The sequence below is a fragment of the Ensifer adhaerens genome, assembly GCF_000697965.2.
Classification (GTDB): domain Bacteria; phylum Pseudomonadota; class Alphaproteobacteria; order Rhizobiales; family Rhizobiaceae; genus Ensifer; species Ensifer adhaerens.
Window position 1 is genome coordinate 3,072,696 of the sequence record NZ_CP015880.1, and the last position, 56,937, is coordinate 3,129,632.

Annotated in this window: 53 protein-coding genes and 1 tRNA gene (2 of these 54 running past the window's edge); 32 read left to right on the forward strand and 22 right to left on the reverse strand. The window is 63.0% G+C overall.

The annotated features are described in order from the left end of the window. The 5 genes from FA04_RS15075 to FA04_RS15095 all read right to left on the reverse strand — a co-directional run. A protein-coding gene (locus tag FA04_RS15075; protein ID WP_034806136.1) for a peptidoglycan -binding protein crosses the window boundary here: on the reverse strand, positions 1-118 show its beginning. 914 nt of this gene lie to the left of the window's left edge; the window shows 118 of its 1,032 coding nt (coding positions 1-118); the start codon lies at positions 116-118; the stop codon falls past the left edge of the window. Between the two features lie 3 nt (positions 119-121). Further along, positions 122-1,219, reverse strand: coding sequence for a MotA/TolQ/ExbB proton channel family protein (locus FA04_RS15080; RefSeq protein WP_034806134.1), 1,098 nt, complete (start codon positions 1,217-1,219; stop codon positions 122-124). A gap of 253 nt (positions 1,220-1,472) precedes the next feature. Next, positions 1,473-2,273, reverse strand: a complete 801-nt coding sequence (locus FA04_RS15085) for an inositol monophosphatase family protein (protein ID WP_034806132.1) — start codon at positions 2,271-2,273, stop codon at positions 1,473-1,475. Positions 2,274-2,544: 271 nt separating this feature from the next. Further along, positions 2,545-3,684, reverse strand: a complete 1,140-nt coding sequence (locus tag FA04_RS15090) for a tetratricopeptide repeat protein (protein ID WP_034806130.1) — start codon at positions 3,682-3,684, stop codon at positions 2,545-2,547. Positions 3,685-3,693: 9 nt separating this feature from the next. After that, on the reverse strand, positions 3,694-4,341 hold the full coding sequence (locus FA04_RS15095; protein ID WP_034806128.1) for a thiamine phosphate synthase: 648 nt from the start codon (positions 4,339-4,341) through the stop codon (positions 3,694-3,696). A 106-nt stretch (positions 4,342-4,447) separates the two neighbouring features. On the opposite strand from FA04_RS15095, the gene FA04_RS15100 reads away from it, so the two are divergent. Further along, positions 4,448-5,227: a sulfite exporter TauE/SafE family protein gene (locus FA04_RS15100; protein ID WP_034806126.1), complete on the forward strand. Its 780-nt coding sequence runs from the start codon at positions 4,448-4,450 to the stop codon at positions 5,225-5,227. A gap of 100 nt (positions 5,228-5,327) precedes the next feature. Further along, a complete protein-coding gene (locus FA04_RS15105; RefSeq protein ID WP_034806124.1) occupies positions 5,328-5,588 on the forward strand; it encodes an ArsR/SmtB family transcription factor in 261 nt (86 codons plus the stop codon). Positions 5,589-5,744: 156 nt separating this feature from the next. Here FA04_RS15105 and FA04_RS15110 read toward each other — a convergent pair whose 3' ends face one another. Next, positions 5,745-5,918 (reverse strand): YdcH family protein, encoded by a 174-nt coding sequence (locus FA04_RS15110; RefSeq protein WP_034806123.1) that lies wholly within the window; start codon positions 5,916-5,918, stop codon positions 5,745-5,747. A 213-nt stretch (positions 5,919-6,131) separates the two neighbouring features. Here FA04_RS15110 and FA04_RS15115 point away from each other — a divergent pair, with 213 nt between their 5' ends. The 7 genes from FA04_RS15115 to FA04_RS15145 all read left to right on the forward strand — a co-directional run bounded on the left by FA04_RS15115 (position 6,132) and on the right by FA04_RS15145 (position 10,466). After that, positions 6,132-6,335: a YdcH family protein gene (locus FA04_RS15115; protein WP_034806122.1), complete on the forward strand. Its 204-nt coding sequence runs from the start codon at positions 6,132-6,134 to the stop codon at positions 6,333-6,335. A gap of 54 nt (positions 6,336-6,389) precedes the next feature. Further along, positions 6,390-6,854 carry a 5-(carboxyamino)imidazole ribonucleotide mutase gene (gene purE, locus FA04_RS15120; RefSeq protein ID WP_034806641.1) on the forward strand — a complete coding sequence of 155 codons (465 nt, stop codon included), beginning with the start codon at positions 6,390-6,392 and terminating at the stop codon, positions 6,852-6,854. Continuing rightward, positions 6,851-7,906 (forward strand): 5-(carboxyamino)imidazole ribonucleotide synthase, encoded by a 1,056-nt coding sequence (locus FA04_RS15125; RefSeq protein ID WP_034806121.1) that lies wholly within the window; start codon positions 6,851-6,853, stop codon positions 7,904-7,906. The genes purE and FA04_RS15125 overlap by 4 nt, the downstream gene beginning before the upstream one ends. Before the next feature lie 171 nt (positions 7,907-8,077). Beyond that, complete coding sequence (gene ykgO / locus FA04_RS15130; RefSeq protein WP_034806120.1) at positions 8,078-8,203, forward strand: type B 50S ribosomal protein L36; 126 nt, start codon at positions 8,078-8,080, stop codon at positions 8,201-8,203. A 78-nt stretch (positions 8,204-8,281) separates the two neighbouring features. After that, positions 8,282-8,896: a tetratricopeptide repeat protein gene (locus FA04_RS15135; protein ID WP_034806119.1), complete on the forward strand. Its 615-nt coding sequence runs from the start codon at positions 8,282-8,284 to the stop codon at positions 8,894-8,896. Next, positions 8,877-9,431 (forward strand): lasso peptide biosynthesis protein, encoded by a 555-nt coding sequence (locus tag FA04_RS15140; protein ID WP_156553005.1) that lies wholly within the window; start codon positions 8,877-8,879, stop codon positions 9,429-9,431. Before FA04_RS15135 ends, FA04_RS15140 begins: the two co-directional genes overlap by 20 nt. A gap of 30 nt (positions 9,432-9,461) precedes the next feature. Further along, complete coding sequence (locus FA04_RS15145; protein WP_051659726.1) at positions 9,462-10,466, forward strand: alpha/beta fold hydrolase; 1,005 nt, start codon at positions 9,462-9,464, stop codon at positions 10,464-10,466. A 155-nt stretch (positions 10,467-10,621) separates the two neighbouring features. Here FA04_RS15145 and pyk read toward each other — a convergent pair whose 3' ends face one another. Next, the gene (gene pyk, locus FA04_RS15150; RefSeq protein WP_034806117.1) at positions 10,622-12,061 is read right to left on the reverse strand and encodes a pyruvate kinase; all 1,440 of its coding nucleotides are present in this window, start codon (positions 12,059-12,061) and stop codon (positions 10,622-10,624) included. Further along, complete coding sequence (locus FA04_RS15155; protein WP_051659725.1) at positions 12,061-12,537, reverse strand: DUF1036 domain-containing protein; 477 nt, start codon at positions 12,535-12,537, stop codon at positions 12,061-12,063. Before FA04_RS15155 ends, pyk begins: the two co-directional genes overlap by 1 nt. A gap of 192 nt (positions 12,538-12,729) precedes the next feature. On the opposite strand from FA04_RS15155, the gene FA04_RS15160 reads away from it, so the two are divergent. The 3 genes from FA04_RS15160 to FA04_RS15170 all read left to right on the forward strand — a co-directional run bounded on the left by FA04_RS15160 (position 12,730) and on the right by FA04_RS15170 (position 14,340). Further along, positions 12,730-13,539 carry an N-formylglutamate amidohydrolase gene (locus FA04_RS15160; RefSeq protein WP_034806115.1) on the forward strand — a complete coding sequence of 270 codons (810 nt, stop codon included), beginning with the start codon at positions 12,730-12,732 and terminating at the stop codon, positions 13,537-13,539. After that, positions 13,536-13,844 (forward strand): DUF1244 domain-containing protein, encoded by a 309-nt coding sequence (locus tag FA04_RS15165; RefSeq protein WP_034806113.1) that lies wholly within the window; start codon positions 13,536-13,538, stop codon positions 13,842-13,844. The genes FA04_RS15160 and FA04_RS15165 overlap by 4 nt, the downstream gene beginning before the upstream one ends. Positions 13,845-14,076: 232 nt before the next feature. Then, positions 14,077-14,340 (forward strand): DUF2312 domain-containing protein, encoded by a 264-nt coding sequence (locus tag FA04_RS15170; protein ID WP_034806111.1) that lies wholly within the window; start codon positions 14,077-14,079, stop codon positions 14,338-14,340. 170 nt (positions 14,341-14,510) lie between these two features. Here the strand turns inward: FA04_RS15170 and FA04_RS15175 are convergent, their stop codons facing one another. Continuing rightward, a complete protein-coding gene (locus FA04_RS15175; protein WP_034806108.1) occupies positions 14,511-16,367 on the reverse strand; it encodes a peptidoglycan L,D-endopeptidase MepK in 1,857 nt (618 codons plus the stop codon). Between the two features lie 180 nt (positions 16,368-16,547). Next, positions 16,548-18,092, reverse strand: coding sequence for a sigma-54-dependent transcriptional regulator (locus tag FA04_RS15180; RefSeq protein ID WP_034806104.1), 1,545 nt, complete (start codon positions 18,090-18,092; stop codon positions 16,548-16,550). A 187-nt stretch (positions 18,093-18,279) separates the two neighbouring features. Here FA04_RS15180 and FA04_RS15185 point away from each other — a divergent pair, with 187 nt between their 5' ends. Genes FA04_RS15185 through FA04_RS15195 form a run of 3 tightly spaced genes read left to right on the forward strand, consistent with a single transcriptional unit; the run spans position 18,280 to position 22,013 of the window. After that, positions 18,280-20,139 carry a M3 family oligoendopeptidase gene (locus FA04_RS15185; RefSeq protein ID WP_034806631.1) on the forward strand — a complete coding sequence of 620 codons (1,860 nt, stop codon included), beginning with the start codon at positions 18,280-18,282 and terminating at the stop codon, positions 20,137-20,139. Between the two features lie 45 nt (positions 20,140-20,184). Further along, positions 20,185-21,384 carry an aminodeoxychorismate synthase component I gene (locus FA04_RS15190; RefSeq protein WP_051659724.1) on the forward strand — a complete coding sequence of 400 codons (1,200 nt, stop codon included), beginning with the start codon at positions 20,185-20,187 and terminating at the stop codon, positions 21,382-21,384. Continuing rightward, entirely contained in the window at positions 21,381-22,013 is a 633-nt protein-coding gene (locus FA04_RS15195) for an aminotransferase class IV family protein (RefSeq protein ID WP_034806101.1), read from the forward strand. Before FA04_RS15190 ends, FA04_RS15195 begins: the two co-directional genes overlap by 4 nt. Here the strand turns inward: FA04_RS15195 and FA04_RS15200 are convergent. Continuing rightward, positions 21,978-22,928, reverse strand: coding sequence for a sensor domain-containing diguanylate cyclase (locus FA04_RS15200; protein WP_034806098.1), 951 nt, complete (start codon positions 22,926-22,928; stop codon positions 21,978-21,980). The genes FA04_RS15195 and FA04_RS15200 overlap by 36 nt on opposite strands. A gap of 148 nt (positions 22,929-23,076) precedes the next feature. On the opposite strand from FA04_RS15200, the gene FA04_RS15205 reads away from it, so the two are divergent. The 8 genes from FA04_RS15205 (at position 23,077) to FA04_RS15240 (ending at position 32,633) form a co-directional block, all read left to right on the forward strand. Further along, positions 23,077-23,955: a heme-dependent oxidative N-demethylase family protein gene (locus tag FA04_RS15205; protein WP_034806095.1), complete on the forward strand. Its 879-nt coding sequence runs from the start codon at positions 23,077-23,079 to the stop codon at positions 23,953-23,955. 191 nt (positions 23,956-24,146) lie between these two features. After that, entirely contained in the window at positions 24,147-25,598 is a 1,452-nt protein-coding gene (locus FA04_RS15210; protein WP_034806092.1) for a homospermidine synthase, read from the forward strand. Between the two features lie 173 nt (positions 25,599-25,771). Beyond that, positions 25,772-26,143 (forward strand): outer membrane lipoprotein Omp10, encoded by a 372-nt coding sequence (gene omp10 / locus FA04_RS15215; protein ID WP_034806089.1) that lies wholly within the window; start codon positions 25,772-25,774, stop codon positions 26,141-26,143. Positions 26,144-26,373: 230 nt separating this feature from the next. Next, a complete protein-coding gene (locus FA04_RS15220) occupies positions 26,374-28,248 on the forward strand; it encodes a bifunctional metallophosphatase/5'-nucleotidase (protein WP_034806086.1) in 1,875 nt (624 codons plus the stop codon). A gap of 122 nt (positions 28,249-28,370) precedes the next feature. Next, positions 28,371-29,408, forward strand: coding sequence for a ferrochelatase (gene hemH / locus FA04_RS15225; protein ID WP_064817021.1), 1,038 nt, complete (start codon positions 28,371-28,373; stop codon positions 29,406-29,408). A gap of 194 nt (positions 29,409-29,602) precedes the next feature. Then, positions 29,603-30,601 carry an SPFH domain-containing protein gene (locus FA04_RS15230; RefSeq protein WP_089044972.1) on the forward strand — a complete coding sequence of 333 codons (999 nt, stop codon included), beginning with the start codon at positions 29,603-29,605 and terminating at the stop codon, positions 30,599-30,601. 3 nt (positions 30,602-30,604) lie between these two features. Further along, the gene (locus FA04_RS15235) at positions 30,605-31,075 is read left to right on the forward strand and encodes an NfeD family protein (RefSeq protein ID WP_034786778.1); all 471 of its coding nucleotides are present in this window, start codon (positions 30,605-30,607) and stop codon (positions 31,073-31,075) included. Positions 31,076-31,169: 94 nt separating this feature from the next. Next, positions 31,170-32,633, forward strand: coding sequence for an outer membrane beta-barrel protein (locus tag FA04_RS15240; RefSeq protein WP_034786780.1), 1,464 nt, complete (start codon positions 31,170-31,172; stop codon positions 32,631-32,633). 78 nt (positions 32,634-32,711) lie between these two features. On the opposite strand, the gene galU is transcribed toward FA04_RS15240, so the two are convergent. Then, positions 32,712-33,599 (reverse strand): UTP--glucose-1-phosphate uridylyltransferase GalU, encoded by an 888-nt coding sequence (gene galU, locus FA04_RS15245; RefSeq protein WP_034786782.1) that lies wholly within the window; start codon positions 33,597-33,599, stop codon positions 32,712-32,714. A 398-nt stretch (positions 33,600-33,997) separates the two neighbouring features. On the opposite strand from galU, the gene FA04_RS15250 reads away from it, so the two are divergent. Both FA04_RS15250 and FA04_RS15255 read left to right on the forward strand, forming a co-directional pair. Then, positions 33,998-35,218, forward strand: a complete 1,221-nt coding sequence (locus tag FA04_RS15250; protein WP_034786785.1) for a lytic murein transglycosylase — start codon at positions 33,998-34,000, stop codon at positions 35,216-35,218. Between the two features lie 133 nt (positions 35,219-35,351). Next, positions 35,352-36,602: an SGNH/GDSL hydrolase family protein gene (locus FA04_RS15255; protein ID WP_051659087.1), complete on the forward strand. Its 1,251-nt coding sequence runs from the start codon at positions 35,352-35,354 to the stop codon at positions 36,600-36,602. 87 nt (positions 36,603-36,689) lie between these two features. On the opposite strand, the gene FA04_RS15260 is transcribed toward FA04_RS15255, so the two are convergent. Then, positions 36,690-38,147, reverse strand: coding sequence for a glutamate synthase subunit beta (locus FA04_RS15260; RefSeq protein WP_034786787.1), 1,458 nt, complete (start codon positions 38,145-38,147; stop codon positions 36,690-36,692). A gap of 108 nt (positions 38,148-38,255) precedes the next feature. Beyond that, on the reverse strand, positions 38,256-42,980 hold the full coding sequence (gene gltB / locus FA04_RS15265) for a glutamate synthase large subunit (RefSeq protein WP_034786790.1): 4,725 nt from the start codon (positions 42,978-42,980) through the stop codon (positions 38,256-38,258). 554 nt (positions 42,981-43,534) lie between these two features. Here gltB and FA04_RS15270 point away from each other — a divergent pair. Further along, complete coding sequence (locus FA04_RS15270; protein WP_034786793.1) at positions 43,535-44,581, forward strand: threonine aldolase family protein; 1,047 nt, start codon at positions 43,535-43,537, stop codon at positions 44,579-44,581. 24 nt (positions 44,582-44,605) lie between these two features. On the opposite strand, the gene FA04_RS15275 is transcribed toward FA04_RS15270, so the two are convergent. Next, on the reverse strand, positions 44,606-45,463 hold the full coding sequence (locus FA04_RS15275; RefSeq protein ID WP_034786796.1) for a LysR family transcriptional regulator: 858 nt from the start codon (positions 45,461-45,463) through the stop codon (positions 44,606-44,608). Between the two features lie 95 nt (positions 45,464-45,558). Between FA04_RS15275 and FA04_RS15280 the strand changes: the two genes are divergently transcribed. Next, entirely contained in the window at positions 45,559-46,551 is a 993-nt protein-coding gene (locus FA04_RS15280; RefSeq protein ID WP_034786798.1) for a bile acid:sodium symporter family protein, read from the forward strand. An 84-nt stretch (positions 46,552-46,635) separates the two neighbouring features. Here FA04_RS15280 and FA04_RS15285 read toward each other — a convergent pair whose 3' ends face one another. Further along, positions 46,636-47,097: an Hsp20 family protein gene (locus FA04_RS15285; RefSeq protein WP_034786801.1), complete on the reverse strand. Its 462-nt coding sequence runs from the start codon at positions 47,095-47,097 to the stop codon at positions 46,636-46,638. A 388-nt stretch (positions 47,098-47,485) separates the two neighbouring features. Here FA04_RS15285 and FA04_RS15290 point away from each other — a divergent pair, with 388 nt between their 5' ends. Beyond that, entirely contained in the window at positions 47,486-48,451 is a 966-nt protein-coding gene (locus tag FA04_RS15290) for an alpha/beta fold hydrolase (RefSeq protein WP_034786804.1), read from the forward strand. Between the two features lie 110 nt (positions 48,452-48,561). On the opposite strand, the gene hisN is transcribed toward FA04_RS15290, so the two are convergent. Beyond that, positions 48,562-49,335 carry a histidinol-phosphatase gene (hisN, locus tag FA04_RS15295; RefSeq protein WP_034786807.1) on the reverse strand — a complete coding sequence of 258 codons (774 nt, stop codon included), beginning with the start codon at positions 49,333-49,335 and terminating at the stop codon, positions 48,562-48,564. Positions 49,336-49,774: 439 nt separating this feature from the next. Next, on the reverse strand, positions 49,775-50,656 hold the full coding sequence (locus FA04_RS15300) for an N-formylglutamate amidohydrolase (RefSeq protein ID WP_034786810.1): 882 nt from the start codon (positions 50,654-50,656) through the stop codon (positions 49,775-49,777). A 200-nt stretch (positions 50,657-50,856) separates the two neighbouring features. Between FA04_RS15300 and cpdR1 the strand changes: the two genes are divergently transcribed. The 3 genes from cpdR1 (at position 50,857) to FA04_RS15315 (ending at position 52,826) form a co-directional block, all read left to right on the forward strand. Continuing rightward, complete coding sequence (gene cpdR1, locus FA04_RS15305; RefSeq protein ID WP_034786813.1) at positions 50,857-51,222, forward strand: response regulator CpdR1; 366 nt, start codon at positions 50,857-50,859, stop codon at positions 51,220-51,222. A 260-nt stretch (positions 51,223-51,482) separates the two neighbouring features. After that, positions 51,483-51,557: transfer RNA gene (locus FA04_RS15310), tRNA-Val, on the forward strand. Between the two features lie 576 nt (positions 51,558-52,133). Then, entirely contained in the window at positions 52,134-52,826 is a 693-nt protein-coding gene (locus tag FA04_RS15315; RefSeq protein ID WP_034786814.1) for an alpha/beta fold hydrolase, read from the forward strand. A gap of 91 nt (positions 52,827-52,917) precedes the next feature. Here the strand turns inward: FA04_RS15315 and FA04_RS15320 are convergent, their stop codons facing one another. The 4 genes from FA04_RS15320 to FA04_RS15335 form a co-directional block, all read right to left on the reverse strand. Continuing rightward, a complete protein-coding gene (locus FA04_RS15320) occupies positions 52,918-53,193 on the reverse strand; it encodes a hypothetical protein (protein WP_051659088.1) in 276 nt (91 codons plus the stop codon). 32 nt (positions 53,194-53,225) lie between these two features. Further along, positions 53,226-53,417: a hypothetical protein gene (locus FA04_RS15325; protein WP_034786817.1), complete on the reverse strand. Its 192-nt coding sequence runs from the start codon at positions 53,415-53,417 to the stop codon at positions 53,226-53,228. Between the two features lie 85 nt (positions 53,418-53,502). After that, positions 53,503-54,441, reverse strand: coding sequence for a 4-hydroxy-tetrahydrodipicolinate synthase (gene dapA, locus FA04_RS15330; RefSeq protein WP_034786819.1), 939 nt, complete (start codon positions 54,439-54,441; stop codon positions 53,503-53,505). An 11-nt stretch (positions 54,442-54,452) separates the two neighbouring features. Continuing rightward, entirely contained in the window at positions 54,453-54,944 is a 492-nt protein-coding gene (locus FA04_RS15335; protein ID WP_034786821.1) for a hypothetical protein, read from the reverse strand. Between the two features lie 301 nt (positions 54,945-55,245). Between FA04_RS15335 and ilvD the strand changes: the two genes are divergently transcribed. Beyond that, a protein-coding gene (gene ilvD, locus FA04_RS15340; protein ID WP_034786822.1) for a dihydroxy-acid dehydratase crosses the window boundary here: on the forward strand, positions 55,246-56,937 show its 5' portion. Its footprint extends 147 nt past the window's final position; 1,692 of the gene's 1,839 nt are visible here — the first part of the coding sequence; its start codon is at positions 55,246-55,248; the stop codon falls past the right edge of the window.

The following is a 56,937-nucleotide window of genomic DNA, read 5'->3' on the forward strand; positions in this document are numbered from 1 at the left end:
CAAGGACGAAGACGGTCAGCAGGAACATGATCGACAGCAGCAGCGTCGACAGTGCGTCGACGAAGCCCGGCCAATAGTCGATCGTGCGCTGAGAGCGGCCTTTTCGGGCAAGCGCCATGGATTACTCTCCTCCGGCCTCTTCCACGCGCGCCTTGGCCGACACGGCCGGCTTGTCATGCGCAGGCGACCGGTCGGAGATGCCGACCCGCGATGCCAGCTTGTCGAGCGTCTTGCGCATCGCCTTGGCTTCGTCCTGCTGAGCCTCGATCCAATCCCGCAGCATCTGCTGTTCGCCGCGCATGTTCTTGACCAGCCCTTGAATGCCTTCGGCGAGGCTTGCCATGGCCGCGGTCGTGCGCTGGTTCGCGCCGCCCTCATGGTTGAGGCGGACGAGCTGGTCGGTGAGCCTCTTCAGCTCCTCGACCGGCGCGCCGGCGGGCAGATCGAGCGCCGGCGAAAGTTCCGAGCCGACGTCCGTCACGGAGGAGAGCCAGTTTTCAAGCTCGGTGTAGAAGCGGTTCTGCGCGCGCCCGGCCTGCAGATCGAGAAAGCCGAGGATCAGCGAACCGGAAAGGCCGAAAAGCGACGTCGAAAACGCCGTGCCCATGCCGGTGAGCGGTGCCGACAGGCCATTCTTCAGCGCCGAGAGGATGTCTTCCGTCGTTCCCGATCCGGCATCCAGAGACTGGATGACCGTGTTGATCGAGCCGATCGTTCCAAGAAGGCCCCAGAATGTGCCGAGCAGGCCGAGAAACACCAGAAGCCCGGTCAGGTAACGCGAAATGTCGCGCGATTCGTCGAGGCGGGTGGCGATGGAATCGAGGATCGACCGGAGGGCCGTCGTCGAGATCGCCGTCTGGCGGCCGCCGATCAGCGCCCGCATCGGCGCCAGCAGCACCGGGTCCCGCCCGACCTTGTCCGCACTGCCTGCGGCGCGGAACGAATTGAACCAGCGCACTTCAGGGCGCAAGCCCAGTACATGATTGAACACGAGCAGGATGCCGATCAGGAGCACCCCGAGGATCAGCCCGTTCAGGCCGGGATTGGCGAGAAAGGCGTTCTGTGCCTGGCGAAAGAGGATCGCACCGACAAATCCGACGATGATCAGAAAGACCACCATCGTCCAGAAATAGTGCATGGGGCTCGACAGCTTGTGCGGGTTGTAGCCGTCTTCCATGCCTTCCCGACCGTTCCAACCGGACAGATGCAGTTTCGTCATGGGTATGAGTATCTCCCGCTTCACTTGACGGAACGGCGCCGCGCCGGCCCGGAGCCTATCGCATAATTCCTGAAACCGAAATCGATTCAAGGGCCAATTTGTGTATGCAGCCAGGATCGCGCCACGGCCTGCAGGTCGCCAGTTAGGCACAGGCCTGTGGCGGTGTCGTGTTGCACCGCCCAGCTTCGTGCCAAAAACAAAGCCTCCGATGCGGGGTGCGCATCGGAGGCTTCGGAACGAACGGGATTGCGACTTACTTCGTCGGCACCGGGCGATGAACGACTTCCGTCAGCGCCTTGACGATGTACTCGTTGCCGCAGATGACCGAACCGTCATCGACCGGGCGGGCGCCGCCGTTGATATCGTGCGTCCAACCACCGGCTTCGCGAATGAGAAGCACACCGGCGGCAATATCCCAAGCGGCAAGGTCGCGCTCCCAGTAGCCGTCGAAACGGCCGGCAGCGACATAGGCAAGATCGAGCGCAGCCGAGCCCATGCGGCGGATACCTGCAACTTCGCCCATCACATGGCGCAGTTCGATCAGGTACTTGCCGTGGTTGCCGCGGCCAAGATGCGGCGTGCCGGTGGCGATGACGGCATCGGAAAGATGCTTGCGTGCAGCGACGCGCAAACGACGGTCGTTGAGGAAGGCGCCACCGCCGCGCTCGGCCGTGTAGAGTTCATCGGTTGCCGGGTTGAAGACGACAGCGCCGACGATCTCGCCCTGGCGCTCCAGTGCGATCGAAACGGCGAAATGCGGAATGCCGTGCAGGAAGTTGGTGGTGCCGTCGAGCGGATCGACGATCCAGCGGTGCGCACCGTCGGTGCCGATGATCTCTTCGCCTTCCTCGCCGAGGAAGCCATAGGTCGGGCGAGCCTTCAGGAGTTCTTCGCGAATGAGCTTTTCGGCCTTACGATCGGCCTGCGAAACATAGTCGCCCGGTCCCTTGAGCGACACCTGCAGGTTCTGGACTTCGCCGAAATCGCGGGACAACGACTTGCCCGCCTTGAAGGCGGCCTGAACCATGACATTGAGAAGTGCTGAACGGGCCATCTGGCGATCCCTTGAAAAACGAAGGCCGATCGAACGCGTTCGATCGGACGTTGAACCTGCTTGACGAAACATAGGCGCATTACTGGCCTCAAGGGCAAGCTGCAAACCGTGCTCCGTCGTCAAAAAACCGAGTGAAGTCTCACTCCGCTCGCGCATTGCTGCCACTGTCATGGCGCCACGAGCAAAACCGCGGCCTCAGAACCACAAAAGCCCCGCGAGTTCAAGCGAAATAGCATTTTTGCCGGCCGGCGGCGACGGGATTCCGCCTCGCTCAGCTCCGGCGATACCTGTTGGCCGCACTCAGCGCCTGCTTCTGCTGCTCTTCATTAAGACCGAGGTAGAAGTCCTCGAGCGCATCGTCCTTGAGACCGGCACGGCGTGACAGCACATACCATTTCGCCGCCTCGACCGGGTTGGGCCTCGTGCCGATGGCATTGACATAGAGATGCGAGAGACGGTTCTGCGCCACCACGTTGCCGCCCTCGGCCGCCCGGCGCATCCAGCCGAAGCCGTCCTCCAGGTTCCGATCACCGGCAATGCCTTCGATCATCCAGATCGCGATGTCCAACTGGGCGGTATCGAAGCCCGCCCGCGCCGCACGGATCAGCCATTCGCGGGCACGCGCCCGCTTGCTTTCCTCGATGCCGTCGACATTGACCAGGATCTGCGACAACGCATATTGCGCGTCGGCAATGCCCTGTTCGGCCGACTTCTCGTAATAGGGCATCGCCAGCTTCAATCCCTTCGGTCCGGGATTGTCGGCAACGAGCGTCTGGCCGTAATTGAACTGTGCCGAGCCATTGCCGAGATCGGCCGCCTTCTTCATCAGCTCTTCGGACTTTTTCCGGTCACGCTTGGCGTAGCGCCCCTCCATCAGGATCAGGGCATATTTGAACATCGCCGCCGGGTCGCCTTTTTCCGCCGCCTGGCCATACCAGAAGGCAGCCTGCTGCGGGTTGCGCACGACGCCAAGCCCCTGCTGCAAGATTTCGGCAATCAGCGTCTGTGCCGCAGGATCGCCGAGCTGCGCCCGTGGCAGCGCCAGATCCATCGCGGTCAGGTAATAGCCGCGCTGAAACGCGCCGTAGGCGTCGTCGACCTTGCCGGCGAAGGGTTTTTCGGCCGGCAGCGCCGGCAATTCGGCGCCCATGCGATCAAAGACACCCACGCCTCCAGATGGCGCCGTGCCGTCCGCCGGCTTCTTGTCCGAAGCCGCGTTCGACTTGTCGCCAGTCTCGGCTCCTTCGGGCATCGCAGCGCCGTTGAAGGGCGTGATGCGGCCACGCTTTTCGACGCCGGCATCGTCGCTTGCGGACGGCTTCTCCTGCGCATGCGCCGGCAGCGCCAGGGCAACGGCCAGGGCGACAAGGGAAAGACCTCGACTCAATCTGGAAGACGGACGGTTCAACATCGAAACGTCTTAATCTTCAAACCGTGGCGCTTTTTCGTCAAGCAACGCGTTGACCGCGGCAACGACGGAGGGCGCCTGTCCTGGCTCACCGAAGACGGCCAGACGAAGCGCCACGAACTCGGCACCGGTCTCCGCCACTGCAAGCGCCGATTGCGGATCGGTGCCGCCCATGACGATGCACGGGATCTCGATCATCGACGCCCACCATTCGGCAAGCGCGAGGTTCTTCGAATGCGCCTCCGGCTTGATGTCGCCGTCGGTCCTGCCGAAGAACACGTAGTCCGGGCGCACTTCGCCGATCTCCAGCGCATGGTGGCGGTCGGCCGCGTTGCCGCCGCCGACGATCAGCTTCGGCGTGTGCTTCTCGACCGCCTCACCGAGCACTTCGGCATTGCCGGCAACATGCAGGCCATCCGCCTTGGCGCGACCGGCAACGCGCGAGTCACCCGCGATCAGTGCTGCGGCGCCCGCCTCCTGGATGACCGGCACCAGGCGCTCGGCATGCTTCTGGAACTCGCTATCGTCGAGCCCGTATTGCGGCACGATCACCGAGGCGACGTCGCCACCCTTGAGCGCGTCGGCGAGCACCTTGGCACGTTCCGCCGCATCGGGCATGTCGGGCGCGATCAGCACCAGGCGGCAGCGTTCTGTTGTCATGCTCAGATATCCATTTCCGGCTGTGCCGCGTAAGCCGCGAAACCAGCGCTCGATTTCATTTCCGAAAACCGATAGACGGAGACTGCAAAAGGATCAACAGCCACCCATGCTTCCGGATCTCGACTTCTACCTTATCGCCATCCCGGCCGTTCTGCTTGTCGGCCTCAGCAAGGGCGGCATGGGGGAAGCACTTTCGCTCATGGGTGTACCGATATTGTCGATGGCGGTGTCGCCCGTCCAGGCCGCCGCCCTTCTCCTGCCGATCCTGATCGCGATGGATCTTGTATCGCTCTGGATGTGGCGCAAGCATGGCGACCGCAAGACCCTTTTCATGCTTTTGCCCGGCGCCATTGCCGGCATCGTCATCGGCTGGGCAACCTCCGCCTATGTCTCGCGTGACCTGCTCCGCCTGATCATCGGCCTGATCACCGTGCTCTTCGTGCTTCGCTACGTCTACAACATCTGGCGCATGCGCCTCGGCATCACCATCGCGCCGAAGACGCAGCGGGCCGGGCCGGCGGCGCTTTGGGGCTCGTTCGCCGGCTATGGCAGCTTCGTTGCGCATGCCGGCGGCCCGCCCTTCCAGATCTACGCGCTGCCACTGCAGCTCGACCCGCGCGAATATACCGGCACGATCGTGCGCTTCTTCGCGATCCTGAACGCGGTGAAGCTCATTCCCTATTTCGCGCTCGGGCAACTCGACCTCAGCAACCTGAAAATCTCGGCGACACTCTTTCCGCTGGCGATCGTCGCGACCGTGTGCGGCGCCTTTATCGTTCGCCGCATGAAGCCGCAGATCTTCTACCCCTTCATGTATAGCATGGCCTTCATCGCGGGCTCGAAGCTGCTCTGGGACGGTATCGTCGGCCTCGCTGCGGGCGGCTGAGCCGCCACCCAAGTATTACGGAAATATTGCAAAGCAAAATTAGCGTTTCGCACCGCACAAAATTCTTGCTGCCTTGCAAAAATTCGCCTAACGTCCGCCCATGACGATCGCGGACCCTTTCGATGCCATTGCGGACCCGAACCGGCGCCACCTGCTGGAGGAATTGCGGCGCGCGCCGAAAACCGTGAACGAGCTGGCCGAAGGCTTGCCGATCAGCCGTCCGGCCGTATCGCAGCACCTGAAAGCCTTGCTGGACTGCAATTTGGTCTCGGTCTCGGCGAGCGGCACGCGGCGGATCTATGCGATCAACCGGCCGGGGTTTGACCGCCTCAACCTCTGGCTCGACCAGTTCTGGTCTTGAGCTTGGAAGCGACGACCCGGAAAACAAGAGGACCGGGCGTCAAGCCCGGCCCGAAATTCCGTATATTCCACTGTGGGGGATTGGTTCTAAACCTTGTTGCGCCTACTCAGAGGGGAGATGGCGCTTCCCGATGGTTCTGGGAAATACCGTTGATAATCAGTGAGTCGAGGAGCGAAGCCTTTCGATTTCGTCCTTGATGCGCAGCTTCCTTCGCTTGATATCGGTAATCAGTTCGTCTTCCACGGACGGCTGATTCATCGCTACGTGGAGCTCCTGCTCCAGGGCGCCATGTTTTTTCTCAAGCGTTGCAAGATGAGCCTCAACAGTCATTTGGCAGTCCCTTCCTTTTGCTTGCATCCGGCACGCAAATGCCGGATGTTTCATGGTTGTAACCTTACTACTGTGCCATGCCATTTTTCATTTGTCGAAGGCGAAATGATGACGAGGGATAACTTCCCGTTACCGCCCAAGATGTGATAGAGCGGCGCATGAAATTCCGGTTCGAGGAGGACTTCGCAACCGGGCTGATGGGGATCGCTTTGCATGCCGGACCAGGACCAGGCCGAACTCAGACTGACCGCCGCGCGGCTGAGGCAGGAACATGAAGACTATGATGCTGCCATCAACGCCATGATCGAGACCGGCTGCGACGCGCTCAGAGTGCAGCGCATGAAGAAGAAGAAGCTGGCGATCAAGGACAAGATCAGCAAGATCGAAGACCAGATCATTCCCGATATCATCGCCTGAACGCGGAACAGGACAGACGTGATCGACACCACGACCCCACCCGTCGCCATCATCATGGGAAGCCAGTCGGACTGGGAGACGATGAAGAACGCCGCCGATACGCTCGACGCGCTCGACATTCCCTATGAGGCACGCATCGTTTCGGCCCATCGCACGCCCGATCGGCTGGTCAGCTTCGCCAAGGGCGCCCGCGACGAGGGCTTCAAGGTCATCATCGCCGGTGCCGGAGGTGCAGCGCATCTGCCCGGCATGTGTGCCTCGATGACGCCGCTGCCGGTCTTCGGCGTCCCCGTGCAGTCGAAGGCGCTTTCCGGCCAGGACAGCCTGCTGTCGATTGTCCAGATGCCGGCCGGCATCCCGGTCGGAACGCTGGCGATCGGCCGCGCCGGTGCCGTCAACGCAGCCCTCCTTGCCGCAGCCGTCCTTGCGCTTGGCGACGAGGACCTCGCCGACCGGCTCGACGACTGGCGCGAACAGCAGACCATTGCCGTTGCCGAGTATCCGGTGGACGAGGCATGACCACCATCGGCATTATCGGCGGCGGCCAGCTCGGCCGCATGCTGGCGATGGCAGCCGCCCGACTGAACTTCCGCACGGTCATCCTCGAGCCGCAGGTCGACTGTCCGGCTGCCCAGGTCGCAAACGACCAGATCATCGCTGCCTATGACGACGAAGCCGCGCTCGGAAAGCTTGCTGAAGTCAGCGACATCATCACCTACGAATTCGAGAACGTTCCGGTCGCGGCTGCCGAGCGACTGGCGGCAAAACGCCCCGTCTTCCCGCCACCGAAAGCGCTGGAAGTCGCGCAGGACCGCCTCACCGAGAAACGCTTCATCAACGGCTGCGGCATTGCCACGGCGCGCTTCCATGCCGTCGACAGCCAGGCCGACCTTGAAGCGGCCCTTGCGGATTTCGGCGGGACCGGCGTGCTGAAAACCCGTCGCCTCGGCTATGACGGCAAGGGACAGCGCGTCTTCCGCTCGACGGCAGACGGCCCGGCGGGCGCTTTCGCAGCACTCGGCGGCGTACCGCTGATCCTCGAAAGCTTCGTGCCCTTCGAGCGCGAAATCTCGATCATCGCAGCCCGCGCGCCCGATGGCGCCGTTGCCTGTTTCGATCCGGCGGAAAACGTGCATCGCAACGGCATCCTCCATACCTCGATGGTCCCGGCAGAGATCGGTGCTGCGGCCGGCGAAGCGGCACGGGTTGCCGCCAAGGCGATCCTCGATGCGCTCGGCTATGTCGGCGTCATCGGCGTCGAGTTCTTCGTGCTCGCCGACGGCAGCCTGATCGTCAACGAGATGGCGCCCCGCGTGCACAATTCCGGCCACTGGACGGAAGCTGCCTGCGTCGTCTCGCAGTTCGAGCAGCATATCCGTGCCGTCGCCGGACTGCCGCTCGGCAATCCGCGTCGCCATTCGGACTGCGTCATGCAGAACCTGATCGGCGACGACCTCGACACGGTCCCCGCATGGCTTGCCGAGGATGACGTGCTGGTGCACCTCTACGGCAAGACCGAGGCCCGCGCCGGCCGCAAGATGGGCCACGTCACGCGGCTCGTCCGCGGCTGAGGACCATAGAAATGCGGGGCAAGACACCAAAATGGGGCGTCTTGTGGTTGACACACCAGGGGTGACACGGTATTTGCCATCCCACCTTAAAGGAGCGCGCTCACGGGCGCGCTTTTGATTGTTAGAGATACCGGGCGAATTTTCATTCCCCGAAACCTGCGGATCAGGAAAATGAAGATCAAGAATTCGCTCAAGTCGCTCAAGACCCGCCACCGCGAAAACCGTCTGGTTCGTCGCAAGGGCCGCATCTACATCATCAACAAGTCCAACCCGCGCTTCAAGGCTCGTCAGGGCTGAGACCCGACAGGGGACTTGGGGACAGCGCTCAAGCGATGTCCCAGAATTGATTTTGAAGTTATTCCGTGGCGAGCTAACATGCTCGCCATGCGAGTTTTTATACCCTTGATTCTGGCGTGTTCCGCCCTGCTCGCCACCTCCACGGGAGCTGGCAATGTTTCCTTCGCGGCGGAAGCCTCGACCCAACCGGAAGCAACCAGCCTCACCACCCCGAAGCAGCGCCTCGACACCCTGTTCGCCGACCTGAAAAAGGAGCGCGACCCCGACAAGGCACGCGAGCTCTCCAACCAGATCCGCATCGAGTGGCAGGATTCCGGCAGCGCCACCGTCAACCTGCTGATGCAATGGGCCGACAAGGCGATCACCGACAACAAGCAGCCGGCCGCTCTCGATATCCTCGACCAGGTTATCGCCCTTGCACCCAATTATGTCGAAGGCTGGAACCGCCGCGCGACACTGCATTACGCGATGGGCAACTACCGGAAATCCATGTCGGACATCAATCGCGTGCTGTCGATCGAGCCCCGCCACTTTGGCGCACTTGCCGGCATGGCGGCAATCCTCGGCGCCTCCGGCAAGGATGAGCTTGCCATGCGTGCGTGGGAACAGTTCCTGGACATTTATCCCGCCGATCGCAAGGCGCAGGAACAACTGGGCGAACTTGCCGAGAAACTTGCCGGCAGCAAGACCTGACAACGCGCGTTCCAGTCGATTGCCAAGCCCGCCACCGCCCATCCTCTCCGACAGGACATCGCTTCTGAAGATCGCGACAGCCGCGCGCCATTTCATCGAACCGATCTGGATTGAATGGCATCGTCACGCCGGCGCGGACCGCCCCACGATCGCCTCGCAAGGCACCTGCGGCCGCACGAGCCTGTTCCTGCAGCGCGTCTTGAGCACCCAAGGCTTCAGCGCCGACTGGGTCTGCGGAACGCCGCGCAGCGGGCCGTTGGAGCCTGAAATCGGACCGTTCGGCTTCAACTGCGGGAAGAGCTGGCAAAGCCATGCCTGGGTCGAATGCGGCGATTTCATCGTCGACATCACAGCCGATCAATTCGGCGCGCCTCCAGTCCTCGTTGTCGATCGCACGGACAACCGCTACAACAAAGGCAACCGGGATGGGGCGCTGCCAGAGTTCGTACTGGCCCGCCGGCGCGCCGTGGACGACATCTGGCCGCAATGGCAAAGGATAAGTGCCGGTGGCCCCAAGGGTTCGCTTACGCCTTGAAAGCCGGGCGCCGGAAGACAAATAGAGACGATGTTCCCAGTTGCGCTCCTGTTCCTTGCACTGATACTCGCCGGCGTCGCCTACAGCCTCTGGCACGCGCGTAGCTTCGCCCGGCGCTTTCCCAATGTCGGCGAACTGATCGACATCGGCGGCTACCGCATGAACAGCGTACACCTGCCCGCCGGCGGACAAGCCGACCTCTTGCCCGTCGTCTTCATCCATGGCGCCAGCGGCAACCTGCTCGACCAGCTGCATGCCTTCGCACCGGCCCTTGACGGCCGCGCCGAGATGCTGTTCGTCGATCGCCCGGGCCACGGCTACTCGGAGCGCGGCGGGCCGGAAAACGACTTGCCGGACGGTCAGGCGGATGCGACCGCAAAGCTGATGGACAAGCGCGGCATCCGTCGCGCCGTGATCGTCGGCCACTCCTTCGGCGGCGCGATTGCAGCGAGCTTCGCCCTCAACCACCCGGACAAGACCGCCGGCCTCGTCCTGCTGGCGCCGGCGACCCATCCCTGGCCCGGCGGCATCGACTGGTATTACCGCCTGACGGCCCTGCCCTTCGTCGGCTGGCTCTTCGCCCACACGCTGGTGACGCCGCTTGGGCAGCGGCGCATCGAGGGCGGCACGCACTCGATCTTTTCGCCCAATCCACGGCCGGCCGACTACATCGACAAGACCGGCCCGCATCTCGTGCTGCGTCCCTCGACCTTCCTCAGCAATGCCCGCGACATCGCCAACCTGCACGCCTATCTGACCGCGACCGCGCCGCGCTACCGGGAGATCGCCGCACCGACGGTGATCATCACCGGCGACAGCGATGGCATCGTGCTGGCCGATATCCACTCACGCGGGCTGGCGCGCGATATCCCCGGCGCCGAGTTGCTCTGGATCGGCAATCTCGGCCATAAGCCCGACTATGTGGTCACTGATGTCATCGTCGCCGCGGTGGAGAAGCTGGCCGGCAAGCCCGGGGATCTGGATGCGGCAGTAAAGCGCGCCGAAGAAAGGCTTGCCGCCGCCAAGACACCCTGATCGTGCCAGGCCATCCGTTGGGGCCGCACCTCATCTGGCAGCCTTTCTCGGCGCGCCCGTTATCCCGCTAGCTGCCATCATCAACAAAACACGAAACCCCAGGAGCGGATCAGCGCTCCGGGGGTTTCGTTGCAGTCCGAAAAAGAGAGCGGGCGTCAGACGCCGCTCATGCCGTCCGAGCCGATATAGGCGATACGCAGCATGTTGGTCGCGCCAGGGGTACCGAGCGGCACGCCGGCCGAAATGATGATGCGTTCGCCCGGCTTGCCGAAGCCTTCCGAGGCAACGATGCGGCATGCGCGGTTGACCATGTCGTCGAGGTCTGTCGCATCCTCGGTGACGACGCAATGTAGGCCCCAGACGACCGAAAGGCGGCGCGCCGTCTGCACGATCGGCGACAGCGCGATGATCGGCACCTGCGGCCGCTCGCGGGCGGCGCGCAGACCCGTCGTACCCGACGAGGTGTAGCAGACGATGGCAGAGAGCCGCAGCGTCTCGGCGATCTGGTGGGCCGCAAGCGAAATCGCGTCGGCACCGGTGGCTTCCGGCGGCGTGCGCTGCGCGTAGATGATGCTGGAATAATGCGGGTCGCGCTCGACGTTGCTGGCGATCGACGCCATGGTCGAAACGGCTTCCACCGGATATTCGCCCGAGGCCGATTCTGCCGAAAGCATGACGGCGTCCGCACCTTCGAAGACGGCTGTCGCGACGTCGGAGACTTCGGCGCGCGTCGGGACCGGAGCCGAAATCATCGATTCCAGCATCTGGGTGGCGACCACTACCGGCTTGCCGGCGCGGCGACATGCACGCGTCAGCTGCTTCTGCAGGCCCGGCACCGATTCCAGCGGCATCTCGACGCCGAGGTCACCGCGGGCAACCATCAGTGCGTCGGAGAGCTCGATGATCTCGTCGATGCGGTCGAGCGCCTGCGGCTTTTCGATCTTCGACATCAGGCCGACGCGGCCGCGGGCGATCTTGCGAACCTCTGCCAGATCTTCCGGACGCTGCACGAAGGAGAGCGCCACCCAGTCGAATTCGCCGGTCGCCAGAACGGCGTCGAGGTCGGCACGATCCTTGTCGGTCAGTACGCCGACGGCAAGCAGCGTATCGGGCAGGCTGACGCCCTTGCGGTCGGAGATCTTCGTGCCGGCGACGACCGTCGTGACGATGCTCTTGCCATCGGTCTTTTCAGCCTTCAGGTGCAGCTTGCCGTCGTCGATCAGCAGGCGATGGCCGGGCTTGACCGCTTCGAGGATCTCCGGATGGGGCAGATAGACGCGGGTGTTGTCGCCAGGCACGTCCTTGTTGTCGAGCGTGAAGGTCTGGCCGACCTTCAGGTCCACCTTGCCTTCCGCGAACTTGCCGACGCGCAGCTTCGGTCCCTGCAGGTCGCCGAGGATGCCGATCGGCCGGCCACAGCGCGCCTCGACTGCGCGGATGCGCTGCACCAGCGTGCGCATCACGTCGTGGCTCGCATGGCTCATGTTGATGCGGAACAGATCGGCCCCGGCCTCGTGCAGCTTCTGGATCATCTGCTCGTCCGAAGACGCCGGTCCGAGCGTTGCGAGGATTTTGACTTTTCTGTTCCGCTTCATCAATTCTGGCTTTCCTGCGTGCCGGACGGATCCGAAAGCTGAACCATCCAGCTTCCCTGCCGTCCCGTGTCGTACTCTTTGAATCCCATGCGCTGGAAGCCGCGGGCGAAGCAGTCCTGCACGCCCGTGATTTTGAATTCGTTCTCGGCAACGCACATGTTGACGTCACCGGTCCAGCGGCCGCCACGGGCCGCATCTTCCGCGTAAAGATAATAATATCGTGACTGTAGCTCGCCCTCGATCAGGGTCGCGCAGGTGTTGGCAGGCACCTGCCACCAGCCTTCCGTCATCCAGCCGTCCTTGGCCCGGTAGCCGATGGCCACACCAACCAGTGTCTGGGTGCCGTTGCACACGCGGAAGTCGGCGCGTGCGTCGCTGGCGAAAAGAAATGAGCTTGATGTTGCCAGGAGAAACAGGAGGATGCCTCCCAGTGTCGTCAGCCCCGGCTTCGCTTTGGAAAAAGGATATCTGGACACGGTTTCCGATGGAACTCCGTTTTGATTTGCGTGGCACTTTCTTGCGACGGGCAGCCCCGAAAGTCAACGTAACTCTAATCGATTACAATCGGTAAATTGCTTTCGGATTTCGATAAACAGTTGCGTTTTTCTTGCGATTGACGCCCTCGCGTGCGATCAGCGAGACGGGGCGCTGAAACGGACTGGAACGGCATGCAACACTATTCTCCCTATGAGATTATCGAAGCCAAGCCCACAACCGGGCTCGTGCTCCTTGCCGATCACGCGATGAACCGGCTGCCTGCCGAGTATGGCAGTCTCGGCCTTCCCGCCGCGGCCTTCGAGCGGCACATCGCCTATGATATCGGTGTCGAAGCGCTCGTGCGGCGCGTGTCTGCGATGCTCGATGCGCCGGCCGTTCTCGGCTGCTTCTCGCGCTTGCTGATCGATCCCAATCGCGGCGAGGACGACCCGACGCTGATCATGCGGATTTCCGACGGAGCGATCATTCCGGGAAACCATCCCATCACCGAGCAGGAGTGGGAAAACCGGCTGAACCGGTTCCATCGTCCCTATCACCGCGCCGTCTCCGAGACGATCGGCCGAAGCGCCGAGGCGCATGGCGCAGCACCGCTGGTCATCTCCATCCATTCCTACACGCCGGCCTGGAAGGGCGTCGCCCGTCCCTGGCACGCCGCCGTCCTCTGGGACAGCGACGGCCGCGCCGTTCGGCCACTGATCGACAGGCTCGAGGCACCGGGCGATATCGTCGTCGGCAACAATGAACCCTATGACGGCGCGTTGCGCGGCGATACCATGTTCCGGCACTGCATGGTGCCGGGCATTTCGCATGCCCTGATCGAGGTGCGGCAGGATCTGATCGCCGACGCTGAAGGCGTTGCCGCCTGGGCCGAGCGGCTGGCGCCGATCCTCGCAAGCCTGAACGCCATGCCCGAACTGCATCGGTACGAGCGGCACATCTCGCGCACCGGCGCCTATGATGAAGAGGACGAGCGACCATGACCGAACTGACCCCGGAGCAACAGATCGCCTTCGAAGCCGCCGCCTTTCGCCGGCTGGTCAACCATCTGCGCGAGCGCAGCGATGTCCAGAACATCGACCTGATGAACCTCGCCGGCTTCTGCCGCAACTGCCTGTCCAATTGGTATCGCGAAGCCGCCGAACAGGCGGGCGTTCCGCTTGCCAAGGAGGAATCGCGCGAGATCATCTACGGCATGCCCTACGAGGAATGGCGCGAGCGCAACCAGAGGGAAGCATCCGCAGAACAAAAGGCGGCGTTCGAGCTCAACCGGCCCAAAGCTGAGTGAGGAAAGGCGTGTGCGGGTTTCCGCGGCATTCCACTCTAACTCGTAAGCCGCTTGAAAATGATGGCTGGATCGAGCCGACGCAAACCGTCGTGATCAAAGGAATAAGGGTCGTTTCGCCCGCCTCTGCCACGGAAATGACCGCGTTGTTGCGCAATCACCCTTGACCTTGGCGGCCGTTCGCGGCACGTCACGGCACCCAAGAAATTCCATTCCCCCTATCAAGGAGAAGACCATGTCGGATGCTCACGGCGTCGCACGCGATCAGCTTCGTGCTTTCATCGAACGGATCGAACGCCTGGAAGAAGAAAAGAAGACCATCGCCGACGACATCAAGGACGTCTATGGCGAAGCCAAGTCCACAGGTTTCGACGCCAAGATCCTGCGCAAGGTCATTTCGATCCGCAAGCAGGACCACGACGAGCGCATGGAACAGGAAGCGATCCTCGACACCTACCTCCAGGCGCTCGGCATGGTGCCGGCAGCCGACGAGGAATAAGCAAGCCTTTTTGAAGGCCGCCTGTCGGCGGCCTTCGCCTTCCGCGCGTGAACGCCGGCAGCAGAGGCTCTCAATGCAGCCGGGAGCCGACATAAGGCGAAGACAGAATGCAGATACGAAAAAGCCCGCCAGGTCGGCGGGCTTTTTCGTGTCTATGGTTTGGTGGAAGCTCAGTTGGTGCTGAACTTCTTCACTTCCATGAAGTTGACGGCATTGCCGCTGAACCGGGCCGTGTCGACGTTTGGTCCGGCGCTGCTGGAGAAGCCGGCGGCATAGACTGTCGTCGGAGCAGTACGCAGAGACTTGCTGACGAAGCGCGGCGCCTTCACCGGCTTGGAAAGCGTTGCGACGCGGCCGGTCGAAAGCGCCCATTCGGAAATGATCTTCTGGGTCAGCTTCGGCTCGGCGCGCACCGATGAGCGGGTCGCGGCATCGGCGTCGTTCTTCTTCGGTCGGCCGCCCTTGGCCGGAGCTTCCGCCTGCGTGTCGAAGGCGCTGTCGAAGATCGCGGCGCGCGCATTTGTACCCGACTGCGGCGCATAGGCTGCCATCTCGATCGGCTGCGGCTGGGCAACCGGCTGACGTTCAGCTGGCGTCGGCTGGGCAAGCGCGACACGGGTCTTGGCTTCAGCCGCCACGTCGCGCGGCGGTTCGGCGGATGCCACGACCGGGCGCTCCGCGAAGGAGGGGATCACGACCTGTGCATCGGCAACGGCGGCAAGCGCCGCGTCACCCGCGGGCCGCACGGCCGGAACCGGCACGAAACCGAGCGCCTGCATGTCCGGCTCGGCATCGGCGGATGCGACGAGCGTGTTCATGTCGCGGCGGTCAAGCATTTGCGGCACAGGAACCTTCATCGAGCCGAGGTCGGCAAATTCGCTCGGCATTTCCGAGGTTGGCGGCAGGGCGGCAGCAAGGGCTTCCTGCGCCGGGTTCTTCTCCGGCGCCACCAGGGCGACGGCTACGCCACCATCGGCAGGCGCTTGCTTGAAGGCAGGCCGCACCGCCGGGACCGGCGCATTGATGTTCTGTTCGGCAGCAACCGTCGGCTCGGCGGCGACAGAACCGGCGACGCCGGGCAGCGCTTCCTGAGCGGCGGGCGCGGCAGCCGTCTGCACCTTGGCAGCAGGAGCTGCGCCACCTTCATCGTCGGCACCGGGGCCGGCTGCGATTGCCGAGGGTTCTTCATCCTCGTCACCGCCGCCGCCAAAGAGCATGGCGAACAGGTTGCCGCGGCGCTTGCCGCTCGCCGTATCGCCCGGGCCCGTATCGCCGCCACCGGCGACCTGGATCGCCGACGCGCCGACGCGACGCTTGTAGTCGGCAACCGCCTGGTCATAACCCGGAAGCGGCTTGCCGTCGGACGGCAGATGCATGGTCTTGCCGTCGGGGAAGAGGCGCGCCAATTCGGCACGGCTCATGCGCGGCCAGGCGCGAACGCCACCGACATCCATATGGACGAAAGGCGAGCCGGAAGTCGGGTAGTAACCGACGCCGCCCACCTGGAATTTCACGCCGATTTCACGCAGCGTCTTCAGCTTCACATCCGGCAGATAGAAGTCCATCGCCTTACCGAGCATGTGCTGGCTCTTCTTGGCGACGCCCTTCGAACGCGAACGCAGCATGCCGTTGGTCGCCGGCGAACGATAGGCCGAAACGACGTGGATGTAATCGCGCGATCCGCTCTTCTGGTAGACTTCCCAGACGAGATCGAGCAGGCGCGGGTCCATCTTCGTCGGCTCGTTGCGACGCCAGTCGCGCAGGAAACGGTTGATTTCCTGCAGACCCTTGGCGTCGTAGCGGCCATTGCGCTTGAAGGTGATCTGCGCCTTTTCCTGAGTATGAATGAAATAGAGCTTCAGTGTCCGGGTCTGGCCTGCGGCCTCCACGGGAGGAGCAAAACCAGGCGTAACGAGGGCAGCCGCAAGAGCAACGGATGTCAGAACCTGCGGCACCCGGCGGGTGACCGCCGCGCAGACTCTCGCTAAGGAGCCGAGCGGCTTCTTAAAACCGAACAAATTTGGCATTCAATCCCCGTCCGACGGACAACCGTGCTTCGCTGTCTCAGATGACTGTCAAATAAGGTGACAGCATGGCAAATTTGCCACAGTCGTCACCGCCCCTTATAATATAGTGAATACTTCACTAACAAGGTCTAAACGGCGGTGACTGAATAGCACGGCTAATGAATCGTGAATGCGTCGATTTTATGCCGCCTCTCTCAAAGGGTTATCGGGATCGATGCCATAATCCTTCAGCTTGCGGTAGAGGGTAGACCGGCCGATACCGAGCTTTCGGGCCACCTGACTCATCTGGCCGCGGTAGAATTTCAGCGCAAAACGAATCAATTCCTCCTCGACTTCGGCAAGCTTGCGCACGTCTCCGCCCTCGTCGACGCTGGCGATCGCATTCTCCATGCGCGGGTCGCTGGAGGCTTCCGCCTCCATGGATTTCGCCGCACTCGCGAAGTCTGGATAGACGCTTGATGCCGTCTCGCCGCCAGCCGGCGCCCGCTCCGGTCCGCCCTCGCCCCAGGAGAAGCCCGAACGATCGGAAACCACGTACCCGGGTATCTGAGTGGCGATCTGCGGGAAATCCTTCACCGTCAGTTCGTTGCCCTCGGCAAGCACGACGGCGCGGAAGATCGCGTTCTCGAGCTGGCGAATGTTGCCCGGCCAATCATAGGCGGTCAGAAGCGCGAGCGCGCCGCTCGATACCGTCAGCGGCTGGTTCAGCCGCTGCTCGGCGGCGAAGCGCTCGACGAAGGAGCGCACCAGCACCGGGATATCTTCCTTGCGTCGGCGAAGCGCCGGAATGGTGATCGGGAAAACATTGAGGCGGTAGTAGAGATCCTCGCGGAACCGCCCTTCGCGCACTTCGTTGATCAGGTCCTTATTGGTGGCCGAGATCAGCCGCACGTTCACCTTCTGCGGATGGCGCGCGCCGATCGTCTCGACCTCGCCCTGCTGAACCGCGCGCAGCAGCTTCACCTGAACCTCGAGCGGCAAGTCGCCAATCTCGTCGAGGAACAGGGTTCCTCCGTCCGCATCGACGAACTTGCCGGTGTGCTTTTCGGTCGCGCCGGTAAAGGCACCCTTTTCGTGACCGAAGAGAATGCTCTCGACCAGATTGTGCGGGATGGCGCCACAGTTGACGGTGATGAAGGGCTTGCCGACCCTGTCGCTTGCCGACTGGATGGCGCGCGCCACCATTTCCTTGCCGACGCCGGATTCGCCCTCGAGCACGATCGGGATGTTGGACTGCGCGGCGCGGCGTGCAAGGTCGATCACCCGGATCATCGCCGGGCTTGCCGAGACGATATCATCGAAGCCGACGGCGCCACCGCGCGGACGGCGCGAGGTTTTGACCTTGCCGTCACGGCTTGCCATTTTCAGCGCATTGCTGATGGCCACGGACAGCCGTTCCGGAGAGACCGGCTTGACCAGGAAGTCGAAGGCGCCGGCCTGCATCGCGTGCACCACGGTCTCGATGCCGCCCTGTCCGGTCTGGACGATGACCGGCGTGTCGACGCCGCGCTCGGCCAGCGCTTCGAGGAAGCCGTGGCCGTTCATTTCCGGCATCAGGAGATCGAGAAGGATGACATTGATCATGCCGCCCTTGCGCTCCAGCAGTTCCAGACCGCTGCGGCCGTTATCGGCGAGATGCGCCACATGACCGAGACGCTCGATCATGTTCGTCAGCAACCGGCGCTGCACCGGATCGTCATCAATGACCAGAATGTGTGATGTCACGGAAGCCTCCTGCTCTGGACACGCGGTACTCTTTGGCCAACCTCATGTGCCAAATCACGTCAGGCATCTGTGCCATAAAGGGCTGAACATCATGTTTTGAGAAATGCTTGCATTTTATCCATTGCCGGCGATAGCAATGGGGCCCATATCGCTGCCTCTTCCTGTCACGAACGAGAGAAATCCGACGATGACCTTCCGCCCCTTCGCCCCCGAGCAATTTGTTGTCCGCGCCGCCGCCGGCCAGAGCCATGGCGCCGCTGCCGACCTCGGTGACCTGCCCTCCTGGCGGCTGGAGGATCTTTATGCCTCCGCTTCCTCGGATGCGTTTCGCAACGATATGACGAAGGCCGATGCCGACGCGATCGCCTTCGAGACCAAGTGGAAGGGCAAGCTGGCCGAAGCGGCGACGAAGAGCGGCGAAGCCGGCATCGGCGCCGCCGTGCGGGAATTCGAAGCGCTCGAAGACATCATGGGCCGCATCGCGTCGTTTGCGGGCCTCACCTATTTTTCGGACACGTCCAAGCCGGAGAATGGCAAGCTTTACGGCGATGTGCAGTCGAAGCTCACCGACATGTCGGCGCATCTCCTGTTCTTCTCCCTGGAGCTGAACCGGATCGACGACGCGATCCTCGACAAGGCACTCGAAACAGACGCGCTCGCCGCCCATTACAAGCCCTGGCTGACCGACCTGCGCATGGACAAGCCCTATCAGCTCGACGACAAGCTGGAGCAGCTTTTCCTGGAAAAATCGATGACCGGTGCCGCCGCCTTCAACCGGCTGTTCGACGAGACTATGGCAAGCCTCACCTTCACTGTCGACGGTGAAGCGCTGCCGCTCGAGGTCACCCTGAACCTGCTGCAGGACCCGTCGAGCGACGTTCGCAAGAAGGCGGCGATGGCGCTGGCGGAAACCTTCAAGGCCAATATCCGCACCTTCACGCTGATCACCAACACGCTCGCCAAGGACAAGGAAATCTCCGACCGCTGGCGCGGCTTCAAGGATATTGCCGACAGCCGGCATCTGGCCAACCGCGTCGAGCGCGAGGTCGTCGATGCGCTCGCCGAAGCGGTCAAGTCCGCCTATCCGCGCCTGTCGCACCGCTACTATTCGCTGAAGGCAAAGTGGCTCGGCATGGAGCAGATGGATTTCTGGGACCGCAACGCGCCGCTGCCGGAAACGCCGAACGCGCTGATCTCCTGGGACGAGGCCAAGGACACGGTGCTCTCCGCGTATAATGCCTTCGCGCCGGAAATGGCTGATATCGCCCGCCGTTTCTTCGATGAGCGCTGGATCGACGCGCCGGTGCGGCCCGGCAAGGCGCCGGGCGCCTTCGCCCACCCGACGGTGCCGTCGGCTCACCCCTATGTGCTCGTCAACTACATGGGCAAGCCGCGCGACGTGATGACGCTCGCCCACGAGCTCGGCCACGGCGTGCACCAGGTGCTTGCCGGCGGACAGGGCGCGTTGATGGCCTCGACGCCGCTGACGCTCGCCGAAACCGCGTCTGTCTTCGGCGAGATGCTGACCTTCCGCGCGCTTCTCGACCAGACGAAGGACAAGCGCGAGCGCAAGGCCATGCTCTCCCAGAAGGTCGAGGACATGATCAACACGGTCGTGCGCCAGATCGCCTTCTACGAGTTCGAGCGCAAGGTGCACACCGCGCGGAAGGAAGGCGAGCTGACGGCCGACGATATCGGTAAGCTGTGGCTGTCGGTGCAGAACGAGAGCCTTGGCCCGGCCATCCGGATTTCCGAAGGCTACGAGACCTACTGGGCCTATATCCCGCACTTCATCCATTCGCCCTTCTACGTCTATGCCTATGCCTTCGGCGACTGCCTGGTGAACTCGCTCTACGCGGTCTACCAGAACGCCGAACAGGGCTTCCAGGACAAGTACTTCGAGCTTCTGAAGGCCGGCGGCACCAAGCACCATTCCGAACTGCTCGCCCCCTTCGGCCTCGATGCCACCGATCCGTCGTTCTGGGCACAGGGACTGTCGATGATCGAAGGGCTCATCGACGAACTCGAAGCGCTTGATAAGGCCTGATCCGGACAAGGGTCCGGATCGCGGCGCGATCGACAAGACGACTTTATGAGCGACACTGCACCCTATGTGCTGTTCCGGGACGACAGCGAAAGCCGCACCACGGTTTTCGCATCGCCTTCGCGCGTCATAACGGCCCGCACGAAGGCCGATTTTGTCCGCGGCCTTGCCGAGCTTGAACGCGCGCACAAATCAGGCAAATGGATTGCCGGCTTCATGTCCTATGAGGCCGGCCATCTCTTCGAGGAGAAGCTCGAAGGCTTTGCCGAGGAAAATCGCAAGACGCCGCTGATGTCATTCGGCATCTTCGATGCGCCGAGCGAGGATCATCCCCTCTCCGAGCCGCAGCGGCGAACCGAGAACGAACCCTTCTTGAGCGAACCGCGCGCCAGCTGGGATTTCGATACCTACCGCGAACGTTTCGACCGCCTGCACCTGCATCTGCGAAAGGGCGATTGTTACCAGGCAAACCTGACGATGCCGATCCATGCCCGCTGGTCCGGCGACCCGCGCGCAGCCTTCTGGTCGCTGATCGACCGACAGCCGGTCAAGTACGGCGCGCTCGTCGCGCTCGACGGGCCAGTGCTCCTGTCGCGCTCGCCGGAGCTTTTCTTCCGAGTCGATGCGGACGGCTGGATCGAGACCCACCCGATGAAGGGCACGGCCAAGCGCGGCGCGTCGGCGCCGGAAGACGCCGAGATCATCGCCGCCATGCGCGCCGACGAAAAGACCCAGGCCGAAAACCGGATGATCGTCGATCTCCTGCGCAATGACATCTCGCGCATCAGCGAGGTCGGCACGCTTGATGTCCCGAAACTCTTCGACATCGAGACCTATCCGACCGTGCACCAGATGGTGAGCCACGTCCGAGCGAAGCTCCTGCCCGAGATCAGCCTCAAGGATATTTTCACGGCGCTCTTCCCCTGCGGCTCGATCACCGGGGCGCCGAAGATGCGCGCCATGGAAATCCTGCACGACCTGGAAGACGGTCCCCGCGACGCCTATTGCGGCGCCATCGGTTTCATCGCCCCGAACGGCGTGATGCGCTTCAGCGTCGCGATCCGGACGATATCGCTCTTCGAAAATGGCGATGCCGTCTTTAATGTCGGCGGCGGCATCGTCTTCGACAGCACCGCCCAGTCCGAATACGAAGAGTGCCTCCTGAAGGCCCGCTTTGCCGTTGGCGACGACAGGATCGCGCTCGGCGAAGGCGATGTCGCGCCCGCCGACGACGCGGTCGTCCGATGACGGATTTCTCGTTGATCGAAACCCTGCGCTACGAGCCCGAAGCCGGTTTCATCCGCCTGCGTCTGCACCTCGCCCGGCTGGTCCGATCCGCCCGTCGTCTCGGCATTTCGGGCGCCGATGGCGCGCAGGCCGCGCTGCTTGCAGCGGTCAAGGCCGGCGATGGCGGCGCCGCGCTTCGCGTTCGCCTCGAGCTCTTCCCGGACGGCCATATCGAGGTGAAGACCGCCCCCTTCGCGCCGCTCCCCCAAGATACGGTCTGGCGGGTACGGGTTGCCGGCACCCGGCTGAAGTCGGGCGATCCGCTGCTGCGCTACAAGACCAGTCGCCGCGCCGCCTATGAGGCAGCCCGCGGCGAGTTCGGCCCGAGCGAGGCCGACGAAGTTCTGCTTCTGAACGAGAAGGATGAGGTCTGCGAAGGCACGATCACCTCCGTCTTCCTCGACGACGGCAGCGGCATCCTCAAGACGCCACCGATCGCCTGCGGCCTGCTTGCCGGCGTGCTGCGTACCGAGCTCATCTGCCAGCGCCGCGCGCGAGTTGCGCGGCTTTCACTTAACGACCTCGCCCGCGGCGACCTTTATCTCGGCAACTCGTTACGGGGCCTGATCCGGGTGAACCTCCTGGTCTGAGCCGGGAAGCGTGTGGCGCCTGACCTGGTCCCGCCCATCGCGCTTGGCGAGATAGAGCGCCTGATCGGCGCGTGCATAGAGGTCGCTGACCGTGTCCCCGTCGCGATACTCCGCAACCCCGACCGAACAGGTGTAGAAGAACTCCGGGATGTTCTCGAGCGGGCGGGAATTGCGCACCCGTTCGAGCAGACGATCGAGAATGCGGTGGCCCTCGCTGATGGTGGTATCAGGCAGGATGAGCATGAATTCCTCGCCGCCAATCCGGCCGAAGCAGTCCGAACGGCGCACGAACTCCTGCATCTGGCGCGCAAAGTCGAGTAAAACCTCGTCGCCGCGCTGGTGGCCGTGGCGGTCATTGATCGCCTTGAAGTAATCGATATCGATGATCGCGACACAGCCCCACATATGCGGGTTCTCGGCGCAGTTGGCGATGAACTCGGTGAGACGCCCCATCGTGTAGCGGCGGTTGGGCACGCTCGTCAGCTCGTCGACCTGGGCGGCCCGAAGCGCAAAGTCGCGGTCCTGGCGCAGTTCCCGTTCTTCGGCATGGATCGTCGTGACGTCGACGGCGATGCACAGCATGCAGCCATCCGCATCCACCGTCTCCGTCATCCACAGCCAGCGACCGTCGTGCAGGTCTGTTTCCATGGCGCGGAACGGCACCTTGCCGCGCCGGTGCAATGTCGAGGCGATCCAGGCATCGATGTCTTCCGACTTCAGGATGGTGCCCTGTCCGGCGGCATGGTTCCGACGCATGATCTCTTCCCAGGTCGGGCTCTCGTCCGGACCGACATGGTAGGCCGCGCGAAACGCCGGATTGGCGAAGCGCAGTCGATCGTGCTGATCATAAAGTGCGATCAGCACGGGTGTTTTACTCTGTAGGGCCGCAAGAGCCTTGAGATGACTACCGGTCACGGTCTGTCACGCCTCCGGGAACTAATCAATTATGGCGCGAAGCGGATGCTTCTACCGTAGCTATAGCACGAACCGCTTGTGACAAGCGTTTCACCGTGCGAAACGATAGGGAATATGGTTAAATCGCAACCTAGACCGGTCGCTCCGCATGAAGCATACGCCTTACGACGGTTCTTCAAAACCTTTCACCATCGGCCTTGCCCAGCTCGACCCCGATCGCTGGATTGAGCCGGACGACCAGCTGCAGCACTATCTCTCCGAAAAGAAGCTGCTGCTTGCGCAAGCGCGCGGTACCGTGTTTGCCGCAGCCGACGGTACGCAGGACGCCCAGCGCGAACTGCTCGGCATTCTGGTCGACTACCTGCCGGCCGCCTACCCAGAGATCTACCGCCGCGACGGCGACAGCATGATCGTCGGCGGCGAGCCCGTGCCACTCGACGGCGATGATCCACTGGCCGTTTCAGGATCGCTTGTCCAGGACGATCTCGCCATCATGCAAAAGACCGACGACGGCTGGCGTCTCAACGCTGCCTATGTCGCCTTTCCCTCGTCCTGGTCGCTCGCCGAAAAATACGGCCGCACCATGAACGAGATCCATGGCCCCGTCCCGGGTTTCGAGCATGGCACCCGCAATGCCGAACTGATTGCCCGCATGTTCGACAACCTGCCGCCGGGTCGCTTCGTCGAGCGCTTCAACTGGGCGGTCAATGTCGACGGCGCGCTGCACCTGCCGAAATCGAAATCCGAAGGCATCGCCGCCGGTGCGATCGAGATGACCGAGGAGCGGACCTTCATCCGCATCGAACGGCAGACGCTGCGCAAGCTGCCTGAGACCGGTGCGCTCGTCTTCACTATCCGCATCTATTCGGACCCGCTGACGATGCTGCGCAAGCGGCCGGATGCCGCAGCCCTGGCCGCGTCCTTCGTCGAGCAGCTGCGCGCCCTGACCTTGCCGCAGGCCGCCTACAAGGGGCTTGTCAGCAAGCGGGACGGGCTGATTGAAGCACTTCTCACGATCGCCGGTTAAGCACAGACGCAAATAGCGGTTGACCCGCCGGCTCTTTATTGTGACAGCAATCTATGCTCTACAGCGCCGCGTGCCCCACGGGCATCGCGGCCGTCGGCACATTCATACGAGCCAGAACAGCGGCCACAGCCGCTTCCTCATGCTTAGTCACCCACCGCCACAGGGAAAGTTTTCTCAGGAGTAAGACAAAAATGGCAGATACCACCTATCCGGTTTATGGCGAGATCACCGGTCCGATCGTGATGATCGGTTTCGGTTCGATCGGTCGCGGCACCTTGCCGCTGATCGAGCGCCACTTCAAATACGACAAGAACCGGTTGATCGTGGTCGAGCCCCGTGAGGATGCTGCCGACAACGAGATCTTCGAACGCCATGGCGTTCGTCACGTTCGCGCGCATGTGACCAAGGACAACTACAAGGAACTGCTGAAGCCGCTTCTGACCGAAGGCGAAGGCCAGGGCTTCTGCGTCAACCTGTCGGTCGACACCGGCTCGCTCGACCTGATGAAGATGTGCCGCAAGCTCGACGTGCTCTACGTCGACACGGTCGTCGAGCCGTGGCTCGGCTTCTACTTCGACGCCGAAATGGACAATTCCGAGCGCACCAACTATGCGCTGCGCGAAACCGTGCGCAAGGAAAAGGAAAAGAACCCGGGCGGCACGACCGCGGTTTCCACCTGCGGCGCCAACCCCGGCATGGTCTCCTGGTTCGTCAAGCAGGGCCTCCTCAACCTCGCCAACGACCTTGGCGTGAAGTTCGAAGAGCCGCATCAGGACGACCGCGAAGGCTGGGCCAAGCTGATGAAGAAGGTCGGCGTCAAGGGCGTGCACATCGCCGAGCGCGACACCCAGCGCACCAAGAACCCGAAGCCGTTCAACACCTTCTGGAACACCTGGTCGGTCGAAGGCTTCATCTCGGAAGGCCTGCAGCCGGCCGAACTCGGCTGGGGCACCCATGAAAACTGGATGCCGAAGAACGCCAAGAAGCACAAGAAGGGTTGCAAGGCAGCGATCTATCTGGAGCAGCCGGGCGCCAACACCCGCGTGCGCAGCTGGTGCCCGACCCCCGGCCCGCAGTATGGCTTCCTCGTGACCCACAACGAGGCGATCTCGATCGCCGACTTCTTCACGGTTCGCGACAAGGAAGGCGAAGTCACCTATCGCCCGACCTGCCACTACGCCTACCATCCGGCCAACGACGCCGTTCTGTCGCTGCACGAAATGTTCGGCAACGGCGGCAACGCCCAGCCGGTGCACCACGTCCTTGACGAAAAGGAACTGGTCGACGGCGTCGACGAACTCGGCGTGCTGCTCTACGGCCACGACAAGAACGCCTACTGGTTCGGCTCGCGCCTGTCGCTCGAAGAAACCCGCCGCATCGCGCCTTACCAGAACGCGACCGGTCTGCAGGTCACTTCGGCTGTTCTTGCCGGCATGGTCTGGGCTCTCGAGAACCCGAAGGCCGGCATCGTCGAAGCCGACGAGATGGACTACAAGCGTTGCCTCGAAGTCCAACTGCCCTACCTCGGCCCGGTCGAAGGTCACTACACCGACTGGACCCCGCTCGACGGTCGCCCGGGCCTGTTCCCGGAAGACATCGACACCAAGGATCCGTGGCAGTTCAAGAACATCCTCGTTCGCTAAGCTGCTGAGACGTAAGCGCATCCGGCCCGGGACACGAACGTGCCCCGGGCCTTTTCATCTCTGGCGGAAAAGCCCGAGGCCGCGGCCTGCCGCTCTTGCTTTCAACTCATGATCGCGGCATGGTCTGCCGGAATGAAACAATCCGCTCGACCCAAACGCGGGGGAAATCGCCTATGAAGCCATTCGCCGTTCTGACCCTAATCGCAACCGCGGCCGCGCTTGCCTCCTGCCAGTCGTCGCCACGGATCATCGATGAGGGTGGGCAGCCGGCACGCCAGGCTTCGGGCGTCGAGGGCTCCTGGGTAGACCCGAACGGTATCGTCTCGACATTTGCCGGTGGTACCTTCTCCACGCGCACGACCGACACCAACCAGTTGCTCGCCTCGGGCAACTACGTCAAGACGAGCCCGACGCTTGTCGAGATCAATATGACCTCGCTGGTGCGCAACACCCAGTCGAAGGTCGCTTGCGCTCTGGTCACGCAGAACCAGCTCAACTGCACCACCGACGCCGGGGCACAGTTCTCGCTCGCGCGTCGCGGCTAAAACAGAAAACACGAAATTGCAAAAGCCTCCGTCCGGAGGCTTTTTTCGTTTGCGGGCCACGACTTAACCTTAACGGTAAACCCGACAACCAGGGCATGGTTTTAGCGCTTGAAGTCGCCTTCAAGTGATGAAAACATCCGGCCCGGCAAAGCCACCCCGACCGTGGGGACCGGATCCGTTTCGGCGGACCGGATGCGGTCGGGCGACAACCGGCAAAACAGGAGAACATCATGATCAGACACGTGCGGACCGGCCTGATGACCGCGTCCATTCTTGCCCTCTCCTCGGGCGCAGCCTTCGCCGATTATGAATTGAACATCCTGCATATCAACGACCTCCATTCCCGCATCGAATCGATCAACAAGTTCGATTCCACCTGCTCGGCGGAAGAGGAGGGCAAGAACGAGTGCTTCGGCGGCGTCGCGCGCCTCAAGGCCTTGATCGACCAGAAGCGCCAGGACCTCTCGGGCAAGAACGTGCTGCTGCTCAACGCCGGCGACAACTTCCAGGGTTCGCTGTTCTTCACCACCTACAAGGGCCTCGCGGAAGCCGAATTCCTCAACCTGATGAAGTTCGACGCGATGACCGTCGGCAACCATGAGTTCGACGAGAGCGAGGACGGCCTTGCCGGCTTCCTCGACAAGATCGCCTTCCCGGTCGTCACCGCCAACGTGCTGCCGAGCCAGAAGTCGAAGATCGGCGACCGCATCAAACCGTCGATCGTGCTCGATGTCGGTGGCCAGAAGGTCGGCATCGTCGGCGCGGTTGCCAACGACACGCCGGAGCTCTCTTCCCCCGGCCCGGACATCCTGATCGGCGACGACGTCGCCACCACCACGGCAGCCGTCGAGGAGCTGAAGAAGCAGGGCGTCGACAAGATCATAGCGCTCACCCATGTCGGCTATCCGCGCGACCTCGCGGCCATCGCCAAGATCCCGGATGTCGACGTCGTCGTCGGTGGCCACTCGCACAGCCTGCTGTCCAACACCGATGCAAAAGCCGAGGGTCCTTACCCGACGATGGTCGATAACCCAGGCGGCTACAAGGTTCCGGTCGTCCAGGCCGGCTCCTACACCAAATATCTTGGCGACCTCGTCGTTACCTTCGACGACAAGGGCGTGGTCAAGGCTGCCAAGGGCGATCCGATCCTGGTCGACAGCTCGGTCAAGCCGGATGAGGCCGTGCTCGCCCGCGTCGCCGAACTCGGCAAGCCGATCGAAGAGCTGCGCTCGAAGATCATCGCCAAGACCGAAGCACCGATCGACGGCTCGCGCGAGAATTGCCGCACCAAAGAGTGCGAAATGGGCAGCCTGCTCACCGACGCCATGCTCGACCGCGTCAAGGGCCAGGGTGTGACCATCGCCATCACCAACGGCGGCGGCCTGCGCGCCTCCATCGATGCCGGCGACGTTTCGATGGGCGAAGCCATTACGGTCCTGCCGTTCCAGAACACGGTTGCGACCTTCCAGATGAAGGGCGACGGCATTCGTGAAGCCCTGGAAAACGGTCTCAGCAAGCTCGAAGAAGGCGGCGGCCGTTTCCCGCAGGTGGCCGGCATGAAGTTCTCCTTCGACAAGTCGAAGCCGGTCGGCAGCCGCGTCGTCTCGGTCGAGGTGAAGGAAGGCGAGGCCTACGTCCCGCTCGATCCGGCCAAGACCTATTCGCTCGTCACCAACAACTACATGCGCAATGGCGGCGACGGCTACGACGTCTTCAAGGAGAAGGGTGAAAACGCCTACGACTACGGTCCGGGCCTCGAAACCGTGCTTGCCGACTACCTTGCCGCCCACCAGCCGTTCAAGCCCTATACCGACGGCCGCATCACCGAGGTCGCTTCGGCGGCCGGTGCGGCAACGGCCGAGCCGGCGGCGGACGCAAAGCCTGCTGCCGACGCCACGGCAGCCCAGCCGGCGGCAACGGCCGGCGGCACGGCGGCAGCGAGCGGCCCGCAGAAGCACGTGATCACCAAGGGCGACACGCTCTGGGATCTCGCCAAGGCCTTCTACGGCGAAGGCGCGCTCTGGAAGAAGATCTCCGACGCCAACGGCAAGCCGGCGCCGCGCCACCTGCATGTCGGCAAGGAACTGGAGATTCCGGCAAAGTAAGACAATTTGCCTCTACTTTCAGAGCCGGCGCGGCTTCCCCGCGCCGGCTTTTCTTTTTAGAAGGACTGGAAACCGAAGGAACGAAAGCGGCGTCCCGATACGGGGACCCGACGAGGATGAAGATGACCGATCAGCTTGCCGTGACCACCCCTGCCAACCACCCGTCCGTCAAATCCGGAAAGGTCGGTATCCTGCTGGTCAATCTCGGCACGCCTGATGGCACCGACTACACCTCGATGCGCCGCTACCTGAAGGAGTTTCTGACCGACCGCCGGGTGATCGAGTGGTCGCGACTGTTCTGGTACCCGATCCTGTTCGGCATCGTGCTCAACACCCGCCCCGGCAAGGTCGGCAAGGCCTATGAGACGATCTGGAACAGGGACTTGAACGAAAGCTACCTCCGGACCTACACCCGCAACCAGTCCGAACTGATGGCGAAGTCCTTCGCCGACCAGCCTAACGTCATCGTCGACTGGGGCATGCGCTACGGCCAGCCGTCGATCGCCTCGCGCATGGACGCACTGCAGAAGGCCGGCTGTGAACGCATTCTCGTCTTCCCGCTCTATCCGCAATATGCCGCCGCCACCACCGCCACCGTTAATGACAAGGCCTTCGAGGCGCTTCTGAAGATGCGCTGGCAGCCGGCACTGCGCACCGTTCCGCCCTACCACGACGATCCCGTCTACATCGACGCTCTGGCAACCTCGATCGAGCGTCACCTGGCGACGCTCGACTGGGAGCCGGAGGTGGTTCTGACCTCCTTCCACGGCATTCCGAAGAGCTATTTCGACAAGGGCGATCCCTACTACTGCCAGTGCCAGAAGACCGCGCGGCTTTTGCGCGAAAAGCTCGGCTGGTCGAAGGAGAAGCTGCAGGTCACCTTCCAGTCGCGCTTCGGGCCTGAGGAATGGCTGCAGCCCTATACCGACAAGACGGTCGAAAAACTTGCGCAGGACGGTGTCAAGCGCATTGCCGTCCTCAACCCGGGCTTCGTCTCCGACTGTCTGGAAACGTTGGAAGAGATCGCCGAGCAGGCGGCCGAAAGCTTCCATCACAATGGCGGCGAGAAGTTCACCCACATCCCCTGCCTGAACGACAGCGCCGAAGGCATGGCCGTGCTCGAACACGTCGTGCGCCGGGAGCTTGCCGGCTGGCTTTAATCGTCCCATCACCCCACTTGAACGGCGCGCTGGCCGCCAACTCAGGATGAAGGAGCCGCGCTCTTGCCCACCGGCGAGCGCGGCAATCTAACATTTTGAATTTACGCGCAATCCGCGGAAAAGCGATTCCGAAGGGAAACGGAATACGCTAGACTGCAGCCACAGGTCGAGATTGCAATTTAAGGGGGTAAGTCTTGGGCGGAATGGATATCGTCGTCATTGGCTTCGTGGTGCTCATCATCCTGGTCCTCTTCATGGGGATCAAGACGGTGCCGCAGGGCTACCGCTATACGATCGAGCGCTTCGGTCGCTACACCAAAACGCTGGAGCCGGGCCTCAATCTGATCGTGCCGTTCATCGACCGCATCGGCGCCAAGATGAACGTGATGGAACAGGTGCTCGACGTTCCGACCCAGGAAGTCATCACCAAGGACAATGCCAGCGTTTCGGCCGATGCCGTCGCCTTCTATCAGATCCTGAATGCGGCGCAGGCCGCCTACCAGGTGGCGCATCTGGAAAACGCCATCCTCAACCTGACGATGACCAACATCCGCTCGGTCATGGGTTCGATGGACCTCGACGAACTGCTCTCCAACCGTGATACGATCAACGACAGGCTGCTGCACGTCGTCGACGAAGCTGCCAGCCCCTGGGGCATCAAGATCACCCGCATCGAGATCAAGGATATCGCCCCGCCGAAGGATCTCGTCGATGCCATGGCGCGCCAGATGAAGGCCGAGCGCGAGAAACGCGCGCAGGTGCTCGAAGCCGAAGGCGCCAGAAACGCCCAGATCCTGCGCGCCGAAGGCGCCAAGCAGTCGGCGATCCTGCAGGCCGAGGGCCAGCGCGAAGCGGCGTTTCGTGACGCCGAAGCGCGCGAGCGCCTGGCCGAGGCAGAGGCGAAGGCAACCAAGATGGTCTCCGAGGCCATTGCGGCCGGCGACGTGCAGGCGATCAACTACTTCGTCGCCCAGAAGTACACCGAGGCACTCGCCTCGATCGGCACCGCCAACAACCAGAAGATCGTGCTGATGCCGATGGAAGCTTCCGCGCTGATCGGTTCACTCGGTGGCATCGGCGCCATCGCCAAGGAAGTCTTTGGCGACAGCCAGACGGCGCCAGCGACCCGCCCGCGCCAGTCGACGCCGCGCACCACGCCGGCTTTCCCGACCGATCCCGCGCAAGGGAAGTAGACGATGATCGAACGCGCCATTCAAGAACTCGGGCCCTGGAGCTGGTGGGTTCTGGGCTTCGTGCTTCTCGCCGCCGAGCTCATCGCCCCCGGCGTGTTCCTGATCTGGATCGGTGTCGCCGCCTTGGCAGTCGGCATCCTCTCCCTCATGCTTTGGGAGGTCGGCTTCTGGACGTGGCAGGTCCAGCTCGTGCTGTTCGCGCTGCTCTCGGTGGCGGCCGTTCTCCTTGGCCGCCGCTTCGTTCTCTCCACATCCGAGACCACCGACGAGCCGCTTTTGAACCAGCGCGCCGAAAGCCTCGTCGGCCGCACCGCGGTCCTGGAAAAACCGATCGCCGAAGGCCGAGGGCGCATCCGGCTCGACGACACGTTCTGGGTCGTTGAGGGACCGGACCTGCCGGCCGGTACAAGAGTGCGCGTCGTTTCCACCCACGGCCGCAACCTGACCGTCGAAAGTGTAACCGCAAGCGGCTGATGCCACGACGTTTTTTCCGTTTGGAAACGATTGATTAACCACGTCGCTTTACGGTTGCGAAAGGATTGCAATCAGGCTCGTGGACAAACGGCATATGGTGCCAGGCTCATCTCGCTCGATCAAAGGAGGCGCGCGGCGTTCGACGTCGCTGGCGTTGCTGCTGGCCGGCACGGCGATGCTTGCCCCCGCATCCTTGAACGCCCAGACCGCCACGACCGCTCCCGCCACCGCTCCGACGACGACCACCTATGGCGCGGGCACAGCGCCTTCAGCCGTTCCGGCCGCGACGCCCGCAATCACCGATCCGCAGACCACCGGCGCCGTCAGCGCTGACGACCCGACCCCGGCCTCTAACGAGGATTACCTTCGCCTGAACCAGCGCGAGCCGACGATCGACGGTCTGCGGTTGCGGACCGACAACCCCGAATACGATCGCGCCCCGGGCATCCGAATCGGCACCTTCACGCTGCGCCCCAGCGTCAGCGAGACCATCAACCACGAATGGCGCAAGGACGGCGACACCAAGACCAACCGCGGCTATCTCGAAACCGGAATCCGCGGCACCTTGACCTCGGACTGGTCGCGGCATCAGCTGACCGTCACCGGCGAAGGCGTGTTGCAGAACAACATCTCCGGCGAGGGCGAGGAAGAGCCCCGCGCCAATGTCGATGCGGAACTGCGGCTCGATCTCTGGGACGAAACGATCGCCCGTCTGCGCGCCGGCTACAGTTTCGAGCGCGAGGACGCCGACGACCCGAACGCGATCTCCAACGCCAAAAACCAGTCCGCGGTCAACACCTACCGCCTCGGCGCGGCCGTTGAGCGTGATTTCGGTCTGATCCGCGGCTCGGTCGGCATCGATTTCGACCGGCGCACCTATGGTGATGTCGAACTCGAAAACGGCACGAACCTTTCGGTCAAGTATCGAAACCGCAACACCGGTGTGCTCACGGCCCGCGTCGGCTACGAACTGTCGCCGGCATTGATCCCGTTCCTCGAAGCCTCCGTCGGCAAGTCGCTCTACGATCTGCGCGAAGATCCGCTCGGTTTCGAACGCTCCTATCAGACCTATGCCGCACGCGGCGGTATCGAGCTCGACCTCGGCGAGAAACTCTATGGCGAGCTCGGCCTCGGCTACGAAACCTACAATTTCGAGGATGAACGGCTTGGCGAACTCCGCGGCCTGTCGGTCGATGGCCGCCTCAACTGGTCGCCGCAACGCGGCACCGACGTGCTCTTCGCCGTGTCGACCGACCTCAACCCGTCAACGACGCCCGGCGACGCTGGTTCGATCGACTACAACCTCACCAACATCATCACCCACCAGATGCGCTCGGATCTCGTCGCGCGCCTGACGAATAGCCTGACGCTGCGCAACTACCCCTCGAACGCCCGCTCGTCGGACGAGACCACCTGGCGCACCGGCGCCGGCCTCACCTACGACATCAACCGCTACCTGGCGCTGACGGGCGACGTCAGCTACGAGCGCACCACCCGCGATCAGGGCGACACCACCGACATCACCCGCGTCGGCGTCGGGTTGACGCTGCGCCGCTGAGGCAATCCCATTATCCAGATAAAAAAAGGCCGCGCCCGATGGACGCGGCCTTTCTTGCCTTCGAGAAGAGAAAGCCGATTACTTCAGGCTGCCGAGCAGGCTCTTCAGCGGGCCTTCGACGGTCGGACGGATATCGCCACGCTCGAGCGCGAAGGCGACGTTGGCCAGGATGAAGCCGTCCTTGGCGCCACAGTCGTAGGTATCGCCACGGAAGTGGTAAGCGGCGAACTGCTGGTTGTCGGAAAGCTTGAGCATGCCGTCGGTCAGCTGGATCTCGTTGCCGGCGCCGCGCTCCTGCTTTTCGAGAATCGGGAAGATCTCCGGCTGCAGGATGTAGCGGCCGTTGATGAAGAAGTTGGAGGGGGCAGTGCCCGGTGCTGGCTTCTCGACCATCTTGGTGATCTTGAAACCTTCGCCGACCTTGTCGCCGACGCCGACGATGCCGTATTTGTGCGCCTGGTCCGGCGCGCATTCCTCAACCGCGATGACGTTGCCGCCGCTCTGCTCATAGAGCTCGACCATGCCCTTCAGGCAGCCCTTCTCACCCTTCATGATCATGTCGGGCAGGAGCAGCGCGAAGGGCTCGTTGCCGACGAGTTCACGGGCGCACCAGACCGCGTGGCCAAGGCCGAGCGGCGCCTGCTGGCGGGTGAAGCTGGTGGTGCCGGCCTTCGGCAGGATGCCGTCGAGCAGCGCGATCTCGGCCTTCTTGTTGCGCTCGCGCAGCGTCTGGTCGAGCTCGACCTGAATGTCGAAATAGTCCTCGATGACAGCCTTGCTGCGTCCGGTCACGAAGATCAGATGCTCGATCCCGGCTTCCAGCGCTTCGTCGACCACATATTGAATGACCGGCTTGTCCACCACCGTCAGCATTTCCTTCGGCACGGCCTTGGTCGCCGGCAGGAAACGGGTGCCCAGTCCTGCGACCGGGAACACGGCTTTGCGGACTTTACGCTTGTCGGTCATCGATACCTCCTTGAAAGGATTTCACTCATAACTCTTGCCGAATGGTCCTGGACGTCAATCCGTCCCGAACCATACAGCGCTCCGTAATGGAGCCGCAATCTCTATGCCGTCAGCTGAACACAGCATGAACCGACGAAACAAATGCATATGCGAACTCCACGACCAAGGCTTGACATTTTCTGTGGCCGAAGACGCCACCACATTTTCATGGTAAAGGGTTTGTTGACCACGTTTCTGTAGATTCGTTGCAATCCGGCAATGCAACAAGCGCGGCCGGATCCGAAACAGGAGCCGCCGACGACTGCCCCCACCGTCCAGGCTGGCCCCAGACTGCCACCTTGCGGAGTGATTCGGGCCATGACGGCCGAAGCTCCGCAGAGAAACGGAACCGACAGCTGATGATCAGAAACCGCAGGACGTTTTTCCGTCATATCGCAGCCGCCCTCGTCCTATCCGCCGCCACGCTCGGCACCGCACCTGCGCGCGCCGATACCGGGTTCCAGAACTGGATCAACGAGTTTTACGCGACCGCCGCCCAGGCCGGCATCACCAAGTCAACCTACCGCCAGGCCTTTGCCGGCGTAAAGTCGCCCGACCAGACGGTGATCGACAAGGCCAACTACCAGCCGGAGTTCAAGCACAAGATCTGGGAATATATCGATTCCCGCGTGAACCCCTACACCAAGCGCGTCGGCCAGGAGATGGCGACCAAGCACGCCCGCACGCTGAACGCGCTGGAGAAACACTTCGGCGTCGACAAGACCATTCTTCTGGCCATCTGGTCGATGGAGTCCAACTACGGCGCAGTGCTGGAGAAGGATGACCGCCTGCACTACGTGCCGCGCGCGCTGGCAACCCTTGCCTATGCGGATCCGAAGCGGTCGAACTATGCCAAGAAGCAGCTGATCGCAGCACTCAAGATCCTGCAGAAGGGCGACATCACGCCGCGCGAGCTGACCGGCTCCTGGGCGGGTGCCATGGGCCACACCCAGTTCATCCCGACGAGCTACCTGCTCTATGCAGTCGATGCGGATGGAAACGGTCACCGCGACATCTGGAACTCCGTGCCGGACGCGCTGGCGACCGCCGCCAACCTCCTGAAGAAGAATGGCTGGCAACCGGGCGAGACCTGGGGCTACGAGGTCGCCCCGCCGGCAAATGCCGCGAAATATTCCGGCCAGACGAAGACGCTCAAGGAATGGGCGTCGCTCGGTTTTGCCCGGCCGAACGGCAAGGGCTTCCGCAACGGCAGCACCCGCGCCGAACTCAAGCTGCCGAGCGGGGGCCAGGGCCCCGGCTTCCTGATGACCAAGAACTTCTTCGTCATCAAGCGCTACAACGCCTCGGACAGCTACGCGCTTGGCGTCGGCCTGCTCGCCGACCAGATCGCCGGCTACCAGGGCATGCAGCAGCGCTGGCCGCGTCCGGACGGTTCGCTTGATATCAGCGAGAAGTTCGAGCTGCAGAACCGGCTGAAGGAGCTCGGCTACTACAGCGGCGAAGTCGACGGCAATTTCGGCTCCGGCTCCAAGGCCGCGATCCAGGCGTTCCAGTCGAAGAACGGACTGGCGCCGGACGGAGAGCCGACCCAGATGCTGCTGCGGGCGCTCCGCAACTAGCAGGTTCGAAACGGTTTCGCGATCTGAGTATCCGTGAGATACAATAGGGCAAGCGCGCTGCACCCCGTGCGGCGCGCTGAAACTTTTGCGCGGCAAGGCCGCCCGAATACGCGATGAACGGGGCAGAAAGCAGATGATCAGCAAACGCCGCAGGCAAGTTGGCCGAACGCCGTTCGGGATTGCGACGATCTGCATCGCCCTTGTGGCGATGCTCACCGTCAGCCTTTTTGCGAGCTTTGCCGAAGCGCAGGAACGGGTGCAGCGGCGCACTCTGTTCCAGATGCTTTTCGGCGGGCTGACCCGCGAACGGCCGACCTATGCAGATCGCGACTATTATCCCGAACAACCGCGCCCGAAGCGCCAGCGCCAGCCGCAGCAGCGACAGAAGGGCCAGGGCCAACAGAAGCAGAAGCCGAAGGTCGCCGACACCCCTGCCCCGGCGCCGGTGGTGGTGGAGAAAGCGCCAGATGCCAAGAAGGTGCTCGTCGTCGGCGACTTCATGGCCGGCAGCCTCGGCGACGGCTTGAAGACCGCCTTCGAGATGACGCCCGGCATCACCATCGAGACGCGGGCGAACGGCTCGTCCGGCCTCGTGCGCGAGGACTATTTCAATTGGCCGGGCACGCTGCCGGGCTATGTCGGCGACGTGAAGCCGTCGGTCATCATCATCAGCCTCGGCGCCAACGATCGCCAGCAGATGCAGATCGGCAGCACCAAGGAGAAGTTCCGCTCCGACCTTTGGACGGAAGAATATCGCAAGCGTGTCAACGCGCTGGCAGCCCTTGCGCGCAAGGAAAAGCTGCCGGTTCTCTGGGTCGGCATGCCGCCGTTCCAGTCGGCCGCGATGACCGCCGACATGGTCACCTTCAACGGCATCTATCGCGAGGAGATCGAGAAGGTCGGCGGACAGTTCGTCGACATCTGGGACGGCTTCGTCGATGAGGGCGGCAAGTTCGTTCTGACCGGCTCCGATATCAACGGCCAGCAGGTGCGCCTGCGCGGCGCCGACGGCGTCAACCTCACCAAGGCCGGCAAGCGCAAGCTTGCCTTCTACGTCGAGAAGGACATCCGTCGGCTGCTCGGCGATGCCGCCGCCACCGACAAGAACGTGCCGGGCGCCGACGAGCTCAAGGACCTGGTGGTGACCGCACCGCTCGGCAACGAGGATATCGTCAAGACCCAGCCGATCGGGCTGACCGATCCGGCGCTGGATGGCGCCGCGTCCCTGCTCGGCAGCGCCGCACCGGACAAGGGCAACGGCAAGAGCCCACGCGACCTGCTGGTTGGCAAGGGTGACGTCGCCGCCGCTCCGGCCGGCCGCGTCGATGACTTCCGCCTCTCGAAGCCAAACACGGTCATCAGCAAGCCGGTGATCCGCAACTAGGCCGACGATCCCCATTCAGCCTTCTGGCACACCATGAAAAAAGCCCCGCATCGCTGCGGGGCTTTTTTCATGCTTGGGAGTAATGCCTTAGCGCGGCAGCGTGGTCGAACCCATCAGCGCCTCGTCGATCGCACGTGCCGCCTGGCGGCCTTCGCGGATCGCCCAGACGACGAGCGACTGGCCTCGGCGCACGTCGCCGGCCGTCCAGAGCTTGTCGACCGAGGTCTTGTAGTCGCGCTCGTTGGCGACGACGTTGGTCGAGCCGCGGCGGTCGGTGTTGAGCGTCAGCTTGTCGCCGAGGTCCTTGATCACGCTGTTGGTGAAGGGACCACTGAAACCGATGGCGATGAAGGCAAGATCCGCCTTGATGATGAACTCCGTGCCGGCGACCGGCTTGCGGCGATCATCCACCTGGCAGCACTTCACGCCGGTCAGGTTGCCGTCCTCGTCGCCGATGAACTCAAGGGTCGCCACCTGGAACTCGCGGATGGCGCCTTCGGCCTGGCTCGAAGAGGTGCGCATCTTCGTCGCCCAAAACGGCCAGACGGCGAGCTTGTCTTCCTTTTCCGGCGGCTGCGGACGGATGTCGAGCTGGGTCACCTTGACGGCGCCCTGGCGGAAAGCGGTGCCGACACAGTCGGACGCGGTATCACCACCGCCGACGACGACGATATGCTTGCCGCCGGCAAGGATCGGCTGCGACGGCCAGCCGACGCTGTCGATGTTCTCGCGGCCGACGCGGCGGTTCTGCTGGACGAGATAGGGCATCGCGTCATGCACGCCGGCGAACTGGACGCCGGGGATGCCCGCGTCGCGCGGGGTCTCGGAGCCGCCGCAGTAGAGCACGGCGTCATGCTCGTCGAGCAGGCGCTGCATCGGAACGTCGACGCCGACATTGATGCCGCAGTGGAAAGTGACGCCTTCGCCGCGCATCTGGTCGACGCGGCGATCGATGAAGTTCTTCTCCATCTTGAAGTCCGGGATGCCGTAGCGCAGCAGGCCGCCGGGCTTGGTTTCGCGCTCGTAGACGTGCACCTCGTGGCCGGCGCGGGCAAGCTGCTGGGCCGCGGCCATACCGGCAGGTCCCGAGCCGATGATCGCGACCTTCTTGCCGGTCTTGGTGACGGCCGGCTGCGGCACGATATAGCCCATTTCATAGGCCTTGTCGGCGATCGCCTGTTCGACGGTCTTGATCGCGACCGGGGTGTCTTCGAGGTTCAGCGTGCAGGCTTCCTCGCACGGCGCCGGGCAGACGCGGCCGGTGAATTCCGGGAAGTTGTTGGTCGAATGCAGGTTGCGGATCGCCTCGTCCCAGTTGCCGTTGTAGACGAGATCGTTCCAGTCCGGGATCTGGTTGTGCACCGGGCAGCCGGTCGGGCCGTGGCAATAGGGGATGCCACAGTCCATGCAGCGAGCAGCCTGCTTCTGCACTTCCGGTTCTGACATCGGAATGGTGAATTCGCGAAAATGGCGGATGCGGTCGGACGCCGGCTGGTACTTTGCCACTTGCCGGTCGATCTCGAGAAATCCAGTTACCTTACCCATCGTTTCATCCTGAAAGCTGTGCGTCTGAACAGGCGCTTTTTGCGAGCGCGCGTGAGGGGCCCCCGAACCGATCTGTGATGAACCGGGAGCCTTGGTCACCGGGGCCTCCTATTCGGCCGCCTCTGCCATTTTCATGCGTTCCATATCCTCGAGCGCACGGCGGTACTCGACCGGCATGACCTTGCGGAATTTCGGCCGATAATCCGTCCAGTGATCGAGGATCTCCTTCGCCCGGGGCGAACCCGTGTGGTGAAGGTGGTTGGAGATGAGCTGATAAAGCCGCTCCTCGTCGTGGCGCGTCATGTCGCCCGACACGTCGACCATGCCCTTGTGCATGATGTCGCCGCCGTGGTGGTGCAGCTTCTCCAGCATGTCGTCCTCTTCCGGAACCGGTTGCAGCTCGACCATCGCCATGTTGCAGCGACGGGCGAAATCGCCTTCCTCGTCGAGCACATAGGCGACACCGCCCGACATGCCGGCCGCAAAGTTGCGCCCCGTTCCGCCGAGCACGACGACGACGCCGCCGGTCATGTATTCGCAGCCGTGGTCACCCACGCCCTCGACGACCGCGACCGCGCCGGAGTTGCGCACTGCGAAACGTTCGCCGGCAACGCCGTTGAAGTAGCACTCGCCCGAGATCGCGCCGTAAAGCACGGTGTTGCCGACGATGATCGATTCTTGCGGAACGATCGTCGCATTTTCCGGCGGCCGGACAATGATGCGACCGCCCGAAAGACCCTTGCCGACATAGTCGTTACCGTCACCCACGAGATCGAAGGTGATGCCGCGTGCGAGGAACGCGCCGAAGGACTGGCCAGCCGTGCCCTTGAGGGTCACGTGGATGGTGTCGTCCTTCAGGCCCTTGTGGCCCCAGCGCTTGGCAAGAGCACCGGCAAGCATCGCGCCGGCCGAACGGTCGACGTTCTTGATCTCGGCTTCGATCTTGACCGGAGCCTTGGTTTCGAGCGCGACCGCCGCTTCCTTGATCAGCTTGCGATCGAGAACATCGTCGATCGGGTGCTGCTGGCGCGTGGTCCAGTAGGTCTCTTCCTTTTTGGCTTCCACCTTGTGGAAGATCTTCGAGAAGTCGAGGCCGTTGGCCTTCCAGTGCGCAAGCGCACTGTCCTTTTCGAGCAGTTCCGAAGCGCCGACGATGTCGTTGAGCTTCCTGACGCCGAGCGACGCCAGGATCTCGCGCACTTCCTCGGCCACGAAGAAGAAGTAGTTGATGACGTGCTCGGCCGTGCCCTTGAAGCGCTTGCGCAGCACCGGATCCTGGGTCGCAACGCCGACGGGACAGGTGTTGAGGTGGCACTTGCGCATCATGATGCAGCCGGCGGCGATCAGCGGTGCGGTGGCGAAGCCGAATTCGTCGGCACCGAGCAGCGCGCCGATGATGACGTCGCGACCGGTCTTCAGACCACCATCGACCTGAAGGGCGACGCGCGAACGCAGGCCGTTCAGCACCAGCGTCTGCTGGGTCTCGGCAAGACCGATTTCCCAGGGGCTGCCTGCGTGCTTCAGCGAGGTGAGCGGCGAAGCGCCGGTACCGCCGTCGAAGCCGGCGACAGTGATATGGTCGGCACGCGCCTTGGCAACGCCGGCGGCAACCGTGCCGACGCCGACTTCCGAGACGAGTTTGACCGAAACGTCGGCTTCCGGATTGACGTTCTTCAGATCGTAGATCAGCTGCGCCAGGTCTTCGATCGAGTAGATGTCATGGTGCGGCGGCGGCGAAATCAGGCCGACGCCCGGGGTCGAATGCCTAGTCTTGGCAACCGTCGCATCGACCTTGTGGCCGGGCAGCTGCCCGCCTTCACCGGGCTTGGCCCCTTGCGCCACCTTGATCTGCAGCATATCGGCATTGACCAGGTACTCGGTGGTCACGCCGAAGCGGCCGGACGCGATCTGCTTGATCGCCGAGCGTTCCGGGTTCATCGAACCATCGGGCAGCGGCAGGTAGCGGTCGCTTTCCTCGCCCCCTTCGCCGGTGTTCGACTTGCCGCCGATCCGGTTCATGGCAATCGCCAGCGTCGTATGTGCCTCGCGGCTGATCGAGCCGAAGGACATGGCCCCGGTCGAGAAGCGCTTGACGATATCGACGGCCGGTTCGACCTCGTCGACCGAGATCGGCTTGCGGCCAAGGGCTTCGGCGCTCTTGATCGTGAACAGGCCACGGATGGTGTTCATGCGCAGCGCCGAGTTGTTCACCATCTCGGCGAACTCGCGGTAGCGGTCCTCTGCGTTGCCACGAACGGCGTGCTGCAGCGAGGCGATCGCGTCCGGCGTCCAGGCATGGCTTTCGCCGCGCATGCGGAAGGCATATTCGCCACCGATATCGAGCGAGTTGGCGAGAACCGGGTCGGCGCCGAAGGCCGCCTTGTGGCGGGCGACGGTTTCGGCGGCGATCTCTTCGAGGCCGATGCCTTCGATCGTCGTCGCCGTGCCGAAGAAGAACTGGTCGACAAGCTTCGACGACAGGCCGACGGCGTCGAAGATCTGCGCGCCACAATAGGACTGGTAGGTCGAGATGCCCATCTTGGACATGACCTTGAGGATGCCCTTACCGACGGCCTTGATGTAGCGGTAGACCACTTCGCTGCCGTCGACTTCCTTGGGGAACTCGCCACGCTTGTGCATGTCGGTGAGCGTATCGAAGGCGAGATAGGGGTTGATCGCCTCGGCGCCGTAGCCGGCGAGCAGGCAGAACTGATGCACTTCGCGCGGTTCGCCGGATTCAAGCACGATGCCGACCGACGTGCGCAGACCCTTGCGGATCAGGTGGTGGTGCACGGCCGCGGTCGCGAGCAGCGCCGGGATAGCCACGCGGTCCGGTCCGACCTGGCGGTCCGACAGAACGATGATGTTGTAGCCGCCCTTCACCGCCGCTTCCGCACGTTCGCAGAGCCGGTCGAGCATTTCCGGCATGCCTTCGGCGCCGCGCGAAATGTCATAGGTAAAGTCGAGCGTCTTGGTGTCGAAACGATCCTCGGTGTGACCGATCGAGCGGATCTTTTCGAGATCGCCGTTGGTTAGGATCGGCTGGCGCACCTCGAGCCGCTTGGCATGCGCCATGCCCTCGTGGTCGAGGATGTTCGGACGCGGACCGATGAAGGAGACGAGGCTCATCACCAGCTCCTCGCGGATCGGGTCGATCGGCGGGTTGGTGACCTGCGCAAAGTTCTGCTTGAAATAGGTGTAAAGCAGCTTGCGCTTGTCCGACATCGCCGAGATCGGCGTGTCGGTGCCCATCGAGCCGATCGCTTCCTGGCCGGTCGTCGCCATCGGCGACATCAGGATCTTGGTGTCTTCGAGCGTGTAGCCAAAGGCCTGCTGGCGATCGATCAGGGAAACGTCACGGCGGAGCGCACGCGGCTCCACCGGCTTCAGCTCCTCGAGGATCAGCTGGGTGTCTTCGAGCCACTTGCTGTAGGGGTGCTTTTGCGCGAGCGAGGACTTCACCTCCTCGTCGGAGATGATGCGGCCCTGTTCCATATCGATGAGCAGCATCTTGCCCGGCTGCAGGCGCCACTTCTTGACGATCTTGTCTTCGTCGACCGGCAGCACGCCGGCTTCCGACGCGAGGATGACGCGGTCGTCCGAGGTGACGATGTAGCGGGCCGGACGCAAACCGTTGCGGTCGAGCGTCGCACCGACCTGGCGACCGTCGGTAAAGGCGACAGCTGCCGGACCGTCCCACGGCTCCATCAGCGCTGCGTGGTATTCGTAGAACGCCTTTCGCTCAGGCGACATCAACTGGTTGCCGGCCCACGCCTCGGGGATCAGCATCATGACGGCATGCGACAGCGAATAGCCGCCCTGCACCAGGAACTCGAGTGCGTTGTCGAAGCAGGCGGTGTCCGACTGGCCTTCGTAGGAGATCGGCCAGAGCTTGGAGATGTCGTCGCCGAAGAGCGGCGAGGAAACCGAGGCCTGGCGCGCTGCCATCCAGTTGACGTTGCCGCGCAGCGTGTTGATTTCGCCGTTGTGGGCGACCATGCGGTAGGGATGGGCGAGCTTCCACGACGGAAACGTGTTGGTCGAGAAGCGCTGGTGAACGAGCGCCACCGCACTTTCGAAGCGCGGGTCGGACAGATCCTTGTAATAGGCGCCGACCTGGTAAGCGAGGAACATGCCCTTGTAGACGATCGTCGAGGACGACAGCGACACGGGGTAGAAGTTGCTCTCCTCGCCCTTGTATTCGTCATAGATGCGGTTGGAGATCACCTTGCGCAGCGTGAAGAGACGGCGCTCGAACTCCGGGTTCGTGGCGGCGTCACGGCCGGCACCGATGAAGATCTGGACATGGCGCGGCTCGGTCGCGGCGATTTCCGGCGCCTTCGACAGCGACGCGTTGTCGACGGGCACGTCGCGGTAGCCGATGAGCACCTGGCCCTCTTCGGTGACGACGTCCTTGATCACCTGCTTGAAGTGTTCGACGAGCGCATCGTCCTGCGGCATGAAGATGTGGCCGACGGCATATTCGCCCGCCTTCGGCAGGGTGATGCCCTGCTTGGCCATCTCCTCGCGGAAGAAACGGTCGGGAATCTGCACGAGGATGCCCGCGCCATCTCCCATCAGCGGGTCGGCGCCGACGGCACCACGGTGCGTCAGGTTTTCGAGCATGAAGAGGCCATCGCGCACGATCTGGTGCGACTTCTGACCCTTCATATGGGCGACGAAGCCGACACCGCAGGCGTCATGTTCGTTGCGCGGATCGTAGAGCCCCTGTTTTCGCGGCAGGCCAGTCGGGAATGCGGGCGTTTTTTCAGCCGTCGCAACGCTGTGTGCGAGGTTGAGCCCAGATTGCTGTGATGGCGAATGATCCGTCATCGTTTTCCCTCCTGTTGAACCCGGCACCGCCGGGCATGGCACCGCCCGCGCATGACTCTTCGTTGCGTGCAAAGACACGCCGAAAAGCCGGGGCACTCATCGTCTCATGATCCTGATCAGGTCGCAAATAAGCACGGCATCATCAGGCACTGATGTCTGCGACCATCCTGACGGCAGGCGATAACAACCGGATGAAATCCGGCCAATCCTCCCGCTTCGCACGCCGGATGCCACTTTTTTAGGCACTCACGGCGATTGTTCCGGTCCCTAGACCGAAATAGGACAGCAAACCTGTCCTATTTCATGTGCTCTATGCCAGAAACCACCCCCCTCTGCAAGAGGCATATCAGCAAATAATGGAGAAGATTTTGCCGAACATTGCCGGAAATTTCCGGCTTTTATAATTAAATTACGGCATATCGTCGTTTTCTTCATTTTGGTTTCAAACTGGTCTCCTGTTGGCCTTTCGGCCGCTGACCGTGATTGATCCGGCTATAAACTCGGCTAAGGTCGGCAAAAGCCGTCGAATTGACGGTGAAACAGGGTGAGAAGTGATGATTTTTTCGTCTGATAACTGGGCTGGCGCCCATCCCGCGATTGCCGAAAGCCTGATGGCCCATGCCGGCGGCTACGCGTCGGCCTATGGCACCAGCGAGCTTGACCGGAAGGTGGAGAAGAAGTTCGCGGACATCTTCGAAAGGGACGTCGCCGTCTTCTTCGTCGGCACCGGAACAGCCGCCAATTCGCTGGCACTGGCAACAGCCAACCGCGCCGGCGGCGTCGCCTTCTGCCATCGCGAGGCCCATGTCATCGCCGACGAATGCGGCGCGCCCGAATTCTTTTCGCATGGCGCCCGACTGAAACCCGTCGACGGACCGCGGGGCAAGATGGAGGCCTCCCGCCTTGAAGCCGAGATCCGGCGCTTCCCGCTCGATAACGTCCATGGCGGCCAGCCCAGTGCGGTATCGCTGACGCAGGCGACGGAAAGCGGCACGGTCTATTCGCTCGCCGAAATCGAAGCGATCTCGGCCGTCGCCAAGGGACACAGGCTGCCGCTGCACATGGATGGTGCGCGCTTCGCCAACGCGCTGGTCAGCCTCGACGTAACGCCCGCCGAAATGACCTGGAAGCGCGGCGTCGACCTCGTCTCCTTCGGCGGCACCAAGAACGGCTGCTGGTGCGCCGAGGCGCTGGTGCTGTTCGACCTCTCCAAGGCCCACGAGATGCACTTCCTGCGCAAGCGCTCCGCCCAGCTTTTCTCCAAGTCGCGTTTCGTCTCGGCGCAGTTCGACGCCTATTTCGCCGGCGATCTCTGGCTGAATCTCGCCCGTCACGCCAACGCCATGGCCACACGCCTGGCCGAGGGCATTGCCGCCGCAAAGACGAGCCGGCTTGCCTGGCAGGCCGATGCCAACGAGGTCTTCGCCATCATCAACAAGGATGTGGCGGCGAAGCTCAGGCAGGATGGCGCCGTCTTCTACGACTGGCCAGTGCCGCACGACCTCGAGGGCAAGCTTGCTAAGAACGAGGGCCTCTATCGCCTCGTCACCAGCTTTGCGACCAAGGCCGAGGACGTCGACCGCTTCGTCGCCAGCTGCTGAGCAGTATCGGTATCAGCCCTGCCTTCAAGACTGCCCTTGCAGGGTCCTCAGATTGGCGAGGATTTCGACCGAGAGCGCCGCACTCAGCTTTCGGTCGACGCCCTTGCTCGGCACCAGCACGAATTCCACGTCTTCGAGCGGCGGCAGGAGCCCGGCCGGGATTTCCTTCAGCCCCGAGGGCACCATGCTGCGCGGCTGCACGAGCACGCCCATGCCGGCACGGGCCGCCGCCGTCAGGCCGCTGAGGCTGCCACAAGTGCATACGATCCGCCACGGCAGACGGTGACGGTCGAGCACTTCGAGCGCGACGCTGCGGGTGATGCTCGGCGGCGGAAAGGCGATCAGCGGCAGCACCTTGTCGCGCTTGATCCTCTCGGGATCGCGCGCGAGCCAAACCAGCGGTTCGCGATAGACGAGCTCGCCTCTGAGGTCGCCGAGCCTGCGCTTGGCAAGCACCAGATCGATCTCGCCATTGTCCTGCATCTGGTAGAGCACGCCGCTCAAGGCCACCGTGAGTTCCAGATCGACCGACGGATGCGCGCGGACGAAGTCTTCCAGCACCGCCGGCAGCCGGCTCATGACGAAGTCCTCGGAGACCCCGAGGCGGAGACGGCCGCGCAAACTGCTTTCGGCAAACAGCGCCCGGACCTCGCCGTCGATCGCCAGCATCGAGCGCGCGTGGGCAAGCAGCGCCTGCCCGTCTGCCGTCAGCGAAACGCGGTGCGTATCGCGGTCGACGAGCGTGCGTCCGAGCGAGGCTTCGAGCCGCTGGATATGCTGGCTGACCGTCGATTGCCCGAGCGATAGTTTTTCCGCCGCAAGCGTGAAGCTGCCCATCTGTTCGAGGGCGACGAAACTGCGCAACTGCACGAGATCCAACATAGCTCATCTCATTTCGTGATAACTGTTATTCCTTGCATCCTGCTTCACAATGAGCGATCCCCGCAAGACGTTCGTTAACGAGCAAGTGAGCTGATATGCGCCGCTACCTTCCCGATACCTTCACGATCCTGCTTCTGGCGACGGTGCTGCTTGCATCCGTCCTGCCGATCCATGGCGAGGCAACCGAATGGTTCGGATTGGCGACGAAGGTGGCTGTCGGCATGGTCTTCTTCCTACACGGCGCGCGCCTGTCGCGCGACGTGGTGATCGCCGGCATCCTGCACTGGCGCCTGCACCTGACGATCCTTGCCTCGACCTTCGTGCTCTTCCCGCTGATCGGCCTTGCGATCGGCTTCGTGCCGGATTCGATCCTGCCGCAGTCGCTCTATACCGGCATCCTCTTCCTCTGCGTGCTGCCCTCGACGGTGCAGTCGTCGATCGCATTCACTTCCATGGCCGGTGGCAATGTGCCGGCCGCGATCTGCTCGGCGTCGGCCTCCAACATTTTCGGCATGTTCCTGACGCCGCTGCTCGTCGGGTTGCTGTTTTCCGCCGGCGGCCATGGCACCGTCACGCTCGATGCGGTCAAGCAGATCCTGCTGCAGCTGCTTGCCCCCTTCGTCATCGGCCAGATGCTGCAGCCCGTGATCGGCAACTGGATCCGCGCCCGCAAGGGACTGTTGGCGCCGGTCGATCGCGGCTCGATCCTGATGGTCGTCTACCTCGCCTTCAGCCAGGCGGTCACCTCCGGCCTGTGGCAGACGTTTTCTCTGACCGATCTCGGCGTGCTCGTCGTCATCGAAATCGTCATGCTGGCACTCGTGCTTGCCGTCACCATGTATGGCAGCCGCCTGCTCGGTTTCGACAAGGCCGACGAGATCGCGATCACCTTCTGCGGCTCGAAGAAGAGCCTTGCGAGCGGTGTCCCCATGGCAAGCGCCATCTTCGCCGGCCAGAACATCGGCGCGATCGTGCTGCCCGTCATGCTGTTTCACCAGATCCAGCTGATGGCCTGCGCGGTGATTGCACAGCGCTATGCAGCAAGGAAAGCGGCGGCTTCCGCCATGCCGGTACCGGCCCAGCCCTGATTGATCCGACAACAAAAAACGGCGCCCGTAGAGGACGCCGTTCTTTGTGGGAGGTCTATTTCATGCCCTGTTCGGGCGTGATGTTCAGAGGGTCTGAGCCTCGATCTGCTTCGGCTGCGATGCGACCGACGCGATCTCGATCCGGCGGGGCTTGGCGGCTTCCGGGATCTCGCGGGTAAGATCGATGTGCAGCAAGCCATTCTTCAGCGAAGCGGACTTGATCTCCACGTGATCGGCGAGCTGGAAGCGGCGCTCGAAGGCGCGCTTGGCAATGCCGCGATGGAGAAACTGGCTTTCTTCGCCCTTGTCCTCGGCCTTTTCGCCCTTGACCGTCAGCGTGTGTTCACGCGCCTCGATCGAAAGCTCGCTCTCGTCGAAACCGGCAACGGCCATGGTAATGCGGTAGGCGTTTTCGCCGGTGCGCTCGATGTTGTAGGGCGGATAGGTCTGGGCTTCACCCGGCTGGCCGAGGCTGTCGAGCATGGTGAACAGGCGGTCGAATCCGACGGTGGAGCGGTAAAGGGGAGAGAAATCGAAGTGACGCATGGTGTCCTCCTTGGAGCAACTTTTGCGATGTCTGGTCGGCCACCCCATTCTGGCAGTGGCAAGACCGGTGAACGGACCCGTCTTCGGCGCCCGTGACCCTGATTTGGGGAGGCGATTTGACGACTTCAAGACGCCCCCGCCGACGATTTTTCCGTGAACCCGACATGAACGCCGGCTTCGGCTTCCGTTCAGCCCGGCGGGACTAAAACAAAATCCTGGGCCGCAACGCCCAGGCTGAAGTGACATGTCCCTTCCCCTTCAGCGGCCGGAAACGGTGATCGTCCGGATTTCACCCACCGTTTCCGGCTTTTTTCTTTGACGGCGAAGACGCTGCCGCCTATCCCTTGATGCTACCGATCAACACGCTTTCACCTCCGGCCACGACCCCATGAGCTCGATCCTCCACGCGACACCGGACAATCCGATCCCGGACAATCATGTCGCTGGCTTTTTCGATGGCATCGGCGGCCGCAAGATCCGCTATGCGATCTTCAAGACGAAGCAGCCGGTGGCGCGCGGCACGGTCGTTCTGCTGCAGGGCCGCAACGAATCGATCGAGAAGTACTTCGAGACGATTGCCGATCTGACTGCGGCCGGCCTCTGGGTCGCCACCTTCGACTGGCGCGGCCAGGCCGGCTCCGAGCGGCTGCTGGCGCACCCCGGACGCGGTTATGTCGACCACTTTTCCGACTATGAGCGCGACCTCAGCACCTTCCTCGAACAGATCGTGCTGCCCGATACCCGCCTGCCCTTCTCGATCGTCGCCCATTCCATGGGCGCTCTCGTTGCCCTCTCCCTCGCCCCGATGCTGGCAAGCCGCATCGATCGGCTTGTAGTGCTCGCACCCTTCGTCGGCCTTGGCGGCCAGGCGCTCGGCGAAAAGAGCATCGCGACGGTTGCGACCTTCATGCGGCTGGTCGGTCTCGGCGCCCTGCCGGCACACCCCGACAAGGGCAACCGCCCCTTCGAAAACAACGTGCTGACGGCCGATCGCCGCCGCTACGCCCGCAACATCGCGCTAACCGATGCGCATCCGGAACTTAGGCTCGGGCCCCCGACGGCGCGCTGGCTGAGCGAGGCTTTCCACGCCATGCGCCGGGTCATCCGCCGCGAGCATCTGACCCGCATCACCCTGCCGACGATCATCCTGGCACCGACGGCCGATCGGCTGGTACCCCATATCGCCGTCGAATGGCTGGCGCGCAATTTCCGCGCCGCCCAGATGATCCCGATCGACGGCGCCCGACACGAGCTGCTGCACGAGGCGGACCGCTACCGCGCCCAGGCGATGGCAGCGATCCTCGCCTTCGTCATCCCCGAAGAAGGCGACGCGCGCGAAACCAGCGCCGCCTGAAGCAAGCGATCGCTCGCGACAGCGCCGCACGTCCTATCAGACGCGCAAAGGTCACTGTAACACGTTGATTTTACGGATATCTGCACCTGCCGCGCGAGGCGCAGGGCGGATCAGCCCTCCAGGATTTCCAGCGCCTGCGCGTGCAGTTCGGCATTGCCGGCAGCAATAACTTCGCCGCCCATTTCCGCCGGACCGCCCTGCCAGTTGGTGACGATGCCGCCGGCCTGCTCGATCAGAGGGATGAGCCCGCCGACATCATAGGGCTTCAGCCCGCATTCGATTACCAGATCGACATGGCCGGCGGCCAGAAGCGCGAATGCGTAGCAATCGCAGCCGTAGCGGAACAGCCGCACCTTGCTTTGCACCGTCTCATAGCGGGTCTTGAGATCGCCGGAATAGAGATGCGGCGAGGTGGTGAAAAGCACCGCGTCGTCAAGCGATCTGCAGGCGCGGGTCGAAAGCACCTGCTCGCCACCCGGCCCGCGGTAGACCGATTTCGTGCCGTCGGCGAAATAGCGCTCGCCGGTGAAAGGCTGGTCCATCAGGCCCATGACCGCATCGCCATTGCGATAGAGGCCGACCAGCGTGCCCCAGACCGGCAAGCCGGAAATGAAGGCGCGCGTGCCGTCGATCGGGTCGATGACCCAGACATACTCGCGGTCGAGGCCAATATTGCCGTGCTCTTCGCCAAGAATGCCATGGTCCGGGAAATGCGCCTCGATCAGCGCGCGGATCGCCGCTTCCGCCGATTGGTCCGCTTCCGTTACCGGATCGAAGCCGCTCTCCAGCTTGTTGACCACGCTGGTCCCGATCCGAAAGCGCGGCAGGGTTTCCGCCTTGGCGGCATCTGCAAGACGATCGAAGAAGGCGCGGTCAGGCAACATGGCGATCTCTCAGGAAAACATGGAGGAAGGTACGTCCTGCATAGACGAAATTTGTCGAAAGGCAAACGACCGAGCACGCCCACCTGCGGGCGTCGTCGGCGTCAGGGCAGGAGCATTTCGCACTGCACCACGACCGCTTCGTACTTCAAACGCGGCTTTGGCGAATTCAATCGGTTGATTCGCCATTTCCGGCTGAAAAACTTTTGACGCGACGCAAAAGTTTTCACCGGCAAACTTGACATTTGTGCAGTGCAATATTATGGTTTTCCTACAGTCACCTGTGACTGTAAATACCCTCCTTGGGTGTTTCCTCCCTAGACTTGACCGCGCCGTTGGCGCGGTTTTTTTTGAACCTCCCCGACAGCAAAATACCAAGCGTCGCCAGTACCTTGCTGGACGCCATCCCGCTTTGCCGGTTGTTCCTGGTTTTTGGGAAAGGCTACTCGGCCGCCAGCGGCAGGTAAGCGCCGTAGTCCTCGACGTGGCGGGCAAGCGAGCCGATGAAGGTCGTGAGATCGGCAACCAGCGCACCGAAGCCAGGTTTGCGCACCAGCGTCGCCTCGTCGACATAGAGCGCCCGGTTGATCTCGATCTGCAGCGCATGCAGCCCGCGCGTCGGCCGGCCGTAGTGCTCGGTGATGAAGCCGCCGGCATAGGGCTTGTTGCGCACGACGCTGTAGCCGAGCTGCTGCAGCAGATCGACCGCAGCGCGCGAAAGCTCACCGGCAGCACTGGTACCGTAACGATCGCCGATGATGAAGTCGGGCCGCTGGGCGCTGCCCGGCAAATGCACGTTGCCCGGCATCGAATGGCAGTCGATCAGCACCGAGAGGCCGAACTGCACATGGGTGCGGGCGATCAGCTTGCGCAAGGTGGCGTGATAGGGCTTGTAGATGGTCTCGATCCGCGTCAGCGCGTCCTCGACCGGGAACCGTCCGCGATAGATTTCCATGTTCTCGGCCACCAGCCGCGGGATCGTTCCGAGCCCGCCTGCGACGCGCATCGAGCTGATATTGGCATGCGGCGGTAGCGGCCCGTCGAACATGCGCGGATCGAGTTCGTATGGCTCGCGGTTGACGTCGAGGAAGGCGCGCGGGAAATGCGCAAGCAGCATCGGCGCGCCAAGGAACGTCGCGTTCTGGAACAGCTCATCGACATAGTGGTCTTCCGACCGGCGAATCGAAAGCGCGTCGAGCCTGGACTGGTCGAGAAAACTCTGGGGATAGGAGCGGCCGCTGTGTGGCGAATTGAACACAAAGGGAATGCGCTGGACTGGAGGTTCAAGGACCTCGAACAGTTCCCTCTCCGCAATTTCCCCCATCTGAACCCTTTTTTACCATATGCGGTACTTGCAATTGTCATCATGTTGCCAGTTGGCCCGCTCTGTGTCCATAGTGGCCAATCACAGCATCCCGGGGAATTGACGTCCCGCGTTCACGAGATATTTACCGCGTTGCGGTTTGGATAAAACGCCGCAATCTACGCGCAATGAACTGAATAAAGAGAAGCACGGCCCAATTCATGACTGCGAAAATCCTTCTTGCCGAAGACGACAACGACATGCGCCGGTTCCTGGTGAAGGCGCTGGAAAAGGCCGGCTACAAGGTCATGTCCTATGACAACGGCGCTAGCGCTTACGACCGGCTTCGCGAAGAACCGTTCTCGCTCCTTTTGACCGACATCGTCATGCCTGAGATGGACGGCATCGAACTGGCGCGGCGCGCGACGGAACTCGACCCGGACCTCAAGGTCATGTTCATCACCGGCTTTGCCGCCGTTGCGCTCAACCCCGACAGCAAGGCGCCGAAGGATGCCAAGGTGCTGTCCAAACCCTTCCACCTGCGTGACCTCGTCGACGAGGTCAACAAGATGCTGGCTGCTGCCTGATCAAGGCAGTTTTCCACAGGCGCGACGTCCCGCGACTGTAAAGAATGCGACTTAGAACCGACCGCCGCGATCCACAGGGATCTCCGGCGGTCTTTTCGTTTCAATACCTTAGCGGAAACCCAGCAAATCCGGCGTCTTGCCGGTGTCTCATCGACGCCGCCCCCATGGGGAAAATCACCGCCTCTAAATTTCTGTCAAAAAACCTTCGAAAACCCTATTGACGCGACAACGGCTTTTGTGGTCTATGCGCCACATCGGATGGGCGTGTAGCTCAGCGGGAGAGCACTACGTTGACATCGTAGGGGTCACAAGTTCGATCCTTGTCACGCCCACCATTCGAATTCAAAGGCCTTTCGAGAAATCGAAAGGCCTTTTTCGTTTCCCTCGATTTCTTCCTGGCAGCAACAGACGAACGGCCCGCTCGCCGCGGCCTTGATCAAAACGCTGTGCGCCAAGTTGCCCACAGCCAACGCTCAGACTTTGGTCCGACGGGGGCCGGCAAAGGTCCGGGGCGCATTGTCGAATCGGCTTCGCGGTGACTTGATGCCGATGCGCCCGGAAGCACAGCCCGCCTCCTGGGCGCAACCGGTCCCAGAGCGATGCCCCGTAGCCCCAATACGCCGCTCTGGGACCCCGTCTTCTCCTCATCCTGTCGCCATCGGCCTGCCATCGCGGCCACCGCCTGCGGGGACGCGCAGGGTTGGTCTTCCGTCACGAAAATTTGTGGTTTGCGTCATGGAACGCACGCCTTCCCGCCCTAATTTACGTCCGCAATCTCAACGCCTTGCCACGCGCCAGGCGCAAAGCAAGGGAACCCACCAAAACCGACGACGGGCAGCATGCCTCGCCTCACCACGAGCGAGTGTGATGCCGAACCGAGCACCTCTCCATTCGAGCGAAAGGAACTGATCATGCCGGCAGTCAAGAACATCGTGCTTGTGCACGGCGCCTGGGGTGATGCCTCCCATTGGCGCCACGTCATTCCGCCGCTCCACGCCAAGGGCTACAGAATTGCCGCGGTTCAGAACCCGCTGACCTCGCTTGCCGACGACGTCGAGCGCACCCGCAAGCTGGCCGAATCGCTCGAGGGCCCGACCCTGCTCGTCGGCCACTCCTATGGTGGTGCTGTTATCAGCGGCGCCGGTCATGCGGCCAACGTCGTCGGGCTCGTCTATGTCGCGGCCTTCGCGCCGGATGAAGGCGACAGCCTCGGCAGCATCTTTGCAAGGCGCGAGCCGCCATCCGGCGCCGCCAGCATCCGTCCCGACAAGGACGGCTTCCTCTGGCTGGCGCAGGATACGTTCCGTGAGAGTTTCGGCCAGGACCTGAGCGAGACCGAAGCACTGGTCATGGCGGTCGCACAGAAACCGATCGCCGGGCGTTGCTTCGAGGACAAGGCCGGGGCTCCCGCCTGGAAGACGAAGCCCAGTTGGTACCAGGTCTCGCGCCACGACCACATGATCCCGCCGGAAACCGAACAATGGATGGCCGAGCGCATCAAGGCGAAGAAGATCATCACGCTCGATGCCAGCCACGCCTCCCTTGCCTCGCACGCCAAGGAGATCGTAGCGCTGATCGACGAGGCGATCGCTTCGCTCGGCTGAGCGTCCGCCAGCGCAGCACCCCGACAAGAGAAAACCCCGCCAGCGCCGAGCTGGTGGGGTTTCTTCCTTACGCCTGCATCAGGATGCGGCGTCAGGCATAGGCGCCGCGCCGGCGCTGTCGCATGGCCCTCGGCCTGCGCGAAAACGTATCAAGATCGATGGCCGCCCCTTCCGGCGCGCGACACACCTCCTCCGGATGCCGGTCGCTCGCTTCCACGGCGAAATGGATTGCGGCGCTCTCATTGGTAAAGAGGCCGCCGACGAGACCCTTGCGGTCGGATACGACCCACCAGCCGTGCCGGTCGCGGCCGACGACGAAACGCGCGCGCGCCAGGAAACCACGACGGATCTGCTGCATACTGCCCATGATCGAACAATCCTTTTGACGAAAGCGAAGCCTTAGCCGGCAATCCACGGAAGTGCCGCCTGGATGCCGTAGGCAAGGCCGAGGACGACGGCGAGCCTGATGCCGATACCGAGAAAGGCATCGCGAACGGCGCTGTCCCTGGGCGGAAGGCGCACGGCGCGCTCGCTGCTTTCGACGCGCCGGCGCTCAGCGGCGCGCGCGGCAAGATGGGGGAAACGGGACATGGTCTTTCCTTTCGGGTGAGATGGATGCGGACGGCGGGAGCCGCCGCGGCAATCGGGCACGACAGATCCGTGCGATGACGAACCGTCAGCCAGCAAGCGCGATGCGCACCCCGCGGCCGATCTGAGTGGAGGCTGGAAGCTCGGTCAGCGGTTCGAGCGCCGCGCGGATCTCGGCCGCCGTCTCCGGCGCCACCTGCGTCAGCGGCAGACGCACCTCCGGGCTGAGCGCCCGCACCAGGTGCAACGCGTATTTCACCGGCCCCGGATTGGTCTCGCGCTCCAGCGCCGTGAGCAGCGGGCGGAGCCGCTCATGAAGGGCGAGCGCCGCTGCGACATTTCCGGTCGTGACAGCCTGGTGCATGGCGACCACCAGCCGCGGCACGACATTGGACGCCACCGAGATGGTGCCGTGACCGCCGCAGAGATTGAACGGCAGCGCCGTCTGGTCGTGACCCGAGAGCTGCATGAGCCTGGCCTTGAGAGCTGGCGACGAAGACAGGAAGCGACCGACGTCGCCGGTGGCGTCCTTGATGCCGACGACATTTTGAAGCTCCGCCAGCCGCTCGATCGTCCGCGCGGCGAGATCGACCCCGGTGCGCGAGGGCACATTGTAGATGATGACGGGAAGATCCACCGCCCGGGCGACCGCCTCGAAGTGGCGATAAAGCCCCTCCTGCGACGGCTTGCTGTAATAGGGCGCAACGACGAGCGCCGCGTCGGCGCCGAGCGTTCTGGCTTCCGCCGTCAGTTCGATCGTCGTCGCAGTACTGTTGGTGCCGGTTCCGGCGATAACCGGGATCTTGCGTTCCGCCACCTCGACGCAGCGTTCGATCACCATGGCCCGTTCCGCCCGCGACAGCGTCGGCGCCTCGCCGGTGGTGCCGCAGGCGACGACGCCGGAAATGCCGTGTCGGATCTGCCATTCCACGAGCGACATCAGGCCGACGACATCAACCTTGCCGTCCCGGAACGGCGTGACGAGCGCCGTGATCGCGCCTTCGAGGCGCAGCGAATGCATGTTCATGGAAATATCCTTCAGGTGGGAAGTTGGCCACGGCCGGCAGCAGCCGCAAGCTGATGGCCGCGGCAGGAGCGCAGGAAGGCGCCAAGGATCGCCGCGGCAAGGTCGGCATGCCGTGCCTTGAAGGTGATGCGGCCGGCTCCGGTTGGTTGATAGCGCAGCGCGCAGGTCCACAGCCCGAACTCGTGACTGAGCGTTCGAAGGCACAGTTTCGCTTCGGTCGCCGACGTCAGGTGAATGACGGCATCGACCAGCGCATCGGCGGCCATCAGTTCACGGAACCGACGCGACGGCCATTCTCCAGCCGTCAGGTCCGGCAGGTCCGCGATCACCCGCACCGCCTCCCAGACATGGTGCTCGCGCAGGCGGCGAACGCCGGTGAGCCGCAGCATGAGCGCATCGAGCGCCTCCGGAGCCCTTTCGCCACCGGTGAGCTCAGGGCCCGCATCGACCTCGCGTAGAGCCCCGGGCAAATGACGGTTGATGTTGAAATCCTGGAGAGACATGGCACGCATCCCTATTCGATGCGACAAGGCTAGACCCGTCAGGCGTCCAGTTTCGATTGCGACTTCAGGCGCTCGACATAAGATTTCCGTAAAGCGCTTCGGCGGGTGTTGTCCAAGGCGCCGGCCGCGGTCTAGATTTGATTTCCGAAGCGGCGAAAGCCTGGCGCGACAGCGCGCGCAGCGTCGAAATAATCTGACGCAAAAGATGACGCGCGCGCAATTTTGCGCTAGGTAGCCCCTTCGGTGGCGATCAGGGATCGCCATTCCCGAGCAATACCCCTTGTCCGTGAAGGAACATGCCATGCCTGCCTATCGCTCACGTACCACCACCCACGGCCGCAACATGGCCGGTGCCCGCGGCCTCTGGCGCGCGACGGGCATGAAGGACAGCGATTTTGGCAAGCCGATTATTGCGGTGGTGAACTCGTTCACCCAGTTCGTGCCCGGCCACGTGCACCTTAAGGATCTTGGCCAGCTCGTCGCCCGCGAGATCGAGGCTGCTGGCGGCGTCGCCAAGGAATTCAATACCATCGCCGTCGACGACGGCATCGCCATGGGTCACGACGGCATGCTCTATTCGTTGCCGTCGCGCGAAATCATCGCCGATAGCGTCGAGTACATGGTCAACGCCCACTGCGCCGACGCCATGGTCTGCATCTCCAACTGCGACAAGATCACGCCCGGCATGCTGATGGCGGCGCTGCGTCTCAACATCCCCGCCGTCTTCGTTTCCGGCGGCCCGATGGAGGCCGGCAAGGTCGTGCTGCACGGCAAGACGCATGCACTCGACCTGGTCGACGCCATGGTCGCCGCAGCCGACGACAACGTCTCGGACGAGGACGTCAAGGTCATCGAACGCTCGGCCTGCCCGACCTGCGGCTCTTGCTCCGGCATGTTCACCGCCAACTCGATGAACTGTCTGACCGAAGCGCTCGGCCTGTCGCTGCCCGGCAACGGCTCGACGCTCGCCACCCACGCCGACCGCAAGCGCCTCTTCGTCGAGGCCGGCCACCTGGTCGTCGATCTCGCCCGCCGCTATTACGAGCAGGAAGACGAGAACGTGCTGCCGCGCAAGGTCGCCTCGAAGAAGGCGTTTGAAAACGCCATGGCGCTCGATATCGCCATGGGCGGCTCGACCAACACCGTGCTGCACATTCTCGCCGCCGCCCACGAGGGCGAGGTCGATTTCACCATGGCGGACATCGACCGCCTGTCGCGCAAGGTTCCCTGCCTGTCGAAGGTCGCTCCGGCGAAAAGCGACGTGCACATGGAAGACGTGCACCGTGCCGGCGGCATCATGTCGATCCTCGGCGAACTCGAGAAGGGCGGCCTCATCAACCGCGATTGCCCGACGGTCCACAGCGCCACGCTCGGCGACGCCATCGACCGCTGGGACATCACTCGCACGACCAGCGAAACCGTTCGCAACTTCTTCCGCGCGGCACCGGGCGGCATCCCGACCCAGGTGGCCTTCAGTCAGGAAGCGCGCTGGGACGAGCTCGACACCGACCGCGAAAAGGGCGTCATCCGCTCGGTCGAACATCCCTTCTCCAAGGATGGCGGCCTCGCCGTCTTGAAGGGCAACATCGCGATCGACGGCTGCATCGTGAAGACCGCGGGCGTCGACGAGAGCATCCTGAAGTTCTCCGGCCCGGCCCGCGTCTTCGAAAGCCAGGATGCGTCGGTCAAGGCGATCCTCGGCAACGAGATCAAGGCCGGCGACGTCGTCGTCATCCGCTATGAAGGCCCCAAGGGCGGCCCGGGCATGCAGGAAATGCTCTATCCGACGAGCTACCTGAAATCGAAGGGCCTCGGCAAAGCCTGCGCGCTGATCACCGACGGCCGCTTCTCCGGCGGCACTTCGGGCCTGTCGATCGGCCACGTTTCGCCGGAAGCGGCCAATGGCGGCACGATCGGCCTGGTGCGCGAAGGCGACATGATCGACATCGACATCCCGAACCGCACGATCAGCCTGCGCGTCGACGAGGCGGAA

Coding starts and splice junctions, on each gene's coding strand:
- hisN (WP_034786807.1), bottom strand. CDS start 49,335: ATGTTGCCTGACCGCGCCTTCTTCGATCGTCTTGCAGATGCCGCCAAG.
- FA04_RS15300 (WP_034786810.1), bottom strand. CDS start 50,656: ATGGGGGAAATTGCGGAGAGGGAACTGTTCGAGGTCCTTGAACCTCCA.
- FA04_RS15135 (WP_034806119.1), top strand. CDS start 8,282: ATGCTCGCCATGCGAGTTTTTATACCCTTGATTCTGGCGTGTTCCGCC.
- FA04_RS15335 (WP_034786821.1), bottom strand. CDS start 54,944: ATGTCTCTCCAGGATTTCAACATCAACCGTCATTTGCCCGGGGCTCTA.
- FA04_RS15205 (WP_034806095.1), top strand. CDS start 23,077: ATGAAGCATACGCCTTACGACGGTTCTTCAAAACCTTTCACCATCGGC.
- FA04_RS15185 (WP_034806631.1), top strand. CDS start 18,280: ATGACCTTCCGCCCCTTCGCCCCCGAGCAATTTGTTGTCCGCGCCGCC.
- omp10 (WP_034806089.1), top strand. CDS start 25,772: ATGAAGCCATTCGCCGTTCTGACCCTAATCGCAACCGCGGCCGCGCTT.
- FA04_RS15190 (WP_051659724.1), top strand. CDS start 20,185: ATGAGCGACACTGCACCCTATGTGCTGTTCCGGGACGACAGCGAAAGC.
- FA04_RS15220 (WP_034806086.1), top strand. CDS start 26,374: ATGATCAGACACGTGCGGACCGGCCTGATGACCGCGTCCATTCTTGCC.
- FA04_RS15110 (WP_034806123.1), bottom strand. CDS start 5,918: ATGACTGTTGAGGCTCATCTTGCAACGCTTGAGAAAAAACATGGCGCC.
- FA04_RS15170 (WP_034806111.1), top strand. CDS start 14,077: ATGTCGGATGCTCACGGCGTCGCACGCGATCAGCTTCGTGCTTTCATC.
- FA04_RS15195 (WP_034806101.1), top strand. CDS start 21,381: ATGACGGATTTCTCGTTGATCGAAACCCTGCGCTACGAGCCCGAAGCC.
- pyk (WP_034806117.1), bottom strand. CDS start 12,061: ATGAAGCGGAACAGAAAAGTCAAAATCCTCGCAACGCTCGGACCGGCG.
- FA04_RS15085 (WP_034806132.1), bottom strand. CDS start 2,273: ATGGCCCGTTCAGCACTTCTCAATGTCATGGTTCAGGCCGCCTTCAAG.
- FA04_RS15095 (WP_034806128.1), bottom strand. CDS start 4,341: ATGACAACAGAACGCTGCCGCCTGGTGCTGATCGCGCCCGACATGCCC.
- FA04_RS15100 (WP_034806126.1), top strand. CDS start 4,448: ATGCTTCCGGATCTCGACTTCTACCTTATCGCCATCCCGGCCGTTCTG.
- ykgO (WP_034806120.1), top strand. CDS start 8,078: ATGAAGATCAAGAATTCGCTCAAGTCGCTCAAGACCCGCCACCGCGAA.
- FA04_RS15175 (WP_034806108.1), bottom strand. CDS start 16,367: ATGCCAAATTTGTTCGGTTTTAAGAAGCCGCTCGGCTCCTTAGCGAGA.
- FA04_RS15235 (WP_034786778.1), top strand. CDS start 30,605: ATGATCGAACGCGCCATTCAAGAACTCGGGCCCTGGAGCTGGTGGGTT.
- FA04_RS15260 (WP_034786787.1), bottom strand. CDS start 38,147: ATGGGTAAGGTAACTGGATTTCTCGAGATCGACCGGCAAGTGGCAAAG.
- FA04_RS15090 (WP_034806130.1), bottom strand. CDS start 3,684: ATGTTGAACCGTCCGTCTTCCAGATTGAGTCGAGGTCTTTCCCTTGTC.
- dapA (WP_034786819.1), bottom strand. CDS start 54,441: ATGAACATGCATTCGCTGCGCCTCGAAGGCGCGATCACGGCGCTCGTC.
- FA04_RS15145 (WP_051659726.1), top strand. CDS start 9,462: ATGTTCCCAGTTGCGCTCCTGTTCCTTGCACTGATACTCGCCGGCGTC.
- FA04_RS15115 (WP_034806122.1), top strand. CDS start 6,132: ATGCCGGACCAGGACCAGGCCGAACTCAGACTGACCGCCGCGCGGCTG.
- FA04_RS15210 (WP_034806092.1), top strand. CDS start 24,147: ATGGCAGATACCACCTATCCGGTTTATGGCGAGATCACCGGTCCGATC.
- FA04_RS15160 (WP_034806115.1), top strand. CDS start 12,730: ATGCAACACTATTCTCCCTATGAGATTATCGAAGCCAAGCCCACAACC.
- gltB (WP_034786790.1), bottom strand. CDS start 42,980: ATGACGGATCATTCGCCATCACAGCAATCTGGGCTCAACCTCGCACAC.
- cpdR1 (WP_034786813.1), top strand. CDS start 50,857: ATGACTGCGAAAATCCTTCTTGCCGAAGACGACAACGACATGCGCCGG.
- hemH (WP_064817021.1), top strand. CDS start 28,371: ATGACCGATCAGCTTGCCGTGACCACCCCTGCCAACCACCCGTCCGTC.
- FA04_RS15270 (WP_034786793.1), top strand. CDS start 43,535: ATGATTTTTTCGTCTGATAACTGGGCTGGCGCCCATCCCGCGATTGCC.
- FA04_RS15255 (WP_051659087.1), top strand. CDS start 35,352: ATGATCAGCAAACGCCGCAGGCAAGTTGGCCGAACGCCGTTCGGGATT.
- FA04_RS15275 (WP_034786796.1), bottom strand. CDS start 45,463: ATGTTGGATCTCGTGCAGTTGCGCAGTTTCGTCGCCCTCGAACAGATG.
- FA04_RS15125 (WP_034806121.1), top strand. CDS start 6,851: ATGACCACCATCGGCATTATCGGCGGCGGCCAGCTCGGCCGCATGCTG.
- FA04_RS15165 (WP_034806113.1), top strand. CDS start 13,536: ATGACCGAACTGACCCCGGAGCAACAGATCGCCTTCGAAGCCGCCGCC.
- FA04_RS15325 (WP_034786817.1), bottom strand. CDS start 53,417: ATGTCCCGTTTCCCCCATCTTGCCGCGCGCGCCGCTGAGCGCCGGCGC.
- FA04_RS15105 (WP_034806124.1), top strand. CDS start 5,328: ATGACGATCGCGGACCCTTTCGATGCCATTGCGGACCCGAACCGGCGC.
- FA04_RS15315 (WP_034786814.1), top strand. CDS start 52,134: ATGCCGGCAGTCAAGAACATCGTGCTTGTGCACGGCGCCTGGGGTGAT.
- FA04_RS15080 (WP_034806134.1), bottom strand. CDS start 1,219: ATGACGAAACTGCATCTGTCCGGTTGGAACGGTCGGGAAGGCATGGAA.
- FA04_RS15250 (WP_034786785.1), top strand. CDS start 33,998: ATGATCAGAAACCGCAGGACGTTTTTCCGTCATATCGCAGCCGCCCTC.
- FA04_RS15280 (WP_034786798.1), top strand. CDS start 45,559: ATGCGCCGCTACCTTCCCGATACCTTCACGATCCTGCTTCTGGCGACG.
- galU (WP_034786782.1), bottom strand. CDS start 33,599: ATGACCGACAAGCGTAAAGTCCGCAAAGCCGTGTTCCCGGTCGCAGGA.
- FA04_RS15290 (WP_034786804.1), top strand. CDS start 47,486: ATGAGCTCGATCCTCCACGCGACACCGGACAATCCGATCCCGGACAAT.
- FA04_RS15240 (WP_034786780.1), top strand. CDS start 31,170: ATGGTGCCAGGCTCATCTCGCTCGATCAAAGGAGGCGCGCGGCGTTCG.
- FA04_RS15320 (WP_051659088.1), bottom strand. CDS start 53,193: ATGGGCAGTATGCAGCAGATCCGTCGTGGTTTCCTGGCGCGCGCGCGT.
- FA04_RS15285 (WP_034786801.1), bottom strand. CDS start 47,097: ATGCGTCACTTCGATTTCTCTCCCCTTTACCGCTCCACCGTCGGATTC.
- purE (WP_034806641.1), top strand. CDS start 6,390: ATGGGAAGCCAGTCGGACTGGGAGACGATGAAGAACGCCGCCGATACG.